The sequence below is a fragment of the Candidatus Schekmanbacteria bacterium RIFCSPLOWO2_02_FULL_38_14 genome (genome assembly GCA_001790855.1).
Classification (GTDB): Bacteria; Schekmanbacteria; GWA2-38-11; order GWA2-38-11; family GWA2-38-11; genus 2-02-FULL-38-14-A.
Window position 1 is genome coordinate 57672 of record MGDH01000022.1, and the last position, 57671, is coordinate 115342.

Annotated in this window: 48 protein-coding genes and 2 tRNA genes (1 of these 50 only partly in view); 29 read left to right on the forward strand and 21 right to left on the reverse strand. The window is 38.3% G+C overall.

Going from position 1 to position 57671, the window contains the following annotated elements; translation table 11 throughout:
- Window positions 1-94: 94 nt before the first annotated feature.
- From A3H37_01210 to A3H37_01230, 5 genes are all read right to left on the reverse strand, one after another.
- On the reverse strand, window positions 95-1273 hold the full coding sequence (locus tag A3H37_01210) for a hypothetical protein (GenBank protein OGL49642.1): 1179 nt from the start codon (window positions 1271-1273) through the stop codon (window positions 95-97).
- Window positions 1274-1487: 214 nt separating this feature from the next.
- Window positions 1488-2405 carry a delta-aminolevulinic acid dehydratase gene (locus A3H37_01215; GenBank protein OGL49643.1) on the reverse strand — a complete coding sequence of 306 codons (918 nt, stop codon included), beginning with the start codon at window positions 2403-2405 and terminating at the stop codon, window positions 1488-1490.
- Window positions 2406-2584: 179 nt separating this feature from the next.
- On the reverse strand, window positions 2585-4108 hold the full coding sequence (locus A3H37_01220; protein ID OGL49644.1) for a uroporphyrinogen-III C-methyltransferase: 1524 nt from the start codon (window positions 4106-4108) through the stop codon (window positions 2585-2587).
- On the reverse strand, window positions 4105-5019 hold the full coding sequence (locus A3H37_01225; protein OGL49645.1) for a hydroxymethylbilane synthase: 915 nt from the start codon (window positions 5017-5019) through the stop codon (window positions 4105-4107). Before A3H37_01225 ends, A3H37_01220 begins: the two co-directional genes overlap by 4 nt.
- Before the next feature lie 38 nt (window positions 5020-5057).
- Window positions 5058-5609: a hypothetical protein gene (locus tag A3H37_01230; GenBank protein ID OGL49646.1), complete on the reverse strand. Its 552-nt coding sequence runs from the start codon at window positions 5607-5609 to the stop codon at window positions 5058-5060.
- Window positions 5610-5951: 342 nt separating this feature from the next.
- Between A3H37_01230 and A3H37_01235 the strand changes: the two genes are divergently transcribed.
- On the forward strand, window positions 5952-7085 hold the full coding sequence (locus A3H37_01235; protein OGL49647.1) for an acyl-CoA dehydrogenase: 1134 nt from the start codon (window positions 5952-5954) through the stop codon (window positions 7083-7085).
- Window positions 7086-7377: 292 nt separating this feature from the next.
- Window positions 7378-7824 carry a hypothetical protein gene (locus tag A3H37_01240; protein ID OGL49648.1) on the forward strand — a complete coding sequence of 149 codons (447 nt, stop codon included), beginning with the start codon at window positions 7378-7380 and terminating at the stop codon, window positions 7822-7824.
- Between the two features lie 26 nt (window positions 7825-7850).
- Here the strand turns inward: A3H37_01240 and A3H37_01245 are convergent, their stop codons facing one another.
- From A3H37_01245 to A3H37_01290, 10 genes are all read right to left on the reverse strand, one after another.
- Entirely contained in the window at window positions 7851-9062 is a 1212-nt protein-coding gene (locus A3H37_01245) for a hypothetical protein (protein ID OGL49649.1), read from the reverse strand.
- A 225-nt stretch (window positions 9063-9287) separates the two neighbouring features.
- Window positions 9288-9536 carry a hypothetical protein gene (locus tag A3H37_01250; GenBank protein OGL49650.1) on the reverse strand — a complete coding sequence of 83 codons (249 nt, stop codon included), beginning with the start codon at window positions 9534-9536 and terminating at the stop codon, window positions 9288-9290.
- 138 nt (window positions 9537-9674) lie between these two features.
- Complete coding sequence (locus tag A3H37_01255; GenBank protein OGL49651.1) at window positions 9675-11411, reverse strand: aldehyde ferredoxin oxidoreductase; 1737 nt, start codon at window positions 11409-11411, stop codon at window positions 9675-9677.
- Between the two features lie 177 nt (window positions 11412-11588).
- Complete coding sequence (locus A3H37_01260) at window positions 11589-13121, reverse strand: hypothetical protein (GenBank protein OGL49652.1); 1533 nt, start codon at window positions 13119-13121, stop codon at window positions 11589-11591.
- Window positions 13122-13130: 9 nt separating this feature from the next.
- Window positions 13131-14114, reverse strand: a complete 984-nt coding sequence (locus A3H37_01265; GenBank protein ID OGL49653.1) for a hypothetical protein — start codon at window positions 14112-14114, stop codon at window positions 13131-13133.
- 92 nt (window positions 14115-14206) lie between these two features.
- Window positions 14207-14953, reverse strand: a complete 747-nt coding sequence (locus tag A3H37_01270; protein ID OGL49654.1) for an ABC transporter ATP-binding protein — start codon at window positions 14951-14953, stop codon at window positions 14207-14209.
- A gap of 2 nt (window positions 14954-14955) precedes the next feature.
- Complete coding sequence (locus A3H37_01275; GenBank protein OGL49655.1) at window positions 14956-15696, reverse strand: hypothetical protein; 741 nt, start codon at window positions 15694-15696, stop codon at window positions 14956-14958.
- Between the two features lie 65 nt (window positions 15697-15761).
- Entirely contained in the window at window positions 15762-16454 is a 693-nt protein-coding gene (locus A3H37_01280) for a hypothetical protein (protein ID OGL49656.1), read from the reverse strand.
- A 121-nt stretch (window positions 16455-16575) separates the two neighbouring features.
- Window positions 16576-17349: an ABC transporter permease gene (locus A3H37_01285; GenBank protein OGL49657.1), complete on the reverse strand. Its 774-nt coding sequence runs from the start codon at window positions 17347-17349 to the stop codon at window positions 16576-16578.
- An 11-nt stretch (window positions 17350-17360) separates the two neighbouring features.
- Window positions 17361-17720 carry a hypothetical protein gene (locus A3H37_01290; protein OGL49658.1) on the reverse strand — a complete coding sequence of 120 codons (360 nt, stop codon included), beginning with the start codon at window positions 17718-17720 and terminating at the stop codon, window positions 17361-17363.
- A 116-nt stretch (window positions 17721-17836) separates the two neighbouring features.
- On the opposite strand from A3H37_01290, the gene A3H37_01295 reads away from it, so the two are divergent.
- From A3H37_01295 to A3H37_01335, 9 genes are all read left to right on the forward strand, one after another.
- Window positions 17837-18541: a rhomboid family intramembrane serine protease gene (locus A3H37_01295; GenBank protein ID OGL49659.1), complete on the forward strand. Its 705-nt coding sequence runs from the start codon at window positions 17837-17839 to the stop codon at window positions 18539-18541.
- On the forward strand, window positions 18541-20691 hold the full coding sequence (locus A3H37_01300) for a hypothetical protein (protein ID OGL49660.1): 2151 nt from the start codon (window positions 18541-18543) through the stop codon (window positions 20689-20691). Before A3H37_01295 ends, A3H37_01300 begins: the two co-directional genes overlap by 1 nt.
- 231 nt (window positions 20692-20922) lie before the next feature.
- Entirely contained in the window at window positions 20923-22449 is a 1527-nt protein-coding gene (locus A3H37_01305) for a hypothetical protein (protein OGL49661.1), read from the forward strand.
- A 53-nt stretch (window positions 22450-22502) separates the two neighbouring features.
- Window positions 22503-22727 (forward strand): hypothetical protein, encoded by a 225-nt coding sequence (locus A3H37_01310; GenBank protein ID OGL49662.1) that lies wholly within the window; start codon window positions 22503-22505, stop codon window positions 22725-22727.
- A gap of 47 nt (window positions 22728-22774) precedes the next feature.
- Complete coding sequence (locus A3H37_01315; GenBank protein ID OGL49663.1) at window positions 22775-24172, forward strand: aldolase; 1398 nt, start codon at window positions 22775-22777, stop codon at window positions 24170-24172.
- A 421-nt stretch (window positions 24173-24593) separates the two neighbouring features.
- Window positions 24594-25952, forward strand: coding sequence for a hypothetical protein (locus tag A3H37_01320; GenBank protein OGL49664.1), 1359 nt, complete (start codon window positions 24594-24596; stop codon window positions 25950-25952).
- A complete protein-coding gene (locus A3H37_01325) occupies window positions 25949-27055 on the forward strand; it encodes a hypothetical protein (protein OGL49665.1) in 1107 nt (368 codons plus the stop codon). The genes A3H37_01320 and A3H37_01325 overlap by 4 nt, the downstream gene beginning before the upstream one ends.
- Before the next feature lie 106 nt (window positions 27056-27161).
- Window positions 27162-28667, forward strand: coding sequence for a glutamate synthase (locus A3H37_01330; protein ID OGL49666.1), 1506 nt, complete (start codon window positions 27162-27164; stop codon window positions 28665-28667).
- Window positions 28668-28861: 194 nt separating this feature from the next.
- Window positions 28862-29590, forward strand: coding sequence for a hypothetical protein (locus A3H37_01335; GenBank protein OGL49748.1), 729 nt, complete (start codon window positions 28862-28864; stop codon window positions 29588-29590).
- Window positions 29591-29640: 50 nt separating this feature from the next.
- Here A3H37_01335 and A3H37_01340 read toward each other — a convergent pair whose 3' ends face one another.
- Window positions 29641-30057 (reverse strand): peptide chain release factor 1, encoded by a 417-nt coding sequence (locus tag A3H37_01340; GenBank protein ID OGL49667.1) that lies wholly within the window; start codon window positions 30055-30057, stop codon window positions 29641-29643.
- Between the two features lie 148 nt (window positions 30058-30205).
- Here A3H37_01340 and A3H37_01345 point away from each other — a divergent pair, with 148 nt between their 5' ends.
- The 4 genes from A3H37_01345 (at window position 30206) to A3H37_01360 (ending at window position 32848) form a co-directional block, all read left to right on the forward strand.
- Window positions 30206-31603: a 16S rRNA (cytosine(967)-C(5))-methyltransferase gene (locus A3H37_01345; GenBank protein OGL49668.1), complete on the forward strand. Its 1398-nt coding sequence runs from the start codon at window positions 30206-30208 to the stop codon at window positions 31601-31603.
- Between the two features lie 171 nt (window positions 31604-31774).
- Window positions 31775-31847: transfer RNA gene (locus A3H37_01350), tRNA-Lys, on the forward strand.
- 234 nt (window positions 31848-32081) lie between these two features.
- Window positions 32082-32154: transfer RNA gene (locus tag A3H37_01355), tRNA-Glu, on the forward strand.
- 124 nt (window positions 32155-32278) lie between these two features.
- Window positions 32279-32848 (forward strand): hypothetical protein, encoded by a 570-nt coding sequence (locus A3H37_01360; protein ID OGL49669.1) that lies wholly within the window; start codon window positions 32279-32281, stop codon window positions 32846-32848.
- A gap of 51 nt (window positions 32849-32899) precedes the next feature.
- Here A3H37_01360 and A3H37_01365 read toward each other — a convergent pair whose 3' ends face one another.
- Entirely contained in the window at window positions 32900-33640 is a 741-nt protein-coding gene (locus A3H37_01365; protein ID OGL49749.1) for a hypothetical protein, read from the reverse strand.
- A gap of 154 nt (window positions 33641-33794) precedes the next feature.
- Between A3H37_01365 and A3H37_01370 the strand changes: the two genes are divergently transcribed.
- The gene (locus tag A3H37_01370) at window positions 33795-34316 is read left to right on the forward strand and encodes a hypothetical protein (protein ID OGL49670.1); all 522 of its coding nucleotides are present in this window, start codon (window positions 33795-33797) and stop codon (window positions 34314-34316) included.
- A gap of 73 nt (window positions 34317-34389) precedes the next feature.
- Here A3H37_01370 and A3H37_01375 read toward each other — a convergent pair whose 3' ends face one another.
- A complete protein-coding gene (locus A3H37_01375; protein ID OGL49750.1) occupies window positions 34390-36888 on the reverse strand; it encodes a hypothetical protein in 2499 nt (832 codons plus the stop codon).
- A 709-nt stretch (window positions 36889-37597) separates the two neighbouring features.
- Between A3H37_01375 and A3H37_01380 the strand changes: the two genes are divergently transcribed.
- The 4 genes from A3H37_01380 to A3H37_01395 all read left to right on the forward strand — a co-directional run bounded on the left by A3H37_01380 (window position 37598) and on the right by A3H37_01395 (window position 39390).
- Window positions 37598-37927, forward strand: coding sequence for a hypothetical protein (locus A3H37_01380; protein ID OGL49671.1), 330 nt, complete (start codon window positions 37598-37600; stop codon window positions 37925-37927).
- 6 nt (window positions 37928-37933) lie between these two features.
- Entirely contained in the window at window positions 37934-38467 is a 534-nt protein-coding gene (locus A3H37_01385; GenBank protein ID OGL49751.1) for a hypothetical protein, read from the forward strand.
- A 37-nt stretch (window positions 38468-38504) separates the two neighbouring features.
- Window positions 38505-38984 (forward strand): molybdenum cofactor biosynthesis protein C, encoded by a 480-nt coding sequence (locus tag A3H37_01390; protein OGL49672.1) that lies wholly within the window; start codon window positions 38505-38507, stop codon window positions 38982-38984.
- 148 nt (window positions 38985-39132) lie between these two features.
- The gene (locus A3H37_01395; GenBank protein OGL49752.1) at window positions 39133-39390 is read left to right on the forward strand and encodes a hypothetical protein; all 258 of its coding nucleotides are present in this window, start codon (window positions 39133-39135) and stop codon (window positions 39388-39390) included.
- A 221-nt stretch (window positions 39391-39611) separates the two neighbouring features.
- On the opposite strand, the gene A3H37_01400 is transcribed toward A3H37_01395, so the two are convergent.
- The gene (locus A3H37_01400) at window positions 39612-41519 is read right to left on the reverse strand and encodes a hypothetical protein (protein ID OGL49673.1); all 1908 of its coding nucleotides are present in this window, start codon (window positions 41517-41519) and stop codon (window positions 39612-39614) included.
- A gap of 179 nt (window positions 41520-41698) precedes the next feature.
- Between A3H37_01400 and A3H37_01405 the strand changes: the two genes are divergently transcribed.
- The 6 genes from A3H37_01405 to A3H37_01430 all read left to right on the forward strand — a co-directional run bounded on the left by A3H37_01405 (window position 41699) and on the right by A3H37_01430 (window position 49189).
- Complete coding sequence (locus tag A3H37_01405) at window positions 41699-42706, forward strand: hypothetical protein (protein OGL49674.1); 1008 nt, start codon at window positions 41699-41701, stop codon at window positions 42704-42706.
- Between the two features lie 49 nt (window positions 42707-42755).
- Window positions 42756-43694, forward strand: coding sequence for a hypothetical protein (locus tag A3H37_01410; GenBank protein ID OGL49675.1), 939 nt, complete (start codon window positions 42756-42758; stop codon window positions 43692-43694).
- On the forward strand, window positions 43691-44824 hold the full coding sequence (locus A3H37_01415; GenBank protein ID OGL49676.1) for a hypothetical protein: 1134 nt from the start codon (window positions 43691-43693) through the stop codon (window positions 44822-44824). Before A3H37_01410 ends, A3H37_01415 begins: the two co-directional genes overlap by 4 nt.
- Window positions 44825-44830: 6 nt before the next feature.
- Window positions 44831-45991 carry a hypothetical protein gene (locus tag A3H37_01420; GenBank protein ID OGL49677.1) on the forward strand — a complete coding sequence of 387 codons (1161 nt, stop codon included), beginning with the start codon at window positions 44831-44833 and terminating at the stop codon, window positions 45989-45991.
- Between the two features lie 146 nt (window positions 45992-46137).
- Window positions 46138-48516: a hypothetical protein gene (locus A3H37_01425; protein OGL49753.1), complete on the forward strand. Its 2379-nt coding sequence runs from the start codon at window positions 46138-46140 to the stop codon at window positions 48514-48516.
- 181 nt (window positions 48517-48697) lie between these two features.
- Complete coding sequence (locus tag A3H37_01430; protein ID OGL49678.1) at window positions 48698-49189, forward strand: YajQ family cyclic di-GMP-binding protein; 492 nt, start codon at window positions 48698-48700, stop codon at window positions 49187-49189.
- A 134-nt stretch (window positions 49190-49323) separates the two neighbouring features.
- Here A3H37_01430 and A3H37_01435 read toward each other — a convergent pair whose 3' ends face one another.
- Window positions 49324-49884 carry a 2'-5' RNA ligase gene (locus A3H37_01435; GenBank protein ID OGL49754.1) on the reverse strand — a complete coding sequence of 187 codons (561 nt, stop codon included), beginning with the start codon at window positions 49882-49884 and terminating at the stop codon, window positions 49324-49326.
- Window positions 49885-50131: 247 nt separating this feature from the next.
- On the opposite strand from A3H37_01435, the gene A3H37_01440 reads away from it, so the two are divergent.
- From A3H37_01440 to A3H37_01450, 3 genes are all read left to right on the forward strand, one after another.
- Window positions 50132-51211: a hypothetical protein gene (locus tag A3H37_01440; GenBank protein OGL49679.1), complete on the forward strand. Its 1080-nt coding sequence runs from the start codon at window positions 50132-50134 to the stop codon at window positions 51209-51211.
- A gap of 116 nt (window positions 51212-51327) precedes the next feature.
- On the forward strand, window positions 51328-52875 hold the full coding sequence (locus A3H37_01445) for an L-aspartate oxidase (protein ID OGL49680.1): 1548 nt from the start codon (window positions 51328-51330) through the stop codon (window positions 52873-52875).
- Window positions 52876-53203: 328 nt separating this feature from the next.
- Window positions 53204-56860, forward strand: coding sequence for a chromosome segregation protein SMC (locus tag A3H37_01450; protein ID OGL49681.1), 3657 nt, complete (start codon window positions 53204-53206; stop codon window positions 56858-56860).
- A gap of 42 nt (window positions 56861-56902) precedes the next feature.
- Here the strand turns inward: A3H37_01450 and A3H37_01455 are convergent, their stop codons facing one another.
- Window positions 56903-57671, reverse strand: partial view of a hypothetical protein gene (locus A3H37_01455; protein OGL49682.1) — the final stretch only. It continues 1310 nt past the right edge of the window; only the last 769 of its 2079 coding nucleotides appear in the window; its start codon lies off the right edge, out of view — the gene reads right to left on this strand; its stop codon occupies window positions 56903-56905.

The window sequence follows — 57671 nt, forward strand, 5'->3', positions numbered from 1 at the left end:
AATGTTGTAACATGTTACTATAATTACTGAATTGAGATTGCTTCGTCGCTTTGCTCCTCGCAATGACTTTTTAAAACTGTTCACTAATCACTGTTCACTTACTCGCTCTCTCAACAGCCATTCTTGCGGCTTCATCTATTGAAACGGTTCTGTCGCAGTATGGCACACCATATTTCTTCAATATTCTGAACCCTTCATCCTCCCAAGCGCCTGGAATTCTGAAAACGGTTATGGTTTCTGAAGGAACCTTGCCGCTTTCAATTACGCCTTTAACTACTCCTCTTGCTACCAGGTCAACTCTGGTGTTGCTGACTACATTCATTATGACTGCAATTTTATTGATTCCTGGCTTTGAAAGGATGTGCTTGACAAGTTCTTTAACTTTGAAAACAGAAGGGTTCCCTCCAATCTCACAGTAATTGGCAGGTTTGCCGCCATATTTTTTTATTGCGTCAAATGATGTCAGGCTCGCTCCACCGCCGCCAATCAGAAGACCGAGATTCCCGTCAAATTCAATCATTCTTCCTGCAACTCCACGATGGTCCATTTTGTCAATTTCCGCTGCCTTTTTCTCAAATTCTGTCTGCTTCTTTGACTGGCTTTCCCTTTCACCAAATTCTGCGACAAGACTCTTTTGGCGGTAGAGGGCATCGTCATCAATCTCAATATGTCCATCAAGGGCTATGAATTTCCCGTCCTTTGTTTTTCCAAGAGGGTTTATTTCAGCAAGGGTTGCATCATATTTCAGAAATACCTGAACGAGCCTGTAAAGAACCGATGAAATCTGGAGCAGGTCATTTCCATTTATTCCTGCCTGCGCGACCATTTCTCTTGCATGGTGTTCCTGAAACCCCTCAATGATGTTAAAACTTTTTCTTACAATTTTTTCAGGATTGGTTTTTGCCAGTTCTTCGATATCAACCCCGCCTTCAGTGCAGAAAATTACAACGGGGAGTTTTCTTGTAGTGTCGTAGGTTGCAGCCATAAAGAGCTCTTTTTCAAGAGCTATCTGGTCTTCAACAAGAAGCTTTGAAACAAGGTGGTTCTTAATAGTGCTTCCGAGAAGCTGCTTTCCTTTATCTTTGGCTTCTTTTAAATCTTTTGAGAAAAGAACACCGCCTGCTTTTCCTCTGCCGCCTGTTGGTATCTGTGCTTTGATTACAGAAGGAGTTTCCGCCTTGATTTCATCAACAGACGAGACTACCTGCCCTTTGGGTGCCGGAATGTTGTTTGCCTGAAAAATTTTTTTACTTTCAAATTCATAAAGTCGCATTTTCTAACTCCCAAAATATGCTTTGCTTTTAAGCTCAAGTTTATATAAAAATCGTGGCTTTCATATTGATATTTGCTCTATTTGTCAAGGCAAAAAACGAAGCAATCTTTTTAAAAAGCTGACAGCAGACAGCTATCAGCTTTGAGCATTTGGAATTTGAATAATTTAGATATTGTTTAGGATTTAGGATTTTGAATTTAGAAATTAATATCTACTAACTTGCCAACAACCTTGCTGCTTCCTTTGCAAAATATGTGATTATCATATCTGCGCCTGCGCGTTTGATTGATAGGAGGCTTTCCATCATGATTCGTTTCTCATCTATCCATCCGAGTTTACCGCCTGCTTTTATCATGGAGTATTCACCGCTTACCTGAAAGGCTGCAAGAGGGATATTGAACTGCTGTTTAGCCCTGTAGATTATATCAAGATAGGGAAGGGCAGGTTTTACCATTACAATGTCAGCGCCTTCCTCTATGTCCTGAGCTATTTCTCTTATTGTCTCATCAGAGTTTGCAGGGTCTATCTGGTGAGATTTTCTGTCTCCAAATTCTGGCCTTGATTCTGCTGCTTCCCTGAAAGGAGCATAAAAAGATGATGCGTATTTTGCTGCATATGACATTATTGATATATCTTCAAAACCGTTTTCATCAAGAATTTTTCTGATTGCTTTCACTCTTCCATCCATCATATCTGATGGGGCAACAATATCAGCGCCTGCTTCAGCGTGGCTTAAGGAAATTTTTGTCAAAGTATCTATTGTCGCGTCATTATCAATTTTTCCTTTTTTAATCACTCCGCAGTGGCCATGGTTTGTGTATTCACACAGACAGATATCAGTGATTACAATAAGTTCAGGAATGTTGTTTTTAATCCTTCTGATTGCCTTTTGAATTATTCCATCCTTTGTATAGGCTTCTGAGCCAAACTCATCCTTTTTCTTAGGAATTCCAAACAGGATTATTGCGGGGATGTTTAATTTACTGACTTCCTTTGCTTCTTTAAGGAGGTTGTCAATTGACAACTGAAAGCATCCGGGCATCGACTTAATTCCATTCCTGACATTTTTCCCTTCGCAGACAAAAACCGGGCATATAAGGTTGTCAGTTGAAAGCCTTGTTTCTCTGACCATCCTTCTTATATTTTCATTCCTTCTAAGCCGACGCAAACGGTGAGTTGGGTAAGACATAATATATTATCTTTCTATTTAAATTCTAAAGCCAATTCTCCTTTATAAAACTCTTTTGGCAACCTGTGTCTTTTTTTTACAAACATTTTATTCTCGCAGGCTAAAGCCTGCGGCTACCATTGTTAATTAATATTATTAAAATAATTATCAATCGCTTCTACCATTCCTTTAATGGTGTATTCTTTTGGCATGATATCTGCTTTCATTTCAAACTCTTCAATTGCCTTTGATGTTACAGGACCAATTGAAGCTATGCTTATCTTATTAAAATAATAGATTATTTCTTTTTTTGTAAATAAATTAAAAAAGCTTTTTACCCCGGAAGGGCTTGTAAATGCAACAACATCTGCGTTGTTTTCTTTTAAAAGAGATTTAACTTTATTGCAGTTGACCTTTTCATTCTGAATTCTGTATAAGACTATTTCATCAACTTTTGCTCCTATTTTTTTGAGCCCTAAAGGCAATACCTTGCTTGTTTCCTGTGCCCTCGGGATTAAAATATTTTTTCCCTTAAGAGAATATTTTTTTAAGCCTGACAGAAGTGCTTCTGAATTATACTTTTTTGGGATAAAGCTTGCTTTGATTCCATATTTTTTTAGTTTTCCACCGGTTACTTTTCCGATAACTGCAAATTTAATTGCCTTAAAATCCTTTAAATGTTTTCCTTTTAAAATAAATCTTTTCATGAACAAATCTATTCCGTTCTGGCTTGTAAAGATTATCCAGTGGTATTTATTTATTTCCTTTATTGCTTTATCAATTATGAGAAAGTTTTCAACCGGAACTATTTTTATAACCGGAAGCTTAATTGCTTCTGCGCCGAAATTTTCAAGATGAGATGCTATTTTCGAGGCTCCGGGCTCCGGGCTTGTTATAAGAAATTTTTTATTAAAGAGAGGTTTCTTTTCATACCATCTAAGCTTTTTGCTTAAATTCACCACATCTCCAATAACAATTACTGCTGGAGGTTTTACCCTTTTAGTATTAGTCTTATTTTTTAATTCTTTAATAGTCCCGGTCAGAATTTCCTGCCGGGGTGTTGTACCTGAACTTATTATTGCTATCTGAGCAGAAGGGGATTTGCCAAGCCTTATGAAGTCGTCAAGTATTGAGCCAAGATTTCCTGCTCCCATCAGTATTACCAGAGTTCCTTGCAGGCTTGCTATCTCCTTTGTGATTACCGGCAGTGAAGAGCCATCTTTTTTATGTCCTGTAATGAAAGTAACAGCAGAGGCATAGTCTCTGTGCGTCAAAGGAATCCCTGCATAGGTAGGAACTGCGATTGCAGAGCTGACTCCGGGAACTATTTCAAAGGGAATTCTTTTTTCTGCAAGTGCAAGGGCTTCTTCTCCTCCTCTGCCAAAGATAAAAGGGTCTCCTCCCTTTAAACGGACGATTGTCTTCCCTTCCCTTGCTTTCTTTATGATTAACCTGTTAATTTCATCCTGTTTTATTGAATGGGATTTTGGTTTTTTGCCAAAGTATATCAGCTCAGCATCTTCTCTTGCGTAGGATAGAATGTCCTGATTAATGAGGCGGTCATAAACGACAACATCAGCATTTTTAATGCAGTTCACTCCTTTAAGGGTAATGAGTGAAGGATCTCCGGGACCGGCACCAACAAGATAAACTTTTCCTTTGTTCATATTCTTAGAATTTCTTTTCCGCCATTCTCCAATAATTTTTCTGCAAGCCTGATTCCTATCTCTTCAAAAGAGTTTATTTCTCCTTCCATGCTATCCCTGATAACTTTCTTTCCATCTTTTGTAGCAACAAGCCCTGTCAGTTTTAGTTTTTTATTTAAAACCTCTCCATAGGCTGCAACAGGAAATCTGCATGATGCTCCAATTTTTTTTGTGAAAACTCTTTCTGCAGAAACAGCAATAAGGCTCTCCCTGTTGTTGAGAAAGCTGACGAATTCCTGTATATCAGTATCATCATTTCTTGTTTCAATACCAAGCGCGCCCTGCCCGGCATCAGGGAGCATAATATCAGTTGAGATGTATTCAGTAATTTTATCTTTTAATCCAAGCCTTATAAGTCCTGCTGCTGCAAGAACGATTGCGTCATAATCTTCATTTTCTAACTTCTTAAGCCTTGTATCAACATTGCCTCTTATGTCTTTTATCAACAGGTCTTTCCTTGAATTTAAAATCTGAGCTTTCCTTCGCAGGCTTGATGTGCCAACAATTGAGTTGTGAGGCAATTCCTTAAGCTTCCCTCTTTTTGAAATCAGCACATCCCTTGGGTCTTCCCGTTCAGTTATTGCAGCTATACAAAGTTCATCAGGAATAGTGACTGGCACATCTTTCATGCTGTGGACACCAATATCGATTTCTTCTTTCAAGAGTGCTTCTTCAATTTCCTTTATGAACATATCATTTTTGCTAAATTCTCTTAATGGCTTGTCAGGTAATTTGTCGCCATAAGTTTTAATTTTGATTATTTTGACCTCTAATAGTGGATATTTTTTAACGATTTGCGCTTTTACCCAATCAGACTGTTTTAAGGCAAGAGGGCTTTTCCTTGTGCCAAGCCTCAGCTTTGTAATAACCATTGGCAGTTTTCAATAAACGGGTTTGAGAGAATCAACAATTAATTGTGAATATTCTTTCTGCCATTTCTGGCTACTAAAGATAAACGCATAGATTTCAATCTATCTCTAATCCTTGCCAATCTTTCAAGCTCTGCTCCATATTCCTTCCCAACGATATCTTCAAGCATTATTCTTAACTTTTTTGCAAAAGCCGGATATCTCCCGCTTGTGGAAATCGCTATCACAAGGTCTCCTCTCCGTATCACAGAAGGCATTATAAAGTCACATAGTTCAGGGCCATCAGCTACATTAACCAGCACTTTTCTTTTTTTAGCCTCTTTTGCAACTTCCTTGTTGATTTCAGAATCATCAGTTGCCACCACTGCAAGAAATGTATCCTTCAAATCCCCAACCCGGTATTTTCTGCAAATAACACTAATCTCAGATTTGTCTGCTAATCTCCTGATGTTTTTTGTGATTTTCGGGCTAACCACCATCATCTTTGCCCCACAATTAAGAAGGGACATTATTTTCCTCTCAGCTACTTTTCCACCACCTATAACTACACATTTTTTCCCATTGATATTTAAATGTATTGGATAATATTTCATAGCAAAATAAAAGTAGAACCTGTTAATTGTTTGCAAACTATAGTTTGTAAGAATGGTAATGTCAAATGCAGTATTTAATTCCTTTAAACACCATCCCCATTACTTCCACTCTGCCTGTGCGGAGCACGCCTGACTGCGAGCATCGCTCAGGCAGGCAGACAGGTCTCTTTTGTTCTTTTATTGTCAAAGTTATGTTTTCCATAACCTGACATTTTAACCTTGCAGTTAACCCCTGTCATTTTTACTTTGCTACCACAGTATAATTAAAATGCCTTGACAAAAGAGGTTTTTATAAAATAATAGAATATTTTTAAGTTAATTTAGTAAAAAGGAGCAATACAGATGTATGAACTTACAGAAGAACAGAAGATGCTCAAAGAACTTGCAAGACAGATTGCCGAGGAAGAAATAAAACCTATCAGGGCAGAGCTTGATAATACAGGAGAGTTCCCTTATAAAGTAGTAAAGGCTCTTGTTGACGCTGACCTTATGGGTTTGTTTATTCCAACTGAATATGGCGGTTCAGCCCAGGGAACTTTTGAGATGTGTCTTGTTATGGAAGAGCTTTCAAAGGCGTGCGGAGGAATAGCCCTTTGCTATGGCGCAACAGCCCTTGGAACTTATCCAATACTTCTTTTTGGCAGCGAGGAGCAGAAAAAAAAATATCTTCCAAGGATTGTAAAGGGGGAGCTTGCTGCATTTGCTCTTACAGAGGCTGAAGCAGGAAGCGATGCGGGTGGTGTCAGGCTGAAGGCTGAAGCTGGTGGCGATTATTATGTTCTTAACGGCGTAAAGCAGTGGATAACCAACGGAGGGGTTGCAGAAATCTACACAGTAATTGCTGCAACCAATAAAGCAAGGGGAAGCCGAGGGCTGTCAGGATTCATAGTTGAAAAGAATACACCCGGCTTTACTTTCGGGAACAAGGCAGACAAGATGGGCATAAGGGCTTCAATAACAAGCGAGCTTGTTTTTGAGGATTGCCACGTACCAAAGGCTAATATGCTTGGGAAAGAGGGAATGGGTTTTCCTGTTGCAATAAAAACCCTTGATAAGGCAAGGCCCGGTGTTGCAGCGCAGGCGCTTGGAATTGCGCAGGGAGCCCTTGATGAAGCTGTTGCATATTCAAAGACAAGGGTTCAGTTTGGGAAAGCAATCTCAACCTTTCAGACAATTCAGGTTATGCTTGCAGATATGGCAACAAAAACTGAGGCTGCAAGGGCGCTTGTTTACTCAGTGGCAAAATATATTGACAGCGGAGCTTCTGACATTTCAAAAGAATCCGCAATGTGCAAGCTCTATGCCTCTGATGTTGCAATGGAGGTAACAACTGATGCTGTGCAGATTCTTGGCGGATACGGATATATGAGGGATTACCCTGTTGAAAAGATGATGCGTGATGCAAAGATAACCCAAATCTATGAAGGCACAAACCAGATTCAGAGGCTTGTAATTGCGAACAGGCTGCTGAGGTAAATAGCTGTCAGCATTCAGCTATCAGATGTCAGTTTCCCATCAATAGTATTTTTTCATTGTCAATCAATAAACAGAATGGTATTATTTCCTTATTAAAGTTTGCATTGCTTAATTCACTTTCATTCAGACAAGTCCTTATTTAAGCAAAATCTGGATAAAAATATGGTTAAGAAAGTATTGAAAAGAAGTAATTTTAAAAATTCCTTATCAATAAAAGAGGACCTGTCATATTGGTTGAGCAGACCTACTGAAGAGCGCATTTCAGCAGTAGAGTATCTAAGAAAACAATATTATGGAAGTACAGCAAGACTTCAGAGAGTTGTTAGCATTATTCAATTCCCACAAAGTTGAATACATAATCACAGGGGGGTATGCCTTGGCGTTTCATGGCGCCCCTCGCTATACTGGTGATCTTGATATTTTTGTAAAACCCGATGAAGAAAACGCCCGCAGGGTATTAGCAGCACTTGATGAATTTGGATTTGGTTCAGTTGGCCTGAAGGAATCAGATTTTACTTATCCTGAGAAAGTTGTACAGCTTGGTGTTCCACCAGTCCGTATTGATATTATTTCATCCCTGTCAGGAGTTTTATGGGAAGAGGCACTTTTGGGCAGAGTCGAAGGAAAATATGGAGACATTTCCGTATATTACCTTGGTAAAAATCAGTTTATATCTAACAAGAGAGCAATGGGGAGGAAAAAGGACATGGCTGATATTGAGGCACTTGGTGAAGAATAAAAAAGAGCGGGAAACAAAATCCCTTTCTACAGACACTGCATCAGGTTTCGGCTCCAGAGGCAGTCGCCGCAAGGCTCGTCGTTCCCAAAGCAGTCTCCCTCAAACCTGTCTAAGAATCCGCAGCTTCCATAGGCAGGGCATTCAAGGCAGTGAGGATAAGTAAATTTATCAACACATGCCCTTAGTTCAACAAACTTTTTGGAATTCCAGATTTTTTCTAAAGATTTGTCATTTATATTCCCAAGACTCAATGGATAAACCTCACGACTTGTGCTGTCAAGATGGAATTTATGGGAGTGCATTAGCCTTGAGCAGGGTTTTACCTCGCCATCCCAAGAAATAAAAGCAGTTCTGTTCTTAACGAATTTGCATTCACGCTTTACATCTGAGTTTATTGGTGGAAGTGATAGCTCTATATTCAGCTTATCTGCTATTTTTTTTGTGGCTGCAAAAATATCTCTTTCCTTTGCAAGTGTTTTTTCATCTCTTTCAAAAAGCTTTCTTAAGTTTAGGAATATATCGTGGGATGCTGCTTCAGAATATGCGTCATTTATAACTGAATTTAATTTCTGTTCATACTCTTTTGTAACCATTTCTTTTCTGAAGAAGCTGAAGTTATAGTAATTTTTAAGATTCACTCCCTCTGTCCTTGCGCGTTTCATTGCTTTCTGGAAAATATCAATTGAAGCCTGAGACAGCATTTCAAATGATACCTCATTGAGCATTTCTTCTGTGTAGGGGAGGAGATGGGAAACTATTATAAACTCTATTTTATTTTCCTTTGCAAAATTTACTGCAAGAGGAAGCTCATCAAGATTGCGTTTCATTACCACGAATTCAAGTCCGAGTTTAGGCTTGCTTGTTTTTATTTTCTCTTTATACTGATTAATAAAATCTATGCTTTCTTTAATCTTTTTAAAATTTCCGCCCCTTCTTATATAGCCATAGGTTTCTGGTTTTATTCCGTCTATTGAGATTACAAGTTTGTCAATTTTGCTGCTTACAATTGCCTGAGCAGTTTTTTCGCATATAAGCATTGCGTTTGTTGTAAAACCGATTTCACTGTTTTCAGGCAAAAGTTCCTTTGCGATTTTAATTATTTCAAAAAGGCTGGCGTTCATCAAAGGTTCGCCGAGTCCGGTAAGATTCAGAAATTTTATTTGAGGCAAAGCAGGGATGAGTTTTTTAAATGTGCTGAGGTCCATATCTCCCTGATTTTCAGAGAATGTACCTCTCATGCACGTCCTGCAACTGATATTGCAGCGTGAAGATGTTTCAACATAAAGCTGTTTGATATGGTCTGTCATAATGATTAAGAATACTAATTTAATTAAAAAAATCCATGATTTTAATCATAGTTTATTGAAAAAAGTTTAGCAGAAAGCTTATATCCCATAAAATAAAAACGCACCCAAAGGGGTGCGCAACATTTTGCAATTTAAAATTTCCAATTTTAAATTTATTTAAGATGCTCCTCCTGCAACAGGTGGGAATATGGCTACACGGTCTCCGTCTTTTAAAAGACAGCTGAGTTCAGCATGGACTCCGTTCACAATAATTATCTTTGTTTCTTTTTCAGGGATTCCAAGCTGGTGAAGCAGCCCCTGTATGGTAAGACCTTCTTTGGCGGAAATCTTTTTGCCTTCTTTCAAATCAAGTCCGGGCAAATATTTTAATAAAGTAGCATATGTCCTGACTTCAATATCTGCCATTTTAAGCTTCCTAAATTAATCCCCTATGAACTTACAAACTTGCTTTTTATCTATTTCAAACTAAATCCCCCCTACCCCCCTTTGTTAAAGGGGGGATTTGGGGGGATTTTAACTTCTCGAAGAAACATATTCTTACCCTTAGATATTAGCCCAAACTTTATCAAGCTCTTCAGGTTTAATCTCAAATGTTATATTGTGAGGCGGGCATTTTTCATCATCAAAAAATTCCGGCAGACGGTCATCAGCCTTGGTAAAGCCTGCTTTCCTGTTGAACTCAAGCTCTGTCTTAATGACCTGTGTGCCGATTTTTGGAATATCATCAACTGTAAGTGTTGTGCCGTATTCGGCATTGATCATGTCTATAATCGCCTGCAATCCTTCCGGCAGGTCAAGGCAGGCAATTGCAACAAAGAGGCAAAGCCCTGTGCAATCAACTGTTGCTGTTGCAATCTGCATGGCTCTTGACACATCTACCTGCCCCTCCGGTTTTAATGGATTAACATCTCCGCCTACCTTAAGGATATTCTGCAGTACCGCATATCCTGCAGTATGGTCTCCACCCATTGTGCTGGTTGCATAAGTTACACCGATTCCTTTTACAGTCCTCGGGTCATATGCGGGTAATCCCTGTCCTTTAACTGCTGCAACTCTTGAAATTCCAAAAACTCTACCTGTTACTGCTGCTCCCTGACCTAAAATTTTTCCAAGAGGAGTTTTCTTGCCAATTTCCTGAAGCAACTTAATGAAAGAATCTGCATCACCCCATTTTGCAAGCCCTGCTTCTGCGGCAACTGCAAGAGTAACACCTGACTCTATAGTATCAAGTCCGGTGTCTGAACAAATCCTTATCATCTGGGCAACCTTGTCAAGGTCATCTACTTCAAGATTAGCACCAAGAGACCATACAGATTCATATTCCATTGGTGCTGTTATAGCCTTGCCATTTTTGTCAGGATATATATTTGAACATCTGATAACACAACCCGGATGGCATGCATGGACAGCCTTCCCTTCTCCTCCACGGGCTTTGGCTACTTCTGCTATTTTTTCTCCACTAATGTTGGCTGCTGTTTCAAAACGCCCTCTTCTGAAATTCTTTGTTGGGAAGCCTCCAGCTTCATTCAATATGTTTACAAGAACTGCTGTGCCGTAATTCGGCAGGGCTTCACCTGTTACGGGATGCTTTAGCAAAACCTGTGAAAATACCTTTGCAGCATTTTTAAACTTTTCTTCATCTTTTATAGGAACCTTATCTGCACCCTTGTCATCTACGATGATAGCCTTAATTTTTTTTGAACCCATTACTGCGCCAAGACCACCGCGCCCGGCAAATCTGCCCGGTCCTCCTTCAGGGTCATTTACTGAAATCCCTGCATTGCACATTCTTTCCTCACCGGCAACGCCAATGCATATTACGCCAACCTTTCCGTATTTGTCCCAGAGCTTTTTATTAAGCTCATATGTTCCAATGCCTGCTAAGTCATTGGCAGGAACGATTTTTACACCGTCCTTGGTCACTTCCAGCATATAAAATTTATTATCTTTTGGCATCCCTTCAATGATAATGGCTTTCACATTACATTTTGCAAGTTTCTGACTTGCAATACCGCCTACGTTGGATTCCTTAATTGCTCCGGTCAGAGGGCTTTTCCCGCCAAAAGACATCCTTCCTGAACAGGCAGCAGATGTTCCGCTTAAAAGTCCCGGCGCCAGAATCAATTTATTGTGAATGCCCAGAGGATGGCAGGTAGCAGGAACTTCATCATTAACTATTGATGACGTTAATCCCCTTCCCCCTGCAGCAGCATATTTAGAAGGACATTTCTCCTCCTTGACCTTCAAATCGGTCATGTTCACCCTATAAATTTTGTCCATAGGACTCCTCCTTGATTAAAATGTTGTTAAACAGAAATAATGCGATATTGCCTTTTCCGGAATGAATGACAAACATTCTTATAAAGGACTCTTAAAATCTAGTCAAGGGAATTCTGAGGGTTGATTACGCAGATTAAAAATGATTACAAAGATTTCAGGTTGTAAGGTTTTTTGTTGTTATTTCAGAGGGAAGTAGAGGACTCTCCAGTGATTTTTCACACCTTCTTTTTTATGTTCGAAAAGTCCTTTTAATATTGAAAAGCCTTTTCCGCTTTTATCGCTTTCATACGAGAAAAGAAGCGGTATTTTAATTGTTTTCCAATCATCTTTCTTCTGGTATTTGTAAAGGTCCCAGAAAAGGGTTGTCTCGGAATTACCCTTTTTGTCCCTGTTGTATCTGCAGAAAGTCCAGAAAGGCGAGAAGTTTTTTTCAAATTTTTCTATGAACAGTCCCTCCCCTGAAAAAGGTATCAATGACAGGGAAGAAATTTCTGTTCTGTCCTCTTTGTCCCTTCTGTAAGACAGAAAAGGCCAGAGATTGATTTTTCTTGCGGTTTTCTTTCCGTCTGTCCATGTTTCCTTTCTGTCTGTAAAAAAAGGTACAAGGGTTTTAACCTTTTTTTCATGTCCATCTGTGGTTATTTTATCAAACCAGAAGAATGGCCAGAGGAAAAAATTGTGTGTTATATCTTCGCTTTTATCGAATCTGAAAAGAGGGAAGAATTGCCTTACCTGCCTTGTTTCTCCGGAAGTAAAAGAAAAAACAGGCCAGATGATATCGTAGCGAGCATAGTTCCGTTTTTTGTTATTATCATACAGATATAAAGGAAACATTACGACTCCAACTTCTCTTTCCTCTGATTTCTCATAACCATAGAATGGAAGCACAATCAGACTCTCTTCTGCAAGTTTATTCCCTTCATAGAATTTCTGGTTGCTGTAGAATGGCCAGAGATAATATTTTTTAAGGTATTTTCCTTCTGCTTTGTCAAAGCCGTAAAATGGAAAGAATTTAAAACCTGTATGCCCTTCTCCCTTTGCGTAATGGAATATGGGCCAGAGAATTTCCCATCCTCTGTCATCACCTTTTCTTGTTTCAACATAGAGAGGAAAGCCTATAAATTTTAATTCATCCTTATTAAGCCACTTTTTTAAGTTTCCATAAAATGGGAAGAAAAGGTTGTATTTTCCGTTTTCTGCTTCTCCGCCTATATAGAAGGGAAGAAACAGAGTGGAGCCAATCCTTCTGCCGTCATCCTGTGTTTCATATTTTGAATAATAAAATGGGATAAACCTTCCAAGCACCCCTTTTTCATCTCTCGCATATCTTCCAAGGGGCCAGAAAAAGTCTATATTTATCTTTTTTTTATCAATATCTTCTTCAACATCAAGGACAGGTCTCAATGCATAATTTAACTTTTCCGGACTGTATTTCAGTTCAAACAGAGGACCCAAGATTCTTACTTCTGCGGATTGCCTTGAGTCATCAGTTTTTTTATAATACAGGGGGCTTAAGTCTAAATATTCTTCTTCTGAGAAAGCGGGTAAAGGATTTGAAAGAATCAGTCCATAGAATAGCAGCGCAATGATGGATAAAAAACAACATTTCTTTGTCATAGTATTAAAATGCGGGGTCAGAAGACCCCACCTGTCTGCATGCAGAATATTCCTCTCATGCGAGCGGGTTATAATGAATTTTAAGCTCAGCACAATAAATTCTCAGAAGAGAGAGAACAGGGCGCTTATGAAAGTTGATATCGGAGAAAGCTCGCTTGCCTGCTCTGCCGAATCCCCAAGCTGTTTCAGAGATTTTTTAGCATCATGGTAGAGCGTTTCATCATTGACAAGTTTTCCAAGGGTTCCTTCGCCCTTATCAACCTTTGCAGTAATGCTGTTTAAGGATTTTGTGGTATCTTTAAGTCCAGCAATTGTTTCTTTAAGGTTTTCCCTGTTCTCCTGAATGACTGAATCAAGGTCTTTGCTGATTTTTGAAAATTTCTCCATTACCTCAGGGGTTTTTTCTCTTAATGTGCCGGAAACTTTTTCAAAATTATCTAATGTTTTGTTTACTGAATTTTCATTATTAGCTACCAGGGTATTAAGCCGGAGAGACAGCTCGTCAATATTCTGCACAGCACTTTTTACTGAGGCTTCATTCTGCGCAAGCATTCTGTTTAAAGTTTTAGTTGCATCTTTTATGTTGGAAAGGGTTTCGTTTATGTTTTCCTTGTTTTCGGTAACAACCTTGTCAAGCCCATTGGCAACACTTGTGAGTTTCAGGACAAGCTTGTCAACATCGGCAGATGCCTCTCCCTGCGTGATTACAGCGCCATTTTCAAGTTTTCCTGATTCAGGATTTCCATAGCTGATTTCTATAAATTTCTGTCCCAGAAGGCTTTCTGATTTTACTGATGCGGTTGCATTCTTGTAAATCTTAACCTCGGAGTTAATATCCATCGTGATTTCTGCTTTTGATCCCTTTAATTCCATATTCTCAATTTTTCCTATCCTTACACCTGCCAGTTTTACCGGAGATTCTTTTTCAAGCCCTGTTACGCTATCCATGTATGTAATGATATGGTACCCGCTTTTCTGAAGCCATTTTATTCCGCCAAACTGAAAAGATAACCACACAAAAAGTATTATTGCTCCTGTAACAAACAAACCTACCTTTGCCTCAAGGCTTACATTCCTTCTTTCCATTAGTGACACTCCTTACACTTGAGATTTAAAATTTAAAATTACTGATCTTAATTTTTACATTTTTATTTTATTAACTCTTTAAATCATCATACCTAAATTATCTTTATTGGCCCCTCTGCTGAACCGCTTAAGAACTGGATAACATAAGGGTTATCTGTTTTTTTCAGCTCTTCTGTTGTTCCGTAAAATTTAATATCTCCATTATATAAGAGCGCTACTTTATGAGCTATTTTATACAAGCCAGGAATATCATGGCTTACAACTATTGATGTTATACCAAGGCGTTCCTGAGTACCTTTGATTAAATGGTTTATTGCATCTGAAAGAATCGGGTCAAGTCCTGTCACAGGTTCGTCATAGATTATGATTTCAGGGTCAATTGCAAGGGCTCTTGCAAGCCCGACCCTTCTTTTCATTCCCCCTGATAACTCAGAAGGCATTTTGTCTTCAACATCTTTTAGCCCTACATCAAGAAGCCTTTCTCTTACAATTTTATTTATATCCTGCAACTTCATCTTTGTATTTTCAAAAAGGCCAAAACCGACATTTTCTCCAACTGTCATTGAGTCAAAGAGCGCGGCAAACTGAAAAACAAACCCAAACTTTTTCCTTACCTCATTCAGTTCCTTATCATCTAATTTTGTAATATCAACTCCGTCTATCAGAACCTCTCCGCTGTCAGGCTTCATAAGCCCTATGATGTGTTTCAATATTACGCTTTTCCCCTGACCGCTTCCGCCTATTATTACCGTAACTTTGCCCTTTTCTATGGTCAGGTTAATGTTGTTTAAAACCTTTTTCCCTTTAAAGGTTTTTGTTAAATTTTTAATCTCAATCATGTTTACCTTAAAGTCTTTCTGTATATATCCTGTTTAATATGGCTTCTGAAATCTTTTCCCCTTATCTCAACAATCCTGCACATCTCATAGAGCCTTGAAACAAGCCTGTAGCCAATCCTGTCCTCAAGAGTATCTTCATTGGATTTTGAGGGTTTTTCAATTAGATAATTTGTTGTAATGATTGTCACCCTTTTTTCATTGTATCTCTTATTGATGATGTAGGTTAAGATATCCCTTCTCCAGTCTGTTACCTTGTGCGCTCCAAGGTCATCAAGGAGCACAACCTCTTTATTGAGAACCGGAGACAGAATCTCTGATTCAGACACTTCAGAATCAGGACTAAAGCTCATCTGGATTGATTTGAGCAGGTCCCAAAAATCAAAAAAGATACATGGCACCCCCTTTGTTTTAATGAGAGCCTGTAATATTGCAACTGAAAGATGGGTTTTCCCGACACCGCAATCCCCTATAAAAAAAAGCCCTGCATCATCCACATCAGGATAATTTTTTACGAACTGCTCGGCTATTCTTTTTGCTACCCTCTGGCTTGGGTCGTGGTTTTCATAGCTTTCAAAGGTACAGAACCTGTATCTGCCTGGTATCTTTCCCTGTTCAATGAGCTTGTTGCGGGATTTAGTCTTAAAACATTCGCAGCGCTTAACCTGCGCTATTCCTTTTACATCAACTTCCTTCCATCCTGTACCCTGACAGATTTGGCATTCTGACTTGTTCAGTTCTTCCATATATTTTCCTCTATTATACCCATTAAATTTGGGCAGGTGCAAGACCTGCCCCTACATTTCTGTAATCAAAAATCTATGTCCAGAAGAGTTCTGAAACCGAACTTCCTTCTCAGTCTTGAATCAACCATTGCTTTAAGAGATTCATTATAATCTTTCTCTTCCATTTTTTTTCTGTATGGAAGGAGTTTCTTTTCACACTCTTCTCTCAGAGATAAAAAAGTATTTTCATCAATCATTTGCTTTGCTTTATTCAAAACCATACTATCAAGACTCTCAATTTCTTCTATAAGTTTTTCTATGTTTTTTATTTTTAAACCCTTTGTATTTTCTTCAATCTTTTCAATGCCTGATAAAAGCATATCTTTCAATTTTTCAGCTATGGATAAATCTTTTTTCTCAAGAGTTTTCATTTCCTCTTCAATATTTCCGCGAAGGCTTTGCAAGAAGTTTAAAAAATTCTGGTTATAATTTTCCGGCTCTTTCATTTCTTCAAGAACTTCTGATTTCCCGGTTTTATTCTCTTTAAAGTCCTTCCAGTATTTCAATATATGCTTTTCACAATATTCCAGAGTTGGAACAGTCATTATCTTTCCTTTCTTGGAAAAATTCAACCCTTCAATCGCGTTATCTATTCCCTCTTTTACAATATTTACAGGGATTCCCATGGATTCCCATTTTTCAATAAGAAGCCATTCTTTGTGGAATATCATTAACCCGCCGTTTCTTTTCTCAACTAAAAACCTCTCAACTTCTTTCACGTAATCCATTTGCATTTGTAATAATCTTTAATTTAAGGATAGCTTTTAAAATCCCCCCTCATTTCTCCTTTTCTAAAGCGGGGATGAGGGATTAATTTTTCCTAAAATCTCTGTAATAAGATTATCTGAAAAATGTAGCTGTCATAAAGTAATCGATAATAAGAATCAGCACAGATGCTATTACTACTGCCCTTGTAGTGGCTTTCCCAACTCCCTCTGCTCCTCCTTCTGCAAAATAGCCCTTGTAACAGCCAATCAAAGAAAGAATAAGGCCAAATACAATTGCCTTTTCAAGTCCCTGCATACAGTCAGAAACATGAAGATTTTCCCTTATTCCTGTCCAGAAAAGAACTGAACTCTGCCCGAGAAATTTTACTACAATCACATACCCGCCTATTATTCCTACGAAATCAGCAATTATGGTGAGAAGTGGGACTACTATCATGCCTGCAACTATTCTTGGAACTATGAGGTATTGTACAGGGTTTACTGCCATAACCTCCATGGCATCTATCTGCTCAGTAACTTTCATTGAACCGATTTCAGCTGCAATCAGAGAGCCTGCCCTTCCTGTTACCATCAGAGCAGTCAAAACAGGGCCAAGCTCTCTTGTGAGAGCTAAAGCCACTACATATCCAACCAGATATTCCGCGCCGAACTGGTGGAAACCCCTGTAGGTTTGAAGGGAGAATACTGCACCTGTGAAAAATCCTGTGAGAACAACAACTGAAACTGAATTTATTCCTATGACCTCCATCTGTTTGAGAGTATTTGTTAATTTAAAGGGAGGTCTGAAAAGCCATACAACAGTGTTAAACAGGAAGATTATTATCCTTCCCATTTCTTCAATGAGTTGAGTGGTACGCTCTCCTATTTTTTCAAATATATTTTTCATAGTTTGAAGCTCTATTTTGGATTTTCAATTATTCTTTTTAGAGTTTCCTTAAGCTCGTTCAAGTCAAAAGATTTTACAATATATGCGTCAGCTTTCAGCTGTTCAAAATCAGAACGGTATTTGTCATAGGCAGTGTTTACTATTATGGGTATATCATTTCTTATCTCTTTTATCTGCCTGAAAGCCATTCTGCCATCAATATTTGGCATTTTGATATCAAGGACTACAACATCAACGTTCTCATTCCTGAGTTTGTATATTCCGTCAATTCCGTCGGATGCCAGGATAACTCTGTAACCTTCTTCTTCAAGCTCTTCCTGGTAGAGCTGCCTTATTGACTTTTCATCTTCTATGATTAAGATAGTTTTCAATTTTTTATAGTATAAATTTTGATAAAAATGTATTGTAAAATTGTAGACTTAAAAAGTTTTATCTTTTAACAATTAATATATCAACACTTACTTTATTTATCAATTGAATTAATAATATGATTCCACTCAAGGATACCATACCGTCAAGAACCTATCCATTCGTAAATATCTTCATAATAATTTTAAATATCCTCGCATTTGCTTATGAGCTGTCTTTAGGTAAGAGGCTTGACATGTTTATCCTGTCTTATGGTGTAATTCCAATAAAATTTTATTATTTACTTGCAACACAGCCTTTTAATTTTTTAAATATTTTTTTTCCTTTTTTAAGTTCAATTTTCCTCCACGGCGGTTGGATACATATAATTGGGAATATGCTGTATCTCTGGATATTTGGAGATAATGTGGAAGACAGGATGGGACATCTGAGGTATTTTGCTTTTTATATTATCTGCGGTGTTCTGGCAGGGGGTGTCCATCTATATACAAATCCCACATCAGGTGTGCCAACAATAGGGGCAAGCGGCGCAATTGCCGGGGTAATGGGTGCGTATTTTATTATGTTTCCGGGTTCAAGGATAATTACGTTTGTGCCAATTTTTTTCTTTTTTCAGATTATTGAAATACCGGCATTTTTTTTTATCGGGTTCTGGTTTCTGATGCAGTTTTTCTCCGGTTCTCTTTCTCTTGCATCTGCAGGACAGAATGTTGGCGGAGTAGCATGGTGGGCTCATGTTGGAGGGTTTGTGTGCGGAATGGCTCTTGTTTTCTTTTTCAGGAAAAGGAAGCGCAGTTACAAGGTTTTTCGTGACCAGATATAATGAAAGAAATCTTTTTTAAATATCACTTGCTCGCGGTTTTGATAATCACAGTGCTATCTGTGATTGTTTATTCCAACACATTCAATGTTCCTTTTCATTATGATGACCGCCCTGTTATTATAGAAAATCCGAATATCAAGGATATAAGAAATATTTCAAATGTGCTTTTTCACAATCCCTCCCGCCCTCTGTTCAGTCTTTCCTTAGCTCTGAATTATTATCTTAACGGGCTTAACCCTTTTGGTTATCACCTTGTGAATCTTTTCTTTCATGTTTTAAGCGGGCTGCTGGTTTATATTTTGACGTTTTTGATTTTTAAAAATTTGCCTGCCTTTTTTGGAGCCTCTTTTTATCCTTTTTATTTAAGCTCTCTTTTTTCCGGGCTTATCTTTTCCGCTCATCCCATTCAGACTGAGTCAGTTACCTACATTTCAAGCAGGTCAGGTGTGATGTGCACAAGCTTTTATCTCCTTTCAATAATCTTTTTCATAAAATATTTAAAATCAACAAAAATAAAATATTTCTTCTATCTGCTCAGCATTTTATCCTTTCTGGTTTCTCTTGGGATAAAGGAGACAGCAGTTACATTGCCGGCAATTCTCCTGCTTGTCGATTATTTTTTCCTGTCAAAGAAACCAAACAGAGAAAACCTTCTTTCTGAAAAGAGCCTGTCAGCAGAATCAATAACAGGTGTTTTGAAAAAGAAATGGTATCATATCCCTTTCTGGCTTTTAATCCTTGTGATTTTTATTATCAGGTATTTTCTTTATGGAACAGTGGGGCATCCCAAGTTTCATAGGAATCTCATTTACCATTTACTCACTCAGTCGCACGTGATAATCAACTATTTCAGACTTCTTTTTCTGCCTTTCAATTTAACTATTGATTATGTTTTCCCAATTTACAAAGATATTTTTGAACCTTTGACAGCCCTTTGTATAATTATAATTTTTCTCATATTAATTTTTTCATTTAAAAATATTAATAAATCACCTGTTCTGTCCTTTTCAGTTCTCTGGTTTTTTATTACCTTAAGTCCTACTTCATTAATCCCTTTGGAAGACTCTATGAGTGAGAGATGGCTTTACCTTCCATCAATTGGGTTTTGTTTATTCATGGTATTTATTTTAAAACCTTTCTTTGGGAAAGAAAGAATAACAAAATTTTCACCTTTTCTTATTCTGTCAATCATTTTGCTCTTGTTTGCCGCAAATTCTTATCAGCGCAATATTATCTGGCAAAGTGAGTATACACTCTGGAAAGATGCATTGGCAAAAACCGGTAATAAGGCAAGGCCTTACTTAGCCCTTGGGTACCTCAATTTTAAGAATGGCAATTACAGGAAAGCAATAGACTACTACAAAAAATCCATTGAGTTATATCCAACTGCAGAGGCATACAACAATTTAGCCTATGCTCTGACAAAATTAAAAACCTCAAATGATACAGCTGTTATTCAGCTATTAAAAGAATCAATATCCTTAAAGCCAGGGAATTACAAGGCATATTTAAACATTGGAGATATATATTTTATAAAAAAGGATTATAATGAGGCTCTGAAATATTATCAGAAAGCCCTTGATGTAAATCCGAAGTTTTCTGCTGCCCATCTGGGGATAGGAATAATTGATGAAAGGCTTGGGAGGACTTCTGCTGCTCTTGAAAGATATAGAACTGCGCTAAAGTTTGATCCCCTTAACAGAGAGGCTTTATACAGCCTTGGAACACTTTATTTAAACACAGCGCAATATGTAAATGCGATTATTACATTGGAGAGGTTAATAAGTTTATCTGCGAATAACCCTGATGTCTATTATAACCTTGGATTGTGTTATTATTATATTGGCGATTACAAAAAGGCAATGGAGGCATATCAGCAGTCTTTAAAAATCAACCCATATAAGGCTGATGTCCATAACAGCATGGGCGTAAGCCTTCTCATGATGGGTGAAGTAGACAGGGCTATGGAGGAATATGCGGTTACCATAAGAATTGACCCGAAATTTGCTCAGGCTTACGGGAATATGGGGCTGGTTTATAAACAGATGGGAGAAAAGGATAAGGCAATTGCGATGTTCAAAGAGGCTCTTAAATTTGACCCGGACAATCAATCTACAAAGGAGAATCTTAGAGAGCTTGGAAGCAAATAGCCAAGTGAACTCCTCAATTAATTGAACTCTGTTAAAACCGAGTCACTATGTCAGTTAACTGCCAAGAAAACGCTTACCTGATAAACCATAAAAAAGAATTGTTGTAACTTGCCTATAAACTTTACGTTTAAATTTGTAAATTTGATTGATTTTTTTGATTGATTGTTTATTAATAATTTTTAGTATTTGATAAAAATTTATTTAATTAATCTTAGATAAGGAGCTTTTGCTATGTTAAAAAGAAGTGTTTCTTTTATTGTAGTTCTTGTTGTCGGATTGGTTTGCGGATTTTACCTCTCTTCAATCCCTGCAATTTCTGAGAATTTAAAGTTAAACGGACTATTGCAGAATGCATCAGGAAAGTTCTGGGAAGAAGGGAAAGAATTTCCTCCGGTAATATCAGGCGGCAGACCAGCATCTTTTGCAGATTTAGCTGACAAAGAAAAACCAGCAGTTGTTAACATCAGCACAAGAAAGACCATTAAACGCCAGGAACATTCTCCTTTTGACGGATTTGGAGGCCCTTATGGCAAAAGAGAGCAGAACCCTTTTGGTGATTTTTTCGGAAATGATTTTTTTGACAGGTTTTTTGAAGGCATGCCAAAAGAATACAGGCAACAAAGCCTTGGTTCAGGTTTCATTATCAGCGCAGATGGTTATATAGTGACAAATAACCATGTTGTTGAAAATGCTGATGATATTAAGGTGAAGCTTTCAACAGGCAAGGTCTATGACGCACAGATTGTTGGACGGGATAAGAAAACTGACCTGGCGCTTATAAAAATTAAGGGTCCAGACAACCTTTCAGTAGCCGTTCTTGGTGATTCTGACAAATTAAGAGTAGGTGATTGGGTCATGGCAATAGGAAACCCCTTTGGTTTTGAGCATTCTGTTACAGTTGGTGTTGTGAGTGCAAAGGGAAGAGTAATAGGCGCAGGTCAATATGATGATTTTATTCAGACAGACGCATCAATAAATCCTGGCAACAGCGGAGGACCTCTTTTTGATATCAATGGAAACGTAATCGGGATAAACAGTACCATAATAGCATGGGGTCAGGGAATCGGATTTGCCATACCGATTAATCTCGCAAAAGAATTATTGCCCCAGATGAAGGATAAGGGAAAGGTGAGAAGGTCGTGGCTTGGTGTTGTGGTTCAGGATATTACAGAAGATCTGGCAAAATCATTTAGCCTTAAATCATCCAAAGGAGCTCTGGTTGCAGATGTGGTAAGGAACGGTCCGGCAGAGAAAGCGGGAATTAAAAGAGGAGATGTTATAACAAAGTTTAGCGGAAAAGAGGTTGAAAACTCCCGTGAACTTTCAAGAAAAGCAGCATCTTCTGAAGTAGGAAAAAAAGTCGAGGTTATTTTGATGAGGGAGGGACAGGAAAAAAAGTTTGAAGTTGCTTTAGAAGAATATCCCTCTGACGGGTCTTCTTTTGGAGAAGATGAAGGAAGTGAAGAGGGGGAATCGGCTAAACTCGGCATTTCAGTTCAGGACATCACTCCTGAAATTGCTGAAAGGCTTGGCTCAAAAGATACAAAGGGTGTGGTAATTTCTGATGTTGGGTCCGGAAGTGAAGCAGAAGATTCAGGCTTGAGAAGAGGGGATATTATCAAAGAAGTTAATCGCAGAATAGTAAACAATGTAAAAGATTTTAAAAAAGAAATGGGAAAAGCTAAATTAAAGGATGGAATTCTTTTTCTTGTTCAAAGAGGAGAAACCACCTTTTTTGTTACCATAAAAAAGGGTTAGTCCTGACCGTAACTGTCTTGAAAAAGAGAATGTATAAATAAGGAGATTTGCTGATGCAGAAAAAAAAGGAAGAATTTTTTGTTTTATTTTTCATCTTTGCTCTGACCCTTCTTGGCTGTGTGTCAAAAAAAACTGATGTAAAAAAAACAGTGGTTGTTGGTCCTGATGAAGAGGTCCTGGTAGTGCCAAAAGAGAGGAATGTTTTTATTCCGGGAGAAAGGATTCTTGAAATTCCCGGAGAAGGTAAAGGCAAAGGGACAATGATACAGAGAAAGTAGCAAGGACTCTTTTATATAAATTTTTAATCAATTGGAAGGAGTGCTGTATGCTTTATCAGAATCTTAATGAACTGAGCGGTTCAATTAAAGGTGTTTTGGCTTTAGAGGGTGAAAAAATAAAAGTTACAGACAGCGATAAATTTACCAGAGAGGTTATTGACCAGCTTGTTTACAGTGCAGTGTTTGGAAATGCAGAGATAAAGGAAGTTTGCAGATGGATTATATGGGAGGCTTCTCCGGTTCTGGGAATTTATCCCTCATCTATTCAGGGCATATATGAGGCAAGGGCAAAGGGTGAATATAAAGGGATGACTGTACCTGCAATCAACATAAGAGGTCTTACTTATGATGTTGCAAGAACAATATTCAAGGCTGCGATGAAGAATAACGCAAAAGCATTTATTTTTGAAATTGCAAAATCAGAAATTGACTATACTGAGCAAAGGCCTGAGGAATATACTACAGCAGTTCTGGCAGCAGCAATCAGGGAAGGGTTCAGGGGTCCTGTCTTTATTCAGGGAGACCATTTTCAGGCGAGCGCATCAAAATTTCAAAAAGACCCCTCTGCAGAGGTTAAAAAATTAAAAGACCTTATCAGAGAAGCGGTTGAAGCAGGTTTTTATAATATTGATATTGATGCATCAACCCTCGTGGATTTAAGCAAGAGTTCTGTCAGAGAACAGCAGAGATTAAACTATGAAATTACAGCAGAGCTTTGCTCATATATCCGTTCCATTGAACCCGGGGAAATAACAGTTTCTGTTGGTGGTGAGATAGGAGAAGTTGGAGGGAAAAACAGTACAGTAGCGGAACTCAGGGAGTTTTTTAAGGGATTCAGAGGGGAGCTTGATTTAAAATACAAAAAAAACCTTAATGGGTTAAGCAAGATTAGCGTACAGACCGGGACAACCCACGGAGGAGTCCCTCTCCCTGACGGAAGGATTGCTGATGTTAAGCTTGACTTCAATGTATTGAAAGAACTCTCAAAAGCAGGAAGAGAAGAGTTCGGAGTAGGAGGAACAGTGCAGCATGGCGCTTCAACGCTCCCTCAAGAGGCATTTGACAGGTTCCCTCAGTGTGATACCCTTGAGGTCCATTTTGCAACCGCATTCCAGAATATTATATATGACAGTTCCTGGTTTCCAAAAGATTTGAAGGATGAGATTTATAGCTATATTAATAAAGAACTGATTGGTGAAAAAAAGGAAAAAGATACACCGGAACAGTTTATCTATAAAACGAGGAAGAAGGGATTCGGTCCTTTTAAGAAGAAAATGTGGGATATTTCAGAGAGCACAAGAGAAAAGATATCTGCAGAGCTTGAAAAACAATTCAATATTATTTTTAATAAGCTGAATGCAACAAATACAGAGAAACTGGTTGCTGATAAGATTATGGTTAAACCTGTCAGGAAAAAGGCTCCTGAAGGAATTAAAAAGTTATGAGGTTGATCGAGAATGTAATTCAAATGGTAAAAATCCCCCCTACCCCCCTTTGATAAAGGGGGGACTGGGGGAAATTTAGCTGAGATAAATTAAAAACTGCTTACTGATTAAGCACTGAATGATTCTTATTGCCTACATAAACAGCATTCCTGAAAGATATAAAAAATATCTTATATGATAATACTTCAATAAAACAAATGGTTAAGCGCCTTGTGTCAGGATATTATTTTTGGCATGTGTTTTGCTAAACTTTATAAATAAAACAATTATTTCAACTTATTAACAAACATTAGCTCAATTGAATTAACTTGACATTATTAATGGAGATTTATAATTACTTAAAGGCTTTGAAAATGCATAGCAAGTGCATTCTCCGCAGCTTGCTGCTGGAAGTTTCAGAACCAAGAAAAAGGGTTAGAAAATGGGAGAGAATGTTATATTCTGGGGATGCCAGATTCCTGCGCGTTTCCCTTTTGTAGAAAAGTCAATAAGGACTATCTTCAAGGAATTGGACTACCCGTTAAAAGACCTTGATGGATTTACATGTTGCCCTGAAAAGGCGCTTATAAATAATATGAGCGAGGAAACATGGTACCTGACAGCAGCAAGAAATCTTTCAGTTGCAGAGGCATCAGGGAAAGATGTGACATTAATACAGCCCTGTAACGGATGTTACAGTACTCTTAAGTCTGTAAACTCAGAGCTTAAGTTTGACCTCAAACTGAAAGAAAAAATCAACAAGGGATTGAATGCGGTAGGGGCAAAGTATGATGGGGAAGGAATTGATGTAAAACATTTGATTGAGGTGCTCCATGATGTAATAGGCACACATAAAATTCAGTCAAGGGTTAAAACCCCTCTGACCGGGTTGAAAATTGCAGTGCATCCGGGATGCCATATGACCAGACCAAGCAATGCAATACATTTTGATGACCCTTTCTTTCCTAAAAAATTTGATGCAATTGTAACAGCACTTGGTGCGCAAAGTGCTGCATATGAAACCAGAATGCTTTGCTGCGGGGGAGAACTTGGAAATATTGGAGATATAAAGGAAGGGGAATTTTTAACCAGACAGAAGCTTCTTGATCTGAAGAAAAGAGAGATAGACGCAATCACTGTTGCATGCCCTGCGTGTTTTAAACAGTTTGACGGACAGCAGTTTATGATGCAGAGAGAAGGAGAGGATTTTAATATTCCTGTCTTTTTTGTTTCAGAGCTTGTTGGAATTGCTTTTGATATATCTGCAGCAGAGCTTGGCATTGATTCCCACAGGATTAAGACAGAAGGCTTTTTCAAAAAACTTGATGAATCCAAAAAGAAAATCCAGAAGGTCAAGGAGCATTTTGACGCTGATGCTTTAAAGGCATGCTATGAGTGCGGAGCCTGTATTGATGATTGCCCTGCTGCAAGGTCTATTGAAGGGTATGACCCAAAGGAGCTTTTTGAAAAGGTTTTAAAAGGTGATGTTGATGAGCTCTTGAATGACCCAAAGATATGGCAATGCCTTGAATGCCATACCTGTTCCGAGCTTTGTCCTCAGATGTATGGGATGGAAACAGTATTCACAACACTTAAAAAACTTGCTAACAGCCGCGGCACAAAGCCGGGAGCTGTTGAGAAGGGGCAGGAGATGTTCAGAAAAACAAGCAAAGTTGGAGAGCCGTCGCTTGCTCAGAGAAAAAAACTGAAATTGCCAGAAACACCTGCAAGCGGGAAGGATGAACTCAAAAAACTTCTTGAGAGCGAACTGGTAAAAGAACTTTTCAAGAAGAAGGAATAAAAAAAGTGAACCACAGGTACCAGAAAAATATTTCAGGATGCGGATTAACAGGAGTGATAAGCCGTAAGGGTGAATTGATTCCCGGTGATATGATTATCAATTCAATCTGCCCTATGAGAGACAGGGGGAACGGGCTTGGCGCAGGATTTGCAGGCTATGGAATCTATCCTGAATACAAGGACTATTATGCCTTTCACCTGATGTATGATGACGAGGACGGAAGAAGGGAGGCAGAGATTTTTCTTCACGAAAACTATAACATAGTAAAGGAAGAGGAGATACCACATAAAAAGATTAAAAGCATGGCATCCCATCCAATTCTTTACCGTTATTTTATTAAGCCCAAAAAAGAGAATCCTGATAAAGTCCTTGCAGGACTTGAGGATGATGATTTTGTTGTACGGACAGTTATGAAAATAAATTCTGAAATTCAGGGCGCATATGTTTTTTCAAGCGGCAAAAACATGGGGGCTTTTAAGGGTGTTGGGTTTCCTGAGGAAATAGCAGAATTTTTTATGATTGACAGATATAAGGGCTATATCTGGACAGCACACAACAGGTTCCCGACAAATACTCCGGGATGGTGGGGCGGTGCACATCCCTTTACCCTGCTTGACTGGTCAATAGTGCATAACGGAGAAATTTCATCATACGGGATAAATAAAAGATACCTTGAGATGTTCGGATACAAATGCACTCTTTTGACAGACACAGAGGTAATTGCATATCTTTTTGACCTTTTTATAAGAAAGCACGGGCTATCCTTTAAAACAGCCTGTACTGCCCTTGCAACGCCATTCTGGAAAGATATTGATATTCTTCCAGAAGAAGAACGCAGAGTTCTGACCTGGATAAGAATGGTTTACGGGAGCGGGCTTCTTAATGGTCCGTTTGCAACTCTTTTTGGTCACAGCAGAGGGCTGATAGGATTCAATGACAGAATAAAACTAAGACCGCTGGTAGTTGCTGAAAAAGATGACAAGGTATATATGGCTTCTGAGGAATCTGCTATCAGGGAAATATGCCCGCACCCTGAGAGGGTCTGGGCGCCAAAGGCAGGAGAGCCTGTAATTGTTTCCTTGGATAAATCTGTTAAGTGTTAAGGAAATAAGCAGGACAAGAATGTCCTGCTTATCAATAGGCGGAGTTTTCTAACCCCGCATTAAAGAAACCTGTTTGTAAAGTTTTTAGAAAGGAAGATGGTTAATTGTGCGACCAAGTTTAGTTACACCTGAATTTATAGTAGAAATAGACCATGACCACTGCAGGCGCTGCAAGCGTTGTGTGATGAATTGCAGCTATGAAGTGTTCGAGTTTAAAGATAGAGCAGTTGCTGATAATTCGAAATGTGTTGCATGCCACAGGTGTGTTATCTATTGTCCGGAAAAAGTAATTACTGTTAGAAGAAATCCTTTAGACTATAAGGATAATTGCAACTGGAGTGTAAGACACAGGCTTGATATATGGAAACAGGCAGAGACAGGAGGTATGCTTCTGACAGCGATGGGAAATGATCTCTCGTATCCGATTATATGGGACCATCTTCTTCTTGATGCCTGCCAGGTGACAAATCCATCTATTGACCCTTTGCGTGAACCAATGGAGCTTCGCACTTTTCTTGGAAGAAAGCCTGATTTTCTTGATATCAAAGAAACTCCTGACGGAAAGCTCAGACTGCGAGGAGAGCTTCCACAAAATATAGCGCTTGAAATTCCAATAGTGTTTTCTCCGATGTCCTACGGCGCTGTAAGTCTTAATGCGCATAAGGCACTTGCCATTGCTGCAAAGGAACTCGGGACAATAATGCATACAGGAGAGGGAGGACTTCACGAAGATCTTTATCCATACGGTGATAGTATTATTACACAGTGTGCGTCAGGTCGGTTTGGAGTGCACAACGAATATTTGAACATAGGGGCTGCAGTAGACATAAAGATAGGTCAGGGAGCAAAGCCCGGGATTGGCGGGCATCTCCCCGGAGAGAAAGTTGGTCTTGACATAGCAAAAACAAGAATGATACCAATGGGAACAGATGCCCTTTCTCCTGCGCCTCACCATGACATATACTCAATTGAGGACCTGAGACAGCTTATATATGCCCTTAAAGAGGCAACAGGTTATAAACCAATTTCAGTTAAAATTGCTGCTGTGCACAATGTTGCTGCAATTGTAAGCGGAATTGTAAGAGCAGGCGCTGATATAGTTTATCTGGATGGTTTTAGAGGTGGCTCAGGAGCGACTCCGAGAATTGTCAGGGACCATGTGGGAATTCCGATTGAGCTTGCCCTGGCAGCAGTTGATGACAGGCTGAGGCAGGAAGGAATAAGAAACCAGGCTTCTCTGATTGCTGCAGGAAGTATCCGTTCTGCTGCTGATGCAGTTAAGGCACTGGCTCTTGGAGCTGATGCTGTTGCAATAGGGACTGCTGCGCTGATTGCCATTGGTTGCAGGGTATGCCAGACATGCCATATGGGTAAATGTGCCTGGGGCATCTGCACTCAGAAACCTGAACTTACAAAAAGGCTTGATCCTGAAGTAATGGCAGAAAGACTTGTAAATATGCTCAGGGGATGGACCCTTGAAATAAAAGAGATTTTAGGAAGCCTTGGACTTAATGCGATTGAATCCTTGCGCGGAAACCGGGAGAGATTACGCGGAATCGGGCTTGATGCTGAGACACTGGATATTATCGGGGTTAAGCCTGCAGGGAGGTAGTTTTGATTGAGGATTGCAGATTTAAAAATTGAAATCTAAAATCCATTATGTAGCCGCAGGCTTTAGCCTGCGCAAGCAACCAGCGACTGAAATATTAATAAGGATTAAGCAGGAAAATGAGTGTAAAAGTAAAAGAAAAAGAATTAGATTTATCAGTAAAGTTTGAAGAGAAAGCAGTAGCAAAAAGAGTAAAAATTAATGCCAAGGGTGTATATTACAGGGATTTAAATAAAACAATACGGGACCTTATCTTTAAAGATGGTGTTGATGAGATTGAGCTTCTCAATGTAAACGGACAGCGTTACATTGGTGATGGGATTAGCAGGAAAGTCAAAATCATAATCCACGGCGTTCCCGGCAATGACCTTGGCGTATTCATGGATGGTCCCACGATTATAGTTAATTCCAATGCCCAGGATGGTGTCGGGAATACAATGAATGACGGGAAGATTGTTATTCACGGGATGGCAGGAGATGTTATTGGTTACGGGATGAGATGTGGAAAAATTTTCATAAAAGATGATGTTGGGTACAGGGTTGGAATTCATATGAAGTCTCATAAAGATAAGATTCCGTTTCTTATAGTAGGAGGAAAAGCAGGAGACTTCTTCGGAGAGTACATGGCAGGAGGAGTACTTATTCTCCTCGGGCTTGAGGAAAACGACAAACCGATTGTAGGCGACTATGTTGGTACTGGCATGCACGGAGGGGCAATCTATGTTCGCGGTGAAGTTGATAAGCGGCAGCTTGGCAAAGAGGTTGGGATTAAGGAACTGAATGCTGAGGATTATGGACTGATTGAACCGGTTTTGAAAGAGTATTGTGAAGATTTAAGGCTTGATATGAATCAGGTAATGTCAAAGAAGTTTATAAAGCTGATTCCAGTAAGCCACAGGCCATATGGAAGGCTGTACGCGTATTAAAAGTTTCATGTTACAAGTTTCAGGTTGGAATATAGAAATGATTTTTCTTATTAATCCCTTTCGTAATCACTTCTGCGGAGGGCTTTTTTTTCTGAGTGATGTTTCTTGTCTTTGAGGATTTTTTCTTTTGCCCGCTTTGACCTTTTCCTTTTCTGCCTTCTGATTTTTTCAATCTTTTGCCGGATTTCGCTTTTCTTTTTAAAAACCATCTCTTCAATCTTCTGCACGAGCAGTCGTCTTGCAAGGAACCTGTTCAGGGATTGTGAGCGTTCTCTCTGTACCTTTACTTCAATTCCGGTAGGAATATGCTTGAGGTAAACACAGGTTGAGGTTTTGTTTACATTCTGTCCGCCCTTTCCTCCAGAGCGGATAAATTTTTCTATAATATCCTTTTCAAAAATACCAAGTTTTCCCATGCGCTGAAAAAGCTTTTTTTCTTTATCAGTGTTTATTCCAAAAGAAGACATTGTAAATTCCTTTAATTTTTGTATGATTTTTTTATCGCAAACTCAAATTTTTTTGTCAAATAATTATTAAATATTTATATGAAAATTCTTATTATTGAACTAAAGGCAATATTAAATTAGCATTTATTAAGATAAAAAAGGAAAAGGAATGAAGGTTTCTGAGGCAAGAAAGATAGCTTTTAAGGTTCTGTTGAGGTTTGAAAAGGGAGAGTTTAAGTTTTTAAAGGAATCTCTTAACAGATACATAGAGGATGCGAGGTTAAAAAAAGAAGATGTTGGGCTTGTAACTGAGATTTCCTATGGTGTGATGAGATGGAGGGGGTTCCTTGACTCAGAGATAACAAGGTTTTCCAAAAAGAAGATTGTTTCCATTGATGTTGAAGTGCTTGTAATTCTGAGAATGGCAATTTACCAGATTCTGTTCTTGGGCAGAATTCCAAACAGGGCAATTGTTGATGAAGCGGCAAGGCTTGCGTATTTTTGCAGAAAAAGAAGCGCAATGGCTTTTATAAATGGTCTTTTGCGGAAGTATTTGAGGAGTCAGAAATCAGAAGTCAGAAACCAGAAGCCAGAAGTAGCTGCAGAGCAAAGCTCTGTTTCCAACTCAAAACAAGCGACAAGTGACATCTCAACTTATTCCCATCCCGAATGGATGGTTGAGAGATGGATTAAAAGGTTTGGGGTTGATGGGGCCCAAAGACTATGCCAGTTTAATAACACAATCCCTCCAAAAGTTATAAGAGTTAACACAACTAAAATTTCAACTGACCAGCTCTTGAAATTATTCAGAGAAGATGGAATTGATTGTAAGCCTTCAAAATATTGTGAGGATGGTCTTATAGTTTCAAGCCTGCAGGAGATTTCAAAAAATTTATTGTTTGAAAAAGGTTATTTTTATATTCAGGATGAGGCTTCAATGCTTGTTTCAAAAATCCTTAAACCCCAGGAAGGAGAAAAGATTTTAGATATGTGCGCAGCCCCTGGTGGCAAAGCAACACATATCGCACAAATAATGGGAAAGATTGGATCGATTCTGGCAGTGGATAATGACCTGAGAAGGCTTCAAATGATTAAAGAAAACTGCAGGAGAATGGGAATTACTATGATAAAAATTGTATGCGGAGACGGGAAATATAGCTCTGCTCTGTTTAAGAAAAAATTTGACAGAGTCCTTGTTGATGCTCCATGTTCAGGGACAGGGATTTTGAGAAGGAATCCTGAAATAAAATGGGTTAGAAGTTATGAGGATATAATTAGCCTTAAAAAATTACAGACAGAACTGCTTGCAAAAGCTTCAGAATGTGTAAATACTAATGGAATCCTTGTTTACAGCACCTGTTCTGCTGAAGCAGAGGAGAATCAGGAAGTAGTGGAGGCTTTTTTAGCAGGTCACAAAAACTTTGTTTTAGAAAAAGTAAAAAATGAAGTGCCGCAGGAAGCCAAAAAGTTTATAACCGGGGAAGGATATTTCTACAGCATTCCGGTCATTGAAGACAATTCTTCCATGAATATATTCTTTGCGGCTAAGATGAGAAGAATATATTGAAGAGAAACTGATTGCATTTTTGGGGTTGACAATATATCTTTGCTTTGCTATTTAACACAGCCTTTTTGTTAAGTATATTATTGCACGGATTTATGAAAAATTACACAGGTTTTAGCTATAAATTTAATCTGAGCAATCAAAATTTTTAATCAGCGTAACCAGTGTAACTTTGGGCCGTTAGCTCAGGTGGTAGAGCATCTGCCTTTTAAGCAGATGGTCGCTGGTTCGAGTCCAGCACGGCTCAATGAAGCAGGGAACAGAGTAGAGGGTTAAGAGTTCAGATCACTGGCTACAAATTTTGAAGTCATTGCCTTCTTCTAAGAAAAGTATAAATTATGTATCAGAAATTGAGAGTTTAAACATAGAGGTTATAAAAATGCTAATTACCATGATCAAGCGTATAGAGGAAAAACGAAGTGTTTAATTGTTTTCACTAAAACCTATACTCTCAACCCTTAGCTCTAAACTCTGTTTTCATGTCCCCATCGTCTAGTGGCCTAGGACACCGGCCTTTCACGTCGGCAACGGGGGTTCGACTCCCCCTGGGGACGTAATAAAAAAGTTAAAAAATTAAAGCTCAAAAATAAAATCTAAACTTTTCTATTGACCAAATCTTTTATTTTAGTAATATGCCTGCTTTCATAAAAGATTAAATAAAATTTAAGGAGGAAGTTTATGTCAAGAACAGTACCGAACATAGAATGTAATTACATTGGAGTGTTTAATAATAAATGCAACTATGTAATACCGACAACTGAAGGCGTTCAAGTTCACAGAATGCCGCCATGCGCAAAGGGAGGAGATACTTATCAGGTTATTGCTGATCTGGAAGCAACTCCGGAGGAATGTTTTGATGCTATAACCGATTTTGAACTCATGCAGACTACCTCAAGCGTAATCAAAGAAATTATTGTCCATAAGAGAGACGAGGAGGGCGCTACAATAGAGATGAGACTGCACCCTGAAATTGATTCAGGAACATTTTATTACCGCTATGCCTTTGACAGAAAAAATACACAGATGTTTTTCTGGATGTATGATTACAAAGGGCCAAAAAGACAATGGTATGCAATCAATGTCGAGACCAGGGTCTATTCCTTTGGAAAGATATCAAGGATAATTCTGACAGAAACCTTTGTCATGGAAAAGGGAATACCAAATGCAGATGCAACCGGGCTTTTTACAGGTGTTGCCCATGACATGATAAACAGGACTAAGAAAAGAAGAGAAATGAAGAAGAAGTAATAAATCTCCCTCTTGCCCCCCTTTAATAAAGGGGGGTTGGGGGGATTTGACTCAGATCTTATAAATCCTTTTTATCTCCTCAGAATAGTCACCTTTTCTCTTGTAAACCATTAGTGGCGGTAATACCTTTGTTCCCGGCTTTCCGTCTTTTGCTGATTCTATAAGAACCATTTTTGATTCGCCATTCTGTGTGGAGTGGATAAAACGAATAGTTTTTGGCTCAAAGTTGTGAGTTTTTAGCTCAAACAGAAGAGTGGAGAGGCGTTCGGGAGAATATATCAGGATTAACCTTCCCTTATTTTTTACCAAAAAAGTTCCTGCTTTTACCAAGTCAGTGAGTTTGCATTTAAGTTCGTGGCGCGCAACTGCCTTTTGCAAAGCAAGATTTATCCTTCCGCTTTTTTCTGTCCTGTATGGCGGGTTTGCTACGACTATGTCAAACTGATTTTTTCTGAAAATTTTCTGGGTTTCTTTAATATCTCCTTTTATTATTTTTATTCTATCTTCAAGTTTGTTAATTTTTACGCTTCTCTCTGCCATCTCGCATAATTCTTCCTGTATTTCAAGAGCGGTTATTTCAATATCTTTAAACTTTGTGGCAAGAATTATCGGAATAATACCGCTTCCTGTTCCCATATCAAGAACAGATGTTTTTGGAAGAATGAATTTTGATGTAAAATCTGCCAGAAGAACAGCATCAAGAGAGAAACGGTAACCATCTTTTTTCTGGATAATTTTCAAGTTTGAACCAGACAGGATATCAAGTGTTTCATTTTCTAAAATTTCTGCCATAATATTTATTTTTGTGAATGTAGCTGACAAAAGTTTAAATATCAAAGCTCAAATGTCAAATCAAGCTCAAACAAATAAATGACAAATTTGAATAATTTGACATTTAGACGCTTATCAATTATAACTTTTATCAAATTAAGGAGGGGACTTGGATATGAATTCTGATTTGAAAAAGATTTTTTCAGGAGTTTTTGCTTTGTTTTTAATTCTTCCAATACTTTTCTGCTCAAAGAAAAAAGAGGCAGAATCCTCAACTGATGCAAGTGCAAAACTTGCCCCTTATTTTACGCTTCCTGATATTAACGGAAAAATGGTTAGCCTCAGGGATTTCAAGGGAAAGGTTTTGATTCTTGATTTCTGGGCTACATGGTGCCCTCCTTGCAGAGAGGAAATACCCCATTTTAAGGACCTTTATGCCCAGTATAAAAGAAAGGGACTTGAGATAGTAGGAATTGCTGTTGATCAGGGCGGAACCAAGGCAGTAAAGCCATTTGTTGAGATAAATAGAATCAGTTACACAATACTGATAGGAAGCGAAGAAGTTACGAATTCTTATGGCGGAATCATAGGAATTCCAACAACCTTTGTGATTGACCGTAAAGGCAACATAGTAAGAAAATATGTTGGATACAGGGAAAAAGAGGTTTTTGAAGAGGACATAAAAGGTCTGTTGTGAAAAATTAAAAAGTATAAATTCAAATGTCAAAATCCAAATGACAAATGAGTATTAAAATCCAAATATTAAAATTTTAGTCATTTGAACTTCCCTTTTCTGGTCTGATAATTGCCAGAGCATAGTGATTAAAATCTATATATTTTTTTGCTACATTCAGGATATCTTCAGAAGTTACTGCAGAGATTCTTTCTGCATATTTTTTGTATGAGTCAAATCCAAGTCCGTATCTCTCACTAAAGGCAATTTCAGAAGCAAGGGCTGCTCTTTTCTGCAATCCGATTTCAAAATTACCAATCATTGATTTTTTTGTTCTTTCAAGCTCTTCATCACCTACTTTTTCCTGCGTGAGTTTGATAAGTTCATTTTTGATCCCTTCAATAGCTTTATCAATTTTTTCAGGGCTTGTTCCAATGTATGCAGCAAAAACCCCTTTATCCATACGGATTTGATTTATTGATGTAACTGAATAGGCAAGACTCTGCTTGTCGCGCAGTTCTATAAAAAGCCTTCCGCCCTGTCCTGATAAAATATTGCTTAAGACCTCCAGTGCATACCTGTCAGGGTCGTGGTTATCAACGCCAAGAAAGCCAAGCAGTATATGTGCCTGCTTTTTGTCTCTGTAGATTATTGAGCTTTTATTTGTTTCAAGCGGCGAAGGGTCTGAAATCTCAGGCATAGAAAAGGTTTCCTTTTTTAAGTTTCTAAAAGCATTCTCTATCTTTCCTGAAACATTCTCAGTTTTTACGTCTCCAACAACTGTAAAGACCAGATTCTCAGGCACAGCAAATTTTTTGTAAAATTCCAAGAGGTCCTCTTTTTTAATGCTGCTAATACTCTCCTTTGTTCCAAGGACATCTCTGCTATACGGATGTTTCTGGTAAAGAAGCTGGTTAAACAGGTTTGATACAAGGTGAGTCAAGTCATCGTCCTGGTTTTTTATGGCTAAGAGTATTTCCTTCTTTTTTTTCTCAAACTCTGATTCATCAAATGACGGGTTTAGGATAATATCAGATATTAAATTAAACCCATTATCAAGGAATCTGCTGAGCAGTTTTGCCTTTATGCCAAAACTGTCTTTTCCGGAAAAACTTTGAAGGCTTCCGGCAATTGATTCAACTTCTTTTGCTATGTCATCAGCATTTCTGATAACAGTTCCTTTTGTCAGCATTTCAGATGTAAAGCTTGAAATTCCGTCTTTGTTTTCAGGTTCAAACCGTGTGCCTGCGAGAAAAACCGCATTGATTGCAACTATTGGCATTTCGTGGTCTTCTTTAATCAGAAGCGTTATGCCATTGGGCAAGATCCTCTTTGTTATATCATCAGGCTTGGTGCTTGCTGTTTGTTCAAGAGGGATTTCCTGAACTTTTTTTTCTGCATTCAGGGCAAGGGCAATTATTTCCTGCGGGAAGATATCTTTCCCTCCTGCTTGCGGAGCAAGGACTGTTGCGGTCAGGTTAGAGTTGTTGAAATATTTTTCAGCAACCTTTTTTATGTCAGCAGTTGTTACATTTTTTATTGCAGCAATGTATTTCTCTTCAAAATCAAGCCCTCCTGCAATTGTTTCAAAATAACCAAGCTTTTTTGCTTCACCCTGAACGGTTTCCCTGTCGTATACAAAATCGCTTTCAAGAATAAGTTTTGCTTTCTCAAGCTCTTCTGAAGTTACTTCTTTTGTTTTCAGAAGATAGACTTCCTCCAGAATTGGCAGTATTGCCTCTTTTATCTTCTCTTTTTCAAGAGCTGCTCCTGCCAGAAACAATCCCGGATATTTCGGGGTCATTGAATAGGATGAAATAGAATTAACGAGATTCAAATCAGACTTTATTTTTTTATACAGCCTTGAGCTTTCTCCCTGACCAAGGATTACTGAGATGATATCAAGGACAGGGATATCTTCGTGGTTTAATGCCGGGATGTGGAATGCAAAATTAAGATTTGCCTCTTTTATTTCGTCATATGATATTTTACTCCTGATATGCATCTGAACAGGTTCAACAGGGATATTTATTTCAGGCAGGGGTGATGATTTGAAGTCAGCAAAGGAGTTCTTGATTTTCTTAAGAGCCTCTTCTGCTTTAAAATCTCCGACAACCACAAAAACCATATTGTTTGGCACATACCACTGCTTGTAAAAATTCAATATGTGCTCTCTTGTGAGGCTTTTAACAGTTTCTTCATATCCAATGATTGGGCGCCTGTAGGAATGCTTTTCATAGGCTGTTGCAAATAGTTCTTCATAAGCTCTGGATGAAGGTTCGTCCTTTCCCATTTTCAGCTCTTCAAGGATGACTGATTCCTCTTTTTTAAGCTCCTCAGGGTCGAACGATGAATTCTGGATAGCATCTGAGATAATATCAAGCCCTGTATCAAAATAGCGGCTTGCAATTGCAAGATGATAGACTGTCATATCAATAGAGGTATATGCATTGATATATCCTCCTGCCTCGTCTACCTCCTTTGCAATCCCTCCAACTCCCCTCTTTTTTGTTCCTTTAAAAAGCATATGTTCAAAGACATGGGCAATTCCGGCTTCATTATCGTTTTCATAAGCGCTTCCAGCCCTTACCCACATATTGAAGGCAACTACAGGGAAAGAATGGCTCTCCCTGAGTATTACAGTCAAACCATTATCGAGTGTTGTTTTCTGAATTTGCTGCTCCTGCTGTGCATGAGAAAAATATGAGATAAAGAGAAGCAGAGACAATATTGCAGAAATATTAAAAGTCAACTTTTTTTTAAACATTCTGTTTAATCCTCCTGTATTTGCAGAAACAGACTTGACCCTTTTGGGCGAGTCACCTACAAAATATCTATGCTTAGATATATAAGCTTACAGTCTTTGTCAAGACATGGAATGATTTTCTTGCAATTTTAAATTTTCATAAATATGATTTTGTTTATCAGGTTGTTGTGAAAATGTAGAAACAGGTCCCTGCCTGCGGCAGGCAGGTTTAAACCTGTTAACTCAATTAAAAATCAACACACATAAATGTGTGTTTCTACATTTCTCTGTAGAAACAGGTTTTTAAACCTGTTAGTCTATTAAAAGACCAACAGACCTGAAGGTCTGTTTCTACATATAATTTTTTTTATCAGAGAAAAAACTCCATGTCTCAAAACACACTCTTAGCGGCAGATTGATGCAACAGACAAGCAGATTGACCAACTGGTTTATGAATTGCTTCATATTTCCCCTTGACAGAATCTAATAAATCCAGTTAATATATGAACAATAATATTGCTCGTATGAGCAATATTATTGAACAGTTCTAAAACAGAATATGCTTGAACCGCTTTTACAGTCAGAAAAAAAAGAAAAAATCCTCTTATTTATTTATACAAACAATGAGTCCTATTCAAGAGAGATTGCAAGAGTATTTAAATTCAATATAAATGCCGTCAGAAACCAGTTGCTGAACCTTGAAAAAAGCGGTGTTCTGTACAGTAAACTAAAAGGTAATGTTAGGTTGTTTGGGATTAATCCAAGATATCCTTTCAAGAAAGAATTAGAAGCGCTTCTTGAGAAAGCACTGAAATTTATACCTGCTGATGAGAAAGAAAAATATTATACCCGCCGTTTACGTCCTCGTAGAACCGGAAAACCAATATAAATGAAAATCAAAGGATTAAAAAATTTATCAGTCAAAGAACTGGCAGCTTATATTTCTGAATACTTAAGGAAGAATGATATTGAAGTGGTTTTAACTGGTGGGACATGTGTATCCATTTATACAAAAAATAAATACGTATCATTAGATTTGGATTTTGTTGTGACAAGATACATTGATATGAAGAAGATAAAGAAGTTATTGGGGAAAATCGCTTTTAAAGAGAAGGGAAGACATTTTAAACATAAGAATATAGAATATTTTATTGAATTTATTCCGCCACCACTTTCTGTCGGCGAGGAGTCTGTGAAAGAAATATCTGAAATAAAAGTTAAGAAATATTTACTCAAGATTCTTTCTCCTACTGATTGTGTAAAAGACCGCCTTGCAGCTTTTTATCACTGGAATGACCGGCAGTCTCTTTATCAGGCTTTGATGGTATGCAAAGAACAAGACGTTAATTTAAATGAGCTTAAAAGATGGTCAAAAAACGAAGGAATGATAAATAAATTTTTGGATTTTAAAAAAGAATTACTAATTTAGAATTTTTAGCGTTTTAAACCAGAGAGGAGGTATGACAATGAAACTTACCCATTTTGACAGGAAGGGAAAGTCACAGATGGTTGATGTGAGCGATAAAAATGAGACAATAAGGGTTGCCATTGCAAGAGGCATGGTTTTGATGAAGCCTGAGACATTTAAAATGATAAATAACAGGAAAATAGCAAAGGGGGATGTTTTTGAGGTTGCAAGGCTTGCAGGTGTAATGGCAGCAAAGCGCACAGGAGAATTAATACCTTTGTGCCATCCTCTGAAAATCACATCAATCAATATAGATTTTAAAAATAATAAGAAAAATATTATTGAAATTCAGGCAACAGTTAAAGCATGTGATAAGACAGGCGTTGAGATGGAAGCCTTAACAGCAGTCTCCATTGCAGCCCTGACAATCTATGATATGTGCAAAAGCGTTGACAGGGAGATGGAGATTAGGGAGATATGCCTGTTGGAAAAAAGCGGTGGGAAAAGCGGCCATTTCAAAAGAAGCAAAAATTTTTAAAATAATCTTATCTGAAACTTACATATTAAAAGAGTTTTCACACCGACGGATTTTAAGCAGTTAACGAAAAATTTTCTTGTATTGCCTTTCAATTTCTTATAATTTATATAAGGTAAGTAAAAAAAAGGTTTCAATGGCTACACGATATATTTTAAGTGAATATGTAGAACAAGCCATGTCAGAGGCTCTTTACGACAAACTTGAAGATGGAACATTTACTGGTAAGATTCCTTCCTGCAAAGGGGTTATAACTTTTGGGGTTACTTTGCGTGAATGCGAAGAGGAGCTACGTTCAACTCTGGAGGATTGGATCTTTGTAGGATTAAAATTTGGGCATCCCTTGCCAGTAATTGGAGGTATTGATTTAAACAAGAAGCCAATTCGTGAGCCAGTGGACGCCGTGTAAAAGAAGAGATTTTATTTAACAGAATGCTTGAGATTATTACTACCCACAAAGGCTTCGCCCTTCTCAAGCACTCAAACCGTTAGTTTGTTGTTTGAACCAACCTTTTGATGATCAAATCAGGATAAAATAGATCTTAAATCAGCTTAGAAAGAGAAAGAAGATGCGAGAGGAGGTTCGCAAACGTCAGGACAAGAAGTGACAAGAATTCAGAGGGTAGGATGTTACAGTTCATACGGGACTTTTAGTTTAAGCCTGTCACCCGGAGCAATTGCGTTTTTTGCTGATATTCTATTTATTGCTATGATATCTTCAGCTGAAATTCTGTATGACCTGGCAATTTCCCAGAGGGTATCTCCCTTCTTTACTATGTAGACAATTTCCTTAAAGTTATCACTGCTTCTTTCTGATTTTCCGGTTTTGCTCATTGCAACTTTTTCATCTGGTGTCTTTGAAGAGTAGATTTTCAGCTTCTGATTTGCCTGAAGTGAAGAGATGTTTTTCAGCCTGTTCCATTTTTTTATGCTGTTTACTGAAACCCTGTAGGATTTGGCAATTTCACCAAGGGTATCTCCCTTTTTTACAGTATAGACTGAGAGTTTTGTGCTTTTACTTTTCCTGCCTGAATCTGAATCAGAAGAAGAGTCTGCAAATTTCTCGTAGCGGTTTGGAACAGTTATTTTCTGTCCCTCAACAATTTTGTTGGGATTGTATATTGAGTTGGCTTCCATCAGTGTTTTTACTGGAATATTAAACTTGCGTGAAACCGTTGAAAGGGTTTCGTTCTTCCTTATACGATAACTTCCCCATGCAACCCTGCTTTTCTCTGCCACTTTGGCTTTAGCAATTTCTATTTCAAACTTATCCTTAGCGCCTGCAGGAATTCTGAGTGTATAGTTTTTAGTCTTTGGAGGTGTTGCCCAGCTTCTAAGCTCAGGGTTTAACTTTCTTATAATTCCCCTCGTAGTTCCAGCACATTCTGATACTGTTTTGAGATCTATTGATTTATCAAGTGTTACAGTATCAAAATCCAGAGAAGGTTCATAGGTTATGTCAAGTCCATACCTTTTTGGGTTTTTTGCAATTATCACTGATGCCATATATGCAGGAACATAGTTCATTGTCTGGGAATGGAGATTCAGTTCCCAGAAGTCTGAGGTCTTCTGAGTCTGTATGGCTCTGGCAATCCTTCCTTCTCCTGCATTGTATGCGGCAAGCGCAAGACGCCAGTCATTAAACTGCGCATATAGGGCTTGGAGATATCTGGCAGCTGAATGCGTAGCTTTTTCAAAATCTCTTCTTTCATCAACCCACCAATCAATCCTCAATCCGTAGTTTTTTGCTGTTCCGGGAATAAACTGCCAAAGACCGCATGCTTTAGCATAGGAGTATGCATCAGGGTTAAATGTGCTTTCAATAATAGGAAGGTATGTTAAATCAGAAGGCAAACCTTTTTTTATAAAAATTTTCTGAAGAGTTGGAAGATAAAGTCCTGCACGACTCAGCCATTTTTCCATTGATTCCTTTTTTTCTATGGAGAAATATTCAACATAATCTATTACCTTCTGGTTTACTTCAACCGGCACATTAAATAAGTTTTCCTTCAGGTCAAGCTCTATCTTTTCTTTTATAGTCATTTCTTCTTCAGGCTTGTGGGCAATTTTTGCAGAAAGAATCGATTCTTTGAGCTTTTCAGAAGGCTCTTCTTTTTTTGCCAGCATGGTAAGGATGTCTTCAACCAAGCTGTTATAGAATTTGTTTATTTCATTAGGATATTTATCTGCAAGTTGCGAATTCTGGAGGCATTCAAGGGAATTTTCAAACTCATCTTTTGCCTGATCCAAGTCTCCTTTATTGGAAAAATCAACACCGCTGCTATAGAACTTTTTTGCCTGAGCAAAGAGTTCATCAAGTTCTTTTGTTGATATCTGAGAGGTTGTTACATCCTGCTGTTGAGTTTTTTCCATAACCTGAAGGGATGATTCTTTAGTAGAATATTCTGTCTTGGGCTGATAGAATTTATCATTCTGTGAAAGCTGCGGTTGAGCAATCTCAGAATTAAAGAGCTGATGAGAGCACCCTGTTAAGAAAAAAACTGTGAGGAAAATTGATAGAGACTTTTTAAATCCCATAGATTTCTTGCCCGGAAGCGGTTTCTAAAATTTTTATATCCGGTTTTTATACGTTAGGTGTGAAATTTATCTTATAATTATGACTATTGTCAAGGAAATTAGTCAAAACTTAAATATTTTTCTTGTAAAGATGATAAAATAGTGTGTTAAAATTAAAACATTATTATTGAGGCCTGGTAATGATAAGATTTTTTATTAAAATCCTTTTCCTTTTCGTTTCAGTAAATCTATTTCTATATATTTCCGGATGCAGCAAAACAGAAAACAGCTACAATCCAATAAAGGCTTCAGGGTTTATTGAGGCAAGAGAAGTAGATATAAGGAGTGAAATAAGCGGGAAAATAGTAAGCCTTGGTTTTGAGGAAGGTGATAAGTTTAAAAAGGATGAAATGCTTTGTATGATTGACAGGGAAAAGCTGGAATTTCAGTTAAAACAGGCTGAAGCAAAGGTTGGAGAAATAAGGGCGAGGTTGAGCCTGCTAAAAAGGGGATTGAGAAAAGAAGAAATTGATAAGGCGAAAAATCTTGTTCAGGAGCTTACTGAAAAAAGAGACCTTGCAAGAACAGAATATGAGCGGACAAAAGAGCTTTTTGAAAAAGGTGTGCTTTCAAAATCAGCTTTTGACACAGCAAAGACAGCATTGAAAATGGCTGAAGAGGAGAGGCTTGGCACACAGCGGCAGTATGAGATTGCAAAGAATGGTTACAGAAAAGAAGAAATAGATGAGTCGCAGTTTGCCTTAAAAGGGGCAGAGCTCAGGGTTGAAGCAATAAAAAGGAATATCATGGATTCAGAAATCCTGTCTCCTGCGACTGGTATCATTACAAAAAAAGTCGCTGAAGAAGGTGAGTATGTTCCAAGCGGAGGTTTAATAGCTACTATAACTGATTTGAGTTATGTCTGGTTAAAGATTTATCTGCCGGAGAATGAGTACGGGAAGGTGATGATTGGACAGAAGGTCAAGATTAAAATTGATTCATTTCCAAAAAAATATTTTGATGGAAAGATAATTTATATTTCTTCAGAGGCTGAATTCACCCCAAAAAACATTCAGACACAGGAAGACAGAGTTAAATTGGTTTATGCATTGAAAGTTGGAATTAATAACAGCGAGGGGATATTTAAGCCCGGAATGCCTGCAGATGCGTTTATCGAAGTTGAGATTGCTTCGCTTGGCTCGCAATGACTTGAAACTTGCAGTTTAAAACCCGAAACACAACCCTCGGAGCCCTCATTTGAATAACAATACAGTTATCTCTATTTCAAATCTGACAAAGGAATTCAGCGGTAAAAAAGCAGTAGATGAAATTTCTCTTGAGATAAAAAGAGGAGAAATTTTTGGTTTTTTAGGACCCAATGGCGCCGGGAAAAGCACAACTATAAGGATGTTGTGCGGAATATTAAAACCTACCTCAGGCAAAGGAGATATCCTTGGTCTTGATATATATACTCAGGCTGAAGAGATTAAAAAAAACATAGGCTATATGTCCCAGCATTTCGGTCTCTACAATGACCTGACTGTTGAAGAGAACATAAGCTTTTATTCAAGAATTTATCTCAGGGATAAAAAGCTTGCTGTAAAAAAATCTCTTGAAATAATTGAGGCATCGGGGCTTTCTCCTTACAGAAAATACCTCGCATCAAACCTATCAGGCGGCTGGAAACAGAGGCTTGCCCTTGCATGTTCTGTTGTCCATGAGCCTAAAATACTGTTTCTTGATGAACCGACTGCAGGGATTGACCCTGTTTCGCGGAGGATTATATGGGACCTTCTCTATGATTTGGCAAACCGCGGGATGACCCTTTTTGTTACAACTCATTATATGGAAGAGGCAGAGCGTTGCACCAGAATCGGATTTATAAACAATGGCAGGCTTGTTGCGTGTGATACGCCAAAAGGGATAAAGTCACAGTTCATGCCCCTTGAGATATTATCCCTGAAAACTTTGGAACTTAAAAAAGCATTTGATTTACTTAATGGCAGGGAATTCTTAAAAGATATCAATATTTATGGTGACGAGATACACATTACAACAGAAAATAGCGAAAGATATATTCCTGTAATTAAGGGGATATTAAATGAAAACCATATTCAATTGGAAAAGATTGAAAAAATATACCCTTCAATAGAAGACGTATTTGTTTATCTTACAAAGAGCGGAAAGAGAACATGAAAAATATTTTAGCCATCTTTAATAAGGAAGTAATCCATATAAAAAGAGATATAAGGATCCTATACATAGCTTTCATATATCCTGTACTGGTATTGGTTCTTTTCAGCTATGCGCTGAAATTAGATATTAATTCAATTCCGCTTGCAATAGGTGATTTTGATAATTCTTTAAGGTCAAGAGAACTTGTTTCACGGTTCATAAACTCAGGGTATTTTGTAAGAACTTACAATGTTTCTGATATAGACCAGATTGATTTTCTGATAAGGAGGGGTAAAATCTGGGCAGGATTGATTATACCCGCAGACTTTTCCAGAAAAATTTTAAAAAACGAAGCTGCTAATGTAGATTTTATTATTGATGCTTCTGATAATAATACGGCAAACCAGATAATTGGGTTTTCCCAGACAATTATCCAGCAGTATTCAAGAGATGAACTGATTAATTTTTTGAATTTGAGCGGAATGGTTACCAAAAGAAAGAGTCTTTCAATGGAGATAGAGCCAAGAATCTGGTATAATCCGGAACTTAACAGCACTAATTTCTTTGTTCCCAGTATTATTGCAGTGATAATGCTGATGATTACTACAATTCTGACCTCTCTGACAGTTGCAAGGGAATTTGAAATAGGTACAATTGAAAGCCTTCTTGTTTCTCCTTTAAAGCCATATCAGATACTGATGGGAAAAATGATTCCTTATATTTTAATCTCCCTTGCAAACTGGATTCTGATATTAATAGTCGGGATTTTCTATTTCCGGATTCCATTCAGGGGGAATTTTTTTGAGTTTTTCTTTTTCTCTATGGTGTTTATGTTTCTTGCTTTAAGCCTCGGACTTTTAATATCGACTGTTGTAAAGTCTCAGCAGGCTGCATGGCTGGTAAGTCTTCTTGGCACGATGCTTCCCTCTTTTCTGTTATCCGGGTTTATTTTTCCAATTGAGAGCATGCCAAGGGCTTTGCAGTTTGTAACATATCTTGTCCCTGTCAGATATTTTCTGGTTATTATCAGGGGCATATTTTTAAAGGGAATAGGATTTGCTGAACTCTACAGAGAGGGGTTGATACTTGCGTTGATGGGAACAGCAATCCTTTCCGTTACTCTTTTAAGATTCAAGAAAAACATTGGATAGAAAACGATGCTGAACCAAATCCTGAATTTAGCGAGAAAAGAACTTCTGCAGCTTAAAAGGGATAAAAAACTTTTAAGACTGGTATTGATGGCGCCGTTTACGCAGCTCTTGTTTTTTGGGTATGCTGCAACCCTTGATATAGAGCATATCAGCACAGCAGTTTATGATATGGATAGAAGCAATCTTTCAAGGGAATTGCTTGATGGTTTTTTCAGATCAGGATACTTTGACCTCTCTCTTTATTGCAGAAGTTTGGATGAAATTGGGAGAAGCATTGATAGAGGAGAATGCAAGATAGGGATAGTAATACCACCTGATTTCTCTGACAGGCTGAAGAATAATGAGGACGTGAAAGTCCAGCTTCTTGCTGACGGGACAGATGCAAACTTTGCAAGAATCGGGATTAATTATGCTTCAGTGGTCGCAAGGAATTTTGCATTCAGCAGTTTTTTCAGGAATCTGCGCGACCCCTTTTATAACCAGAATAACAGATTATTCCATACGCTTTCAAAAAACCAGGGACAGATTGTTGAATTGAGAACAAGGCTGTTGTATAACCCTGAGCTTAAAAGTAAAAACTTTATGATTCCGGGAATATTGGTAATGATTCTTCTGATTATAACCACGGTTCTTACTTCAGTAAGCATAGTAAAAGAGAAGGAGCTCGGAACAATAGAACAATTAACAGTCTCTCCTGTGAAAGCCTATGAGCTGATAATAGGAAAACTAGTCCCTTTTGTGGTCATTGGATTTCTTGAGATTGTTTTTATAATCTCCCTTGCTGTTAGCTGGTTTGATTTGCCAATGAGAGGAAGTGTGGTTTTACTGCTTTTCCTTTCCCTGGTTTTTCTCCTCAATACCCTTGGAATGGGAATACTTATATCCATAGTTTCAAATACCCAACAGCAGGCGATGATGACCTCTTTTATAGTAATGCTTCCTTCAGTAATACTTTCAGGACTGATGTTTCCGGTAGCGAATATGCCACTTTCAATCCAGTATATTACTTATCTTATTCCTCCGCGTTATTTTCTTGAAATTGTAAGAGGAATTTTTTTAAAAGGGATAGGAGTTGCTGAATTGCTTCCGCAAATAGGAGCAATGACATTTTTGGGATTGTTGACTTTAGTATTAAGTGTTATTATTTTTAAGAAAAAGTATACTTGAAATTAAATCCCCATTACCCACCCCTTCTCTAGGGGGGGGATTTAATGCAATAATTGTTCATGATGGAACAAGTCTCGATAGACGGGGTTTTCTAACCCCGTCCCGGCAGGACAGGAATGTCCTGCCTATTAAACGGAATAACTGAAATGGGAACAAAGAGAAAAAAACGTTTTTACAGATTTAGAAATGAAAGAGAAAAAGAAGGGTTCAAGAAAAGATTCCTTTCCTTGAAAAGGATTCTTTTTATTGTTTTTCTTGGATTCTTTTTATTTTCCCTGTCAATTATTCTTGTTGGAGGGTTTGTCCTGCCAAAAATAGAAGTTGCAAAGGCTTATAAACCCAATGCCATAACCTATGTTTATTCTGACGACAACGCACTTATAGGCCATATCTGCCTTGAAAAGCGGGTGTTTGTTCCAATAAATAAAGTGCCAAAAATTCTTCAGGAGGCTTTTATTTCTGCTGAGGACAGGAATTTTTACAATCACAGCGGGATAGACCTTGGAGGAATAATGAGGGCTGGATTCAAGAATCTCTTTGCAGGAAGAATTGTTCAGGGAGGAAGCACTATTACACAGCAGGTGGCGCGCTGGATGTTCCTTTCAAAAGAAAGAACTATGACAAGGAAATTAAAGGAAGCATTGCTTGCGCTGCGTATTGAAAACAAACTGACAAAAAAGCAGATTCTGGAGCTTTATCTGAATCAGATTTATTTTGGTCACGGGGCTTATGGTGTTGAAATAGCCTCAAGGGATTATTTCAACAAAGGGGTTGATAAACTGACCCTTGGAGAAGCATCGCTTCTTGCAGGGCTTCCAAAGGCTCCAAATACATATTCCCCCTTGCGAAATCCTGTCCTCGCAAAAAAGAGGAGGGATTATGTTCTTGAGAGAATGTATGAGGATGGAAAGATATCAAAATCCCAGAAAGAGAACGCAGCGAAAGAGGAAATAAACTTAAACCCATATCTTAAAGATATGGAGGCATCTCCGTATTTTCTTAGCCTTGTTGAGAAAAAACTCCGGGAAGAATATTCAAAAGAGAAACAGCATAGCTATGAATTAAAAGTCTATACTACTCTGAACCGGAGGCTTCAGAGGATTGCAATTCAATCTCTGAAAGAAGGTTTAAGAGAGCTTGATAAAAGACAGATTGACCAGAATAAAAAGACGGCATACAGGGGACCTTTAAAGCATTTAAGCCTTGAAGAGATGAATAATCTTGAGGATTTTGACTGGGGTTTTAATATTGAAGAAACTCCAAAGGCAGGGACAATTGTTACAGGAGTGGTTGACGGAATTGACGATGAGCAGGCATCTTTGAAAATCCAGAGATTTAAGGGGATAATAAAAAAAAGCGGACTAAAATGGGCTTTTGGAGAGGGTGGCCCGCAGAAACCTGCTGACCTCCTTGCCATAGGGGGTGTTGTAAAGGGAAGGGTAGTTAAGGAGAGAAAAAACAACACCCTTGAACTTGCTCTGGAGCAGGACCCTTTGGTTCAGGGTGCCATTGTTGCAATTGACCCAAAAACAGGGGAGATAAAAGCCCTTGTAGGAGGGTTCGATTTTGACAGGAGCCAGTACAACAGGGCAATTTCTGCAAGGAGAGAGCCCGGTTCAGCTTTTAAACCTATTATTTATTTTACAGCCCTTCAAAATGGTTACACGCCAGCAAGCATCATAATTGATTCACCAATAGTTTTCGGGAATGAAAATGATGATTCTCTTTGGAAACCTGAAAATTTTGGGAACAAATTTTATGGTCCTACTCTTCTGAGAGATGCGCTTGTATATTCAAGGAATGTATGCACTGTAAAACTTCTAAAAGAGATTGGAATTCCAAAAGTTATCGAGAATGCAAGGGCTTTTGGAATAAAAAGCCCGCTTGAGAGAAATCTGTCTCTCGCGCTTGGAACCTCATCTGTGTCGCTTTTTGAGCTTACCGATGCCTATTCGGTTTTTGCAAATTTGGGAGAGAAGGCAGAGCCGACAGCTATAAGATTTGTCAGAAAAAGTTCAGGGGAAAAGATACAGGAAGAGACAGGCGGGTCAAAAAGAATTTTTGATGAGAAGACCACTTTTATCCTTGTGAAAATCCTTGAAGGAGTAGTGGAGGAAGGCACAGGAACAGGAGCAAAAGTGCTTGGCATTCCTGTAGCAGGCAAGACAGGCACAACCAATAACTACATGGATGCGTGGTTTGTGGGATTTACTCAGAACCTTGTTGTTGGGGTATGGGTTGGCTATGATGACAAAAAATCTCTTGGAAGAGGGGAAACAGGCGCAAGGGCAGCTTTGCCAATATGGGTAAGGTTTATGAGCGAGGCTCTCAAGGGTTATGATGTTGTTGATTTCCCAAAACCTGAGGGAATCGTAGAGACTGCCATAGACCCGAAAACAGGGAAAATTGCAACTGCGGAAACTGAAAATCCTGTAACCGGATATTTTATTGAAGGAACTCAGCCGGGAGAGGGAGGCAGCAAGGATGTGCTGGACAACAGTAAGTTTTTTCAGATGGGAGAATGAAAAGTAAAATTTCAAATGTCAAAATGCAAATGCCAAATGAATGTCAAATGATTAAATGTTTAAAGTTTTTAATTTGTTATTTGAACATTGAATTTCATTTGAGCTTTGTCATTTGGAATTATTAATGAATAAATGTTTCGGTTATTAATAATTCTAAAAATTTGAAGAAAGGAATAGTTATATGACAACAACCAATTCTTTTGATATTGTATCAAGGGTAAACCTGCAGGAAATCGATAATGCCATTCATCAGTCGCAGAAAGAAATAGGGCAGAGATTTGATTTTAAAAACACCAACACGACAATAGAAAGAAAAGAAGAAGAGGTGACTTTGGTTTCTGCTGATGAATTCAAGCTTAAAAGTGTTGTAGAAATTTTTCGTACAAAGATTGCAAAAAGAGGTGTATCTCTTAAGGCTCTTGAATACGGAAATATTGAAAGCGCTTTTTCAGGAAATGTCAGACAGGTTATAAAGATTAAGCAGGGGATTGATCAGGAAGAGGCAAAAAAGATTACCAAGCTGATAAGGGATTCAAAGATTAAGGTTCAGGCTATGATTCAGGCAGATATAATCAGGGTTTCAGGCAAGAACAAGGATGACCTTCAGCAGGCAATGAAGCTTATCAGAGAAGCTGATTTGCCAATCCATTTGGAGTTTACAAATTATCGATAGTTATAAGTTTAAATGTCAAAATCCAAAGTTCAAAAAAATGTCAAATTTCAAAAAATTAGGACTAATTTTATTTAATTTGATATTTATATTTTAAGATTTTTGGGATTTTGGGTTTTGAACTTTGTCATTTGTCATTAAAAGAGCAGTTCTACTTTTCCAATTTCTGAATATTCTGCTCCGTCAGGTTTCAGAACGCTCTGCATAAGAGAAATTCTTTTCACATCGAATCTTCCAATTGATAAATCCTTTGACTGGAGCATAAGCGGTATGAGTTTTTCTTTCCCTTTAAGGGATTTTACCCTGCCGAGTGTGAGATGGGGGTTGAAATCCCTTTCCTCTTTATCAAATCCAAGCTTTGAAAGGTTTTCTTCTGTTCTCTGCCAGAGGGGTTTTAAGGTATTGGTTTCATCATTGATTCCTATCCAGAGAACCCTTGGGTATTCAACTTTTGGAAATGCCCCGACTGATGCGATTTCCAGTGAAAATGATTTTACTCCTTCTGAGGCGGTTTTTATGGCTGATAGGATTTCCTTTACCTGAGATTTTTCTATGTCTGCGAGAAATTTCAATGTGAGATGTATCCCCTCAGGATTAACCCATTTCACATCAGCTCTGGTTTCTTTTAATTTTCTCTGGATTTCAGCTATTTTAGTTTTAATTTCCTGCGGGATATTAATGGCTATAAAGGAGCGGATTTTATCCATATAAATTCAATCTTTAAATTTCATATTAGGATTCGCGGTTATAAAATTCTGCCAGCCTTTTTATGAAGTATTATTCTATCTTTGTTGTTTAAAAAAAACAAACAAGAAATTAAGAGTAATAACTTGATTTAGTGGCTTGGTTCTGTTATTCAAGAAGTTAGTTTTAATAGCTTGAAACAGCTTTTTTTATATCATGAATAGGTGAACTTTGTCTAAAAAACATGAATATATTAAATTCATGAAGATTGTCCTTGCCTTGGCTTCTAAGGGGAAAGGGTTGACAAGCCCAAATCCGATGGTCGGGGCTGTGATAGTTAAAGATGGAAAAATTGTCGGGAAAGGCTTCCATTCAAAAGCAGGAACCCCTCATGCAGAAATCATTGCTTTAGAGAGTGCAAAAGAAAAGGCAAAGGGTTCAACCCTTTTTATTAACTTAGAGCCCTGTGTCCATTTCGGGAAAACCCCTCCCTGCTGTGATGAGGTCATAAAATCAGGAATAAAAAAAGTTGTAATCGGCATGAAAGATCCAAACCCCCTGGTTAATGGCAAAGGCATTAACAGGCTTAAACGCAGTGGGATTGAGGTTGAAGTTGGTATTTTGGAGAAAGAGGCAAGGGAACTGAATGAGGCATTTGTGAAATTCACAAAAACTAAAATGCCATTTGTAATAATGAAATCTGCAATGAGTCTTGACGGAAGGATTGCCACAAGAAGCGGAAATTCAAAGTGGATAACAGGGGAGGAGTCAAGAGGGTTTGTTCAGAAGCTAAGGGCAGAAGTTGACGGGATAATGGTTGGAATCGGAACAGTGTTAAAAGATAATCCGAGGCTGACCTTAAGAACTGAAAAGATAAAGAGAACTTCTCCGGCAAAAATAGTAGTGGACAGCAGTATTAAGATTCCAATAACAGCAAAATTATTTTCTTCAAAGCCTGAGGCAAGGGTGATAATAGCTGCTACAAATCTGGCAGGCAGGAAAAAAGTGGAGAGTCTGAGAAAAAAGGGTGTTGATGTAATTCAGACTGAAGCTGATAAAGGGAATGTTGACATGAAAAAATTGATGAAGGAACTTTATAAAAGAGGGATAAGGAGCATACTCCTTGAAGGCGGAAGCGAGCTTAATGCTTCTGCAATAAAAGAAAAAATTGTTGATAAGGTGTTTTGTTTTTATTCACCAATCCTTGTCGGAGGAAGAGATGCAAAAGGGTTTATAGGAGGAGAAGGAGTTGACAGGATTCAGGATGCAGAGAGGGTTGATGTGAGAGAAGTCAAAAGGATTGGGAAGGATTTATTGGTGATTGGATATATCAGAAAATGACAAAGTTCAAATTTCAAATAAAATCCAAAGTTCAAAATTTAATTTATTTGGTATTTACTTATTTCATATTGATTTGTCATTTGAATTTTGACCTTTGAACTTAAATAGGAGAACTAATGGCTACTGATCTGCTGATAATAGGATGCGGGATTGCAGGGTGCAGCGCTGCTCTGGAAGCTGCAAGGCAGGGGCTCTCGGTCTTAATGATAACAAAATCAAAAGAGCCTGAAGAAAGCAATACATTCCACGCTCAGGGTGGAATTATTTACAAAGGCAGGAACGACTCGGAAAAATTGCTGATGAAAGACCTGATGAGAGCAGGGGCAGGGCTTTGCAAGTATAATGCCATAGATGTTCTGTCAGGAAAGGGACCTGTGCTTGTTGAAAAAATCCTGATGAAGGAATTAAAGGTAAATTTTGACAGGACCTCAAGAGACGAACTGCATCTGACTGAAGAGGGAGCGCATTCAATCCCAAGGATAATCCATGCAGAGGATTTAACCGGAAAGGCAATTGAGCTTGCATTTATAAAAGGGATTAAAAAATATAAAAACATAACAGTAAAAACATCTCTTAGCGCAATTGACCTTCTCACTCTTTCACATCATTCCTTAAATCCTCTTGATATCTATAAAGAGCCAACCTGTGCAGGGGCTTATGTTTTTGACCAGACTGCTAATAAAGTATTTCCTGTAATGGCAAAGGAAACACTCCTTGCAACAGGCGGGATAGGAAGGCTCTACCTTCATACAACAAATCCAAAAGGCGCAAGGGGTGACGGAATTGCAATGGCGTACAGGGCTGGAGCAAGAATACAGAACATGGAGTATATCCAGTTCCATCCCACTGCACTCTACCATCCTGACGGCGAGAGGTTCCTTCTTTCTGAGTCAATGCGGGGTGAAGGGGCAAGGCTTATAAATAAAAAAGGTGAGTCTTTTATGGATAAATACCATAAGCTCGGCTCCCTTGCACCAAGGGATATTGTTGCAAGAGGAATACACGAGGAGATGCTTCAGGATGGAAGCGAATGCGTGTTTTTAGACATATCTCACAAGAAAGCGGAATGGATAAAAAAGAGATTCCCCAATATCTATAAAAAATGCCTGGAGTTTAAGATTGATATAACAAAGCAGCCGATTCCGGTTGTCCCTGCAGCCCATTATTCCTGCGGTGGCATTGTGGTTGACACAGAAGGGAGGACATCAATTAAAAGACTGCGTGCTGCCGGAGAGGTTGCCTGTTCCGGAATACACGGAGCAAACAGGCTTGCATCAAGCTCACTTCTTGAAGGCTTGGTATGGGGGACACTTGCAGGTGAAAGCATTGCAAGGGAAGTAAAAGAAATGAAGATTGATTTTCCCAAAATATCTGCGTGGAAATATGAAAAAGAAGAAGCTGACCCTGCTCTTATCCTGCAGGACTGGCTCACAATAAGGCATACAATGTGGAACTATGTCGGGCTGGTTCGCACAACAAAGAGGCTTGCAAGGGCTGAGAAGATTTTAACAGAACTGCAATCTGAAATTGAAGAATTCTACCGCTATTCAGTCCTCTCTGATGACCTCATAGGGCTTAGAAACGGCATCCAGGCATCGCTTGTGATTCTTCAGGCTGCAAAGGTCAACCGCAAAAGCAGAGGATGCCATTACAGGAAGGATTAGATTTAGTAGTCAGTAAATAGTGAACAGTAAACCCTCTATTCCCTTTGTTAGCACTACATACAGTATTGTCAAAAAATAAAATCTCAATATATTGTTTTAATTTCTTGACACTGACCCAAAATCCATGCTATGATTTCTATAAATTGATTACATAGATTAAAATAAGATTGCTGAGATTTAAAAAACTTGTTTAATCAAATGGTTGTGGTGTGGAAAAGTTTACAAATAACTTCACATATTGCAGACTGCAAAAAAAAGATTTTTTGTTTTAAGAAATCTGAGTAATCATTCTAAAATCTGTGTAATCTCTTATTAAAAGGAGAAAGATTTGAGAATAGAAAAAGTTGAAGCCATTGGTTTTAAATCCTTCTCAGACAAGGTTGAAATAGCTTTTCAGCCGGGAATTACTGCAGTTGTTGGTCCTAATGGATGCGGAAAGAGCAACATATCAGATGCAATAAGCTGGGTTCTGGGAGAACAGAGTGCAAAGCATTTGAGAGGCAAGAAGATGGAAGATATAATTTTCAATGGAACTGAATCAAGAAAACCAATGAGCATGGCAGAGGTTACATTAACTGTTTCCAATGATAATGGAAACCTTGGTTCAGTTTACAAAGATTTTAGAGAAATTATGATAACAAGAAGGCTCTACAGATCAGGAGAGAGCGAGTACTACATAAACAAAACTTTGTGCAGGCTAAAAGATATTCATGAACTCTTTCTTGATACAGGCGTTGGAGCAAAAGCCTGCTCAATAATAAAACAGGGAGAGGTTTCAGAACTCCTGACATCACACGCTGAGCAGAGGAGAAGCCTGATTGAAGAGGCAGCGGGAATTGAAAAATATCAGTTGAGAAAAAAAGAAACAGAAAAAAAGCTTGAACATACAAAGGAGAACCTTGTAAAAGTTGATTTGATTATCTCTGAGGTAAAAAAACAGGTGAACTCACTTGTCCGGCAGGCAAGGAAGGCAAAGGTCTACAATAAATTCCAGAAGAAAATAAGCGAGTTTGAAATAAAGATAGCTGCCCTGAAACTCAAAAGCCTTGAAGCGAATTACAAACCCCTTGAAGATGGTTTTGTGAGGCTTCAGGATGAAAAAATCGGGAAATCTTCAAAGCTCATGGAGTTTGAATCAAAATTTGAAGAGATAAAGCTTGATATTATGAAGAGAGAAGAAGAACTCAGAGGGCTTCAGGATGGTTTCCATCAGAAGGATATGGAAATTTCAGGTGTCAGGTCGCGCATAGAGTTGCTTGGAAAAGAAATATCGCATATGGATAACATCAAATCAAAAGCCAGTGATGACATAAACATTTTAAATTTTCAGATGGATGAGTTTAAATGCGAGCTTTCAGAAAGGGAAATCCAAAAGGATAAAATCAGGGATGCGCTGACCGGCAGGAAGGCTGAACTTTCGGAAAAAGAAAAGAATTTTGAGTGTTTAAAAAAGGATGTATCCTCAAAGCTTGATTTGATTGAGGCTCAGAAAAATAAAATAGTCGAGCTTATTGCAGAAATCAGCACTACAAGAAATGTAATTCAGGAAGGTGATATAAGAGTAGAGGATTTAAACCGCAGGATGAAATCAGAAGGGGAAGAGAAAGAAAAAGAGACTTTTGAGCTTGAGGAAATTGAAAAGAAAATTTCTGAGATAAATGAGGAAATAGGAATGGTCAATGAAAACCATTCCATGGTTACAGGCGGGATAAATAGTCTGATATCAAAGCTTGAAGAGAAAGAAAACAGACTATCAGCCCTTGAGAAAGAGATTAGGGAGGTTGCTGACACATTAACCTTAAAAAAATCTGAAATTTCTTCTTTGAAGAAAATCCTCGATAACCATGAGGGTTTTGACAGGGGTGTAAAGGCTATACTGAAAGAGATTGAGGTGAATGGTGATGAATGGCGGGGAGTTTTAGGAACGCTTTCTGATTTTATTGAAACCACACAGGGATATGAGGTTGCAATTGAGGCGGTTCTTAAGGACAAATTGCAGAGTGTAATTGTTGAATCGCAGAGCGAGGCAATAAGAGCGCTTGAATATCTTAAGACCTCCAGTGAGGGGAGAAGCAGTTTTCTTCCGTTGCATCCAAAACAATCAGCATCAGGCGGGCTTCACGTGGCGCACGAGGTTTCTAAAAATGCACAGGGAGTGGCTGGAATGGCTGTTGATTTTATAAAATATCCTGAAAAATTCTCAAATCTTGTAAACTACCTTTTATCAGATGTCATAGTTGTTGATTCTTTTGAAAAGGCTTATGAGCTTTGGAAAAGTAACGGAAACGGGTTTTCCTATGTCTCTCTTTCAGGAGATATTATTGCTCATAACGGAGCAGTAAGCGGTGGCGCAACAAATGTTCTTGACCACGGGCTTTTGATGAAAAAGCGCGAGGCAAAAGAGCTTGAGGAAGAGATAAATGTCCTTGCAGGAAAAAAAGAAGAGCTTGATAAAATTTGCGCTGAGCTGAAAGAGGGTATTTTAAATGATAAAACTGAGAAAGAGAATCTGGAAAAGGAGCTGAGAGAAATACAGGTGAGGCAGGTGCATCTTGCAAAAGACCTTGAAGTTAAAGCTGATGGCAGGAAAAGAGTTAATGAAAGGATAGAGCAGATTGCATTTGAGATTGACGGAATTTTTTATGAGAGAGAGGAAATTGCAAAGGAGCTTAAATCCTATCAGGAAAGGCTTGCCCTTCAGGAAGAGGCCAAGAGAGATGTAGAGGGAAATCTGAATAAAATGCAGGAAGAGCTTGGTGTGGTTCAGGACAGGCTTGAGAAGGAAAGAGACAAGCTTACAGAATTAAAGGTTGGTGTTGCAAGGGATGAGGAAGAGGAGAAGAGGATTGAGTTTCAGATTGAAAGCCTAAAAAGTTCTCTTGATGATGTGGCAAACAGAATATCAAAGGAGAACCTTGATATAAGCGATGCAGATAAAAAGATTTTCGAGTCAAATGAACTGATTAAGGAAATGAAGGTTGAGCTTGAAGCAAAACTTAAGGAGGGTGAAGATATAAGAGAGAGCCTCAACTTGAGAAAAGCGGAGATGGAAAGCATTCTGTATAATCATAATAGCCTTGAAGCAGAAATAAGGGTTATCAGGAAAGAGTGCGAAGCGCTGAATCAGGAACTTAGTGGAATCGACAAACAGAGAACAGAGATAAGCATAGAGATTAATAATTTGAACAAAGCGCTGGCTGAAGGCTATTCAAAAACTGCAGATGAAGCAAAAAACATGGTTGCTGACGGAGATGATCTGAACCTGATTCGGGAGGAGTTGCAGAAGTTTAAAAGCAGGAGAGAAAAAATCGGGCTTGTGAACCTTGGAGCCATTACTGAATACGAGGAGCAGAAAAAACGTTTTGATTTTCTTGAGGCACAGAAAAAAGATCTTGTTGATTCTGCTGAGTCGCTCAAAAAGGCAATTTCCACGATTAACAAGACTTCAAAAGAAAGATTTATTGAGACATTCAATATTATAAACGAGAAATTCAGGGAAGTTTTTCAGCTTTTCTTTTCAGGAGGCGATGCTGAGCTGCGGCTTGTTGATGAGGCAAATCCTCTGGAGACAGGAATAGAGATTGTTGCACAACCTCCGGGAAAAAGGCTTCAGAATGTAAGCCTTCTTTCAGGCGGCGAGAAAGCCCTTACTTTTATTTCACTTCTTTTTTCAGTTTTTCTGATAAAGCCGTCGCCATTCTGTCTTCTTGATGAGGTTGACGCACCGCTTGATGAAGCAAATCTTATGCGCTTAAATAACTTTATCAAAAAACTCTCTGACAAGACACAGTTCCTTGTCATAACGCACGCAAACAGGACAATGGCAACAGCAGATGTCCTTTACGGAATAACAATGGAAGAAGCCGGCATTACCAAGATTGTGTCTGTGAAACTTAAAGAAGAAGAATCAAAAGAAGTCCATAAGCAAAAAGTGACTTTAGCAAGACCTGAGAAATTCAAACCAGCAGCAGCGCTGACAGCGTGAGCTAAAATAGTGATAGGCTGGGTTTTCTAACCCCGCCTATCACTATTTAGTTATTACCCTGTCCATTACCTTTATTTTTCCTGCTTTAAATTCCCTAAAGAGAGAACCTTTTGAGAAATCCTCGTTTACCTGCTCGATTACAGCTTCTCCGAGGGGTTCTGTGTCACTGCCAAGAAATTTTCCTGTAACCGGGTGGACAAGCTTTTCACCCTCTTTAAAGACAATGAACTTCATTTCTTTTTTAAGCCCTTTGTTTAAACCAATGTCGGCAAAAATTTCTTTTCCATTTTTCTTTATCAATAATCCTTCAACAAGGGGAAGATGGTGGTTGAATTTCAAAGCCAAGCCATCAGTCATGGTCTTTATGCCCGGAAGGGATTTGTTCTGGTCAAAGACATCTTTTGCTCCAATAATTGATGATGTCTCAGAATTCACAAGTCTTGCATAGATTTCTATTGAATCCTTTGTTTCAACAATGCTTCCAATAAGGATTGCTTCTGCTGCTACAATCTTTCCAATCCTTGCAGCAGTCTCAGGGTCAACAATTGGAGTTTTTGAAAGCTTCTGTTCTTTTAAAACCTCATCAAGCTTTGCTCTTTCAACAAGGTTAAATCTTCCTATACCTTCAACCTTTAAATTTTCAAATGAGGTGATTAAATTGTCATAGACAATATCGCTGGCAACAGACGGGGTCCCTTTTTTCTCAAAGGAAAGTATTGAGATGCTCATCCTTGAACCAATATCTCTTACCTTTTCTATCTCCCTTTTCACCTTTGCTCTTTTTTCTCCTTTCAATCCGTTCTCATCAGAT

Excerpts from the sequence above, each read along its gene's own strand:
- A3H37_01210 (OGL49642.1), bottom strand. The coding sequence starts at position 1,273 with ATGCGACTTTATGAATTTGAAAGTAAAAAAATTTTTCAGGCAAACAAC.
- A3H37_01215 (OGL49643.1), bottom strand. The coding sequence starts at position 2,405 with ATGGTCAGAGAAACAAGGCTTTCAACTGACAACCTTATATGCCCGGTT.
- A3H37_01220 (OGL49644.1), bottom strand. The coding sequence starts at position 4,108 with ATGAACAAAGGAAAAGTTTATCTTGTTGGTGCCGGTCCCGGAGATCCT.
- A3H37_01225 (OGL49645.1), bottom strand. The coding sequence starts at position 5,019 with ATGGTTATTACAAAGCTGAGGCTTGGCACAAGGAAAAGCCCTCTTGCC.
- A3H37_01230 (OGL49646.1), bottom strand. The coding sequence starts at position 5,609 with ATGAAATATTATCCAATACATTTAAATATCAATGGGAAAAAATGTGTA.
- A3H37_01235 (OGL49647.1), top strand. The coding sequence starts at position 5,952 with ATGTATGAACTTACAGAAGAACAGAAGATGCTCAAAGAACTTGCAAGA.
- A3H37_01240 (OGL49648.1), top strand. The coding sequence starts at position 7,378 with ATGGAAGTACAGCAAGACTTCAGAGAGTTGTTAGCATTATTCAATTCC.
- A3H37_01245 (OGL49649.1), bottom strand. The coding sequence starts at position 9,062 with ATGAGAGGTACATTCTCTGAAAATCAGGGAGATATGGACCTCAGCACA.
- A3H37_01250 (OGL49650.1), bottom strand. The coding sequence starts at position 9,536 with ATGGCAGATATTGAAGTCAGGACATATGCTACTTTATTAAAATATTTG.
- A3H37_01255 (OGL49651.1), bottom strand. The coding sequence starts at position 11,411 with ATGGACAAAATTTATAGGGTGAACATGACCGATTTGAAGGTCAAGGAG.
- A3H37_01265 (OGL49653.1), bottom strand. The coding sequence starts at position 14,114 with ATGGAAAGAAGGAATGTAAGCCTTGAGGCAAAGGTAGGTTTGTTTGTT.
- A3H37_01270 (OGL49654.1), bottom strand. The coding sequence starts at position 14,953 with ATGATTGAGATTAAAAATTTAACAAAAACCTTTAAAGGGAAAAAGGTT.
- A3H37_01275 (OGL49655.1), bottom strand. The coding sequence starts at position 15,696 with ATGGAAGAACTGAACAAGTCAGAATGCCAAATCTGTCAGGGTACAGGA.
- A3H37_01285 (OGL49657.1), bottom strand. The coding sequence starts at position 17,349 with ATGAAAAATATATTTGAAAAAATAGGAGAGCGTACCACTCAACTCATT.
- A3H37_01295 (OGL49659.1), top strand. The coding sequence starts at position 17,837 with ATGATTCCACTCAAGGATACCATACCGTCAAGAACCTATCCATTCGTA.
- A3H37_01300 (OGL49660.1), top strand. The coding sequence starts at position 18,541 with ATGAAAGAAATCTTTTTTAAATATCACTTGCTCGCGGTTTTGATAATC.
- A3H37_01305 (OGL49661.1), top strand. The coding sequence starts at position 20,923 with ATGTTAAAAAGAAGTGTTTCTTTTATTGTAGTTCTTGTTGTCGGATTG.
- A3H37_01310 (OGL49662.1), top strand. The coding sequence starts at position 22,503 with ATGCAGAAAAAAAAGGAAGAATTTTTTGTTTTATTTTTCATCTTTGCT.
- A3H37_01315 (OGL49663.1), top strand. The coding sequence starts at position 22,775 with ATGCTTTATCAGAATCTTAATGAACTGAGCGGTTCAATTAAAGGTGTT.
- A3H37_01320 (OGL49664.1), top strand. The coding sequence starts at position 24,594 with ATGGGAGAGAATGTTATATTCTGGGGATGCCAGATTCCTGCGCGTTTC.
- A3H37_01340 (OGL49667.1), bottom strand. The coding sequence starts at position 30,057 with ATGTCTTCTTTTGGAATAAACACTGATAAAGAAAAAAAGCTTTTTCAG.
- A3H37_01345 (OGL49668.1), top strand. The coding sequence starts at position 30,206 with ATGAAGGTTTCTGAGGCAAGAAAGATAGCTTTTAAGGTTCTGTTGAGG.
- A3H37_01360 (OGL49669.1), top strand. The coding sequence starts at position 32,279 with ATGTCAAGAACAGTACCGAACATAGAATGTAATTACATTGGAGTGTTT.
- A3H37_01365 (OGL49749.1), bottom strand. The coding sequence starts at position 33,640 with ATGGCAGAAATTTTAGAAAATGAAACACTTGATATCCTGTCTGGTTCA.
- A3H37_01370 (OGL49670.1), top strand. The coding sequence starts at position 33,795 with ATGAATTCTGATTTGAAAAAGATTTTTTCAGGAGTTTTTGCTTTGTTT.
- A3H37_01375 (OGL49750.1), bottom strand. The coding sequence starts at position 36,888 with ATGTGGGTAAGGGCTGGAAGCGCTTATGAAAACGATAATGAAGCCGGA.
- A3H37_01380 (OGL49671.1), top strand. The coding sequence starts at position 37,598 with ATGCTTGAACCGCTTTTACAGTCAGAAAAAAAAGAAAAAATCCTCTTA.
- A3H37_01390 (OGL49672.1), top strand. The coding sequence starts at position 38,505 with ATGAAACTTACCCATTTTGACAGGAAGGGAAAGTCACAGATGGTTGAT.
- A3H37_01400 (OGL49673.1), bottom strand. The coding sequence starts at position 41,519 with ATGGGATTTAAAAAGTCTCTATCAATTTTCCTCACAGTTTTTTTCTTA.
- A3H37_01405 (OGL49674.1), top strand. The coding sequence starts at position 41,699 with ATGATAAGATTTTTTATTAAAATCCTTTTCCTTTTCGTTTCAGTAAAT.
- A3H37_01415 (OGL49676.1), top strand. The coding sequence starts at position 43,691 with ATGAAAAATATTTTAGCCATCTTTAATAAGGAAGTAATCCATATAAAA.
- A3H37_01420 (OGL49677.1), top strand. The coding sequence starts at position 44,831 with ATGCTGAACCAAATCCTGAATTTAGCGAGAAAAGAACTTCTGCAGCTT.
- A3H37_01425 (OGL49753.1), top strand. The coding sequence starts at position 46,138 with ATGGGAACAAAGAGAAAAAAACGTTTTTACAGATTTAGAAATGAAAGA.
- A3H37_01430 (OGL49678.1), top strand. The coding sequence starts at position 48,698 with ATGACAACAACCAATTCTTTTGATATTGTATCAAGGGTAAACCTGCAG.
- A3H37_01440 (OGL49679.1), top strand. The coding sequence starts at position 50,132 with ATGAAGATTGTCCTTGCCTTGGCTTCTAAGGGGAAAGGGTTGACAAGC.
- A3H37_01445 (OGL49680.1), top strand. The coding sequence starts at position 51,328 with ATGGCTACTGATCTGCTGATAATAGGATGCGGGATTGCAGGGTGCAGC.